This is a genomic window from Mesorhizobium kowhaii (genome assembly GCF_003253745.1).
Lineage (GTDB): Bacteria > Pseudomonadota > Alphaproteobacteria > Rhizobiales > Rhizobiaceae > Mesorhizobium > Mesorhizobium kowhaii.
Genome location: NZ_MZXV01000012.1, coordinates 1 through 52,453, shown reverse-complemented (window position 1 = coordinate 52,453; position 52,453 = coordinate 1). Strand labels below are relative to the sequence as shown.

At 59.6% G+C, this 52,453-nt stretch carries 51 protein-coding genes; 19 read left to right on the top strand and 32 right to left on the bottom strand.

Annotation, left to right across the window (positions count from 1 at the left end; genetic code table 11):
- The coding region (locus tag B5V02_RS02475) for a ParA family protein (protein ID WP_111542674.1) at positions 1 to 552 on the bottom strand (552 nt) is incomplete at its 3' end.
- A gap of 482 nt (positions 553 to 1,034) precedes the next feature.
- Between B5V02_RS02475 and B5V02_RS02470 the strand changes: the two genes are divergently transcribed.
- Positions 1,035 to 1,442, top strand: coding sequence for a hypothetical protein (locus B5V02_RS02470; protein WP_111542673.1), 408 nt, complete (start codon positions 1,035 to 1,037; stop codon positions 1,440 to 1,442).
- Positions 1,439 to 3,670: a relaxase/mobilization nuclease domain-containing protein gene (locus B5V02_RS02465; protein WP_111542672.1), complete on the top strand. Its 2,232-nt coding sequence runs from the start codon at positions 1,439 to 1,441 to the stop codon at positions 3,668 to 3,670. Before B5V02_RS02470 ends, B5V02_RS02465 begins: the two co-directional genes overlap by 4 nt.
- 116 nt (positions 3,671 to 3,786) lie before the next feature.
- Here B5V02_RS02465 and B5V02_RS02460 read toward each other — a convergent pair whose 3' ends face one another.
- Positions 3,787 to 4,425 carry an FMN-binding negative transcriptional regulator gene (locus B5V02_RS02460; RefSeq protein WP_111542671.1) on the bottom strand — a complete coding sequence of 213 codons (639 nt, stop codon included), beginning with the start codon at positions 4,423 to 4,425 and terminating at the stop codon, positions 3,787 to 3,789.
- 31 nt (positions 4,426 to 4,456) lie between these two features.
- Positions 4,457 to 5,122: a helix-turn-helix domain-containing protein gene (locus tag B5V02_RS02455; protein ID WP_111542670.1), complete on the bottom strand. Its 666-nt coding sequence runs from the start codon at positions 5,120 to 5,122 to the stop codon at positions 4,457 to 4,459.
- A gap of 87 nt (positions 5,123 to 5,209) precedes the next feature.
- On the opposite strand from B5V02_RS02455, the gene B5V02_RS02450 reads away from it, so the two are divergent.
- From B5V02_RS02450 to B5V02_RS02440, 3 genes are all read left to right on the top strand, one after another.
- The gene (locus tag B5V02_RS02450) at positions 5,210 to 6,346 is read left to right on the top strand and encodes a trans-sulfuration enzyme family protein (protein WP_111542669.1); all 1,137 of its coding nucleotides are present in this window, start codon (positions 5,210 to 5,212) and stop codon (positions 6,344 to 6,346) included.
- Between the two features lie 39 nt (positions 6,347 to 6,385).
- A complete protein-coding gene (locus B5V02_RS02445) occupies positions 6,386 to 7,021 on the top strand; it encodes a LysE family translocator (RefSeq protein WP_111542668.1) in 636 nt (211 codons plus the stop codon).
- Between the two features lie 482 nt (positions 7,022 to 7,503).
- Positions 7,504 to 9,987, top strand: a complete 2,484-nt coding sequence (locus tag B5V02_RS02440) for a P-loop ATPase, Sll1717 family (RefSeq protein ID WP_245445630.1) — start codon at positions 7,504 to 7,506, stop codon at positions 9,985 to 9,987.
- A 628-nt stretch (positions 9,988 to 10,615) separates the two neighbouring features.
- On the opposite strand, the gene B5V02_RS02435 is transcribed toward B5V02_RS02440, so the two are convergent.
- The 12 genes from B5V02_RS02435 to B5V02_RS02380 all read right to left on the bottom strand — a co-directional run bounded on the left by B5V02_RS02435 (position 10,616) and on the right by B5V02_RS02380 (position 23,627).
- Positions 10,616 to 12,763: a type IV secretory system conjugative DNA transfer family protein gene (locus tag B5V02_RS02435; RefSeq protein WP_111542667.1), complete on the bottom strand. Its 2,148-nt coding sequence runs from the start codon at positions 12,761 to 12,763 to the stop codon at positions 10,616 to 10,618.
- Between the two features lie 12 nt (positions 12,764 to 12,775).
- Positions 12,776 to 13,801 carry a P-type DNA transfer ATPase VirB11 gene (gene virB11 / locus B5V02_RS02430; RefSeq protein ID WP_111542666.1) on the bottom strand — a complete coding sequence of 342 codons (1,026 nt, stop codon included), beginning with the start codon at positions 13,799 to 13,801 and terminating at the stop codon, positions 12,776 to 12,778.
- Positions 13,798 to 15,261, bottom strand: coding sequence for a type IV secretion system protein VirB10 (gene virB10 / locus B5V02_RS02425; protein WP_111542665.1), 1,464 nt, complete (start codon positions 15,259 to 15,261; stop codon positions 13,798 to 13,800). Before virB10 ends, virB11 begins: the two co-directional genes overlap by 4 nt.
- Positions 15,261 to 16,058 carry a TrbG/VirB9 family P-type conjugative transfer protein gene (locus B5V02_RS02420; protein WP_281004889.1) on the bottom strand — a complete coding sequence of 266 codons (798 nt, stop codon included), beginning with the start codon at positions 16,056 to 16,058 and terminating at the stop codon, positions 15,261 to 15,263. Before B5V02_RS02420 ends, virB10 begins: the two co-directional genes overlap by 1 nt.
- Positions 16,055 to 16,801, bottom strand: a complete 747-nt coding sequence (locus B5V02_RS02415) for a VirB8 family type IV secretion system protein (protein ID WP_245445621.1) — start codon at positions 16,799 to 16,801, stop codon at positions 16,055 to 16,057. Before B5V02_RS02415 ends, B5V02_RS02420 begins: the two co-directional genes overlap by 4 nt.
- 38 nt (positions 16,802 to 16,839) lie before the next feature.
- Entirely contained in the window at positions 16,840 to 17,883 is a 1,044-nt protein-coding gene (locus tag B5V02_RS02410; protein WP_111542662.1) for a TrbL/VirB6 family protein, read from the bottom strand.
- Between the two features lie 182 nt (positions 17,884 to 18,065).
- Complete coding sequence (locus B5V02_RS02405) at positions 18,066 to 18,800, bottom strand: type IV secretion system protein (RefSeq protein WP_111542661.1); 735 nt, start codon at positions 18,798 to 18,800, stop codon at positions 18,066 to 18,068.
- A 9-nt stretch (positions 18,801 to 18,809) separates the two neighbouring features.
- Positions 18,810 to 19,967: a transglycosylase SLT domain-containing protein gene (locus tag B5V02_RS02400; RefSeq protein WP_111542660.1), complete on the bottom strand. Its 1,158-nt coding sequence runs from the start codon at positions 19,965 to 19,967 to the stop codon at positions 18,810 to 18,812.
- The gene (locus B5V02_RS02395; RefSeq protein WP_111542659.1) at positions 19,951 to 22,353 is read right to left on the bottom strand and encodes a VirB4 family type IV secretion/conjugal transfer ATPase; all 2,403 of its coding nucleotides are present in this window, start codon (positions 22,351 to 22,353) and stop codon (positions 19,951 to 19,953) included. Before B5V02_RS02395 ends, B5V02_RS02400 begins: the two co-directional genes overlap by 17 nt.
- Positions 22,350 to 22,643 carry a VirB3 family type IV secretion system protein gene (locus tag B5V02_RS02390; RefSeq protein ID WP_006339854.1) on the bottom strand — a complete coding sequence of 98 codons (294 nt, stop codon included), beginning with the start codon at positions 22,641 to 22,643 and terminating at the stop codon, positions 22,350 to 22,352. The genes B5V02_RS02395 and B5V02_RS02390 overlap by 4 nt, the downstream gene beginning before the upstream one ends.
- A gap of 3 nt (positions 22,644 to 22,646) precedes the next feature.
- On the bottom strand, positions 22,647 to 22,961 hold the full coding sequence (locus B5V02_RS02385; RefSeq protein ID WP_111542658.1) for a TrbC/VirB2 family type IV secretion system protein: 315 nt from the start codon (positions 22,959 to 22,961) through the stop codon (positions 22,647 to 22,649).
- Between the two features lie 12 nt (positions 22,962 to 22,973).
- Positions 22,974 to 23,627 carry a lytic transglycosylase domain-containing protein gene (locus B5V02_RS02380; protein ID WP_111542657.1) on the bottom strand — a complete coding sequence of 218 codons (654 nt, stop codon included), beginning with the start codon at positions 23,625 to 23,627 and terminating at the stop codon, positions 22,974 to 22,976.
- 87 nt (positions 23,628 to 23,714) lie between these two features.
- Here B5V02_RS02380 and B5V02_RS02375 point away from each other — a divergent pair, with 87 nt between their 5' ends.
- From B5V02_RS02375 to B5V02_RS40395, 3 genes are read left to right on the top strand one after another with little or no spacing between them, the layout of a single operon-like run.
- Positions 23,715 to 24,317, top strand: coding sequence for a hypothetical protein (locus tag B5V02_RS02375; RefSeq protein ID WP_111542656.1), 603 nt, complete (start codon positions 23,715 to 23,717; stop codon positions 24,315 to 24,317).
- A complete protein-coding gene (locus B5V02_RS02370; RefSeq protein ID WP_111542655.1) occupies positions 24,314 to 24,862 on the top strand; it encodes a thermonuclease family protein in 549 nt (182 codons plus the stop codon). Before B5V02_RS02375 ends, B5V02_RS02370 begins: the two co-directional genes overlap by 4 nt.
- The gene (locus B5V02_RS40395) at positions 24,859 to 25,023 is read left to right on the top strand and encodes a hypothetical protein (protein WP_164753924.1); all 165 of its coding nucleotides are present in this window, start codon (positions 24,859 to 24,861) and stop codon (positions 25,021 to 25,023) included. The genes B5V02_RS02370 and B5V02_RS40395 overlap by 4 nt, the downstream gene beginning before the upstream one ends.
- On the opposite strand, the gene B5V02_RS02365 is transcribed toward B5V02_RS40395, so the two are convergent.
- A complete protein-coding gene (locus B5V02_RS02365; RefSeq protein WP_111542654.1) occupies positions 25,020 to 25,364 on the bottom strand; it encodes a hypothetical protein in 345 nt (114 codons plus the stop codon). The genes B5V02_RS40395 and B5V02_RS02365 overlap by 4 nt on opposite strands.
- Before the next feature lie 338 nt (positions 25,365 to 25,702).
- On the opposite strand from B5V02_RS02365, the gene B5V02_RS02360 reads away from it, so the two are divergent.
- Positions 25,703 to 27,316 (top strand): RcgA family putative transporter, encoded by a 1,614-nt coding sequence (locus tag B5V02_RS02360; protein WP_111542676.1) that lies wholly within the window; start codon positions 25,703 to 25,705, stop codon positions 27,314 to 27,316.
- On the top strand, positions 27,306 to 28,331 hold the full coding sequence (locus B5V02_RS02355) for an RcgR family putative quorum lactone hydrolase (RefSeq protein ID WP_111542653.1): 1,026 nt from the start codon (positions 27,306 to 27,308) through the stop codon (positions 28,329 to 28,331). The genes B5V02_RS02360 and B5V02_RS02355 overlap by 11 nt, the downstream gene beginning before the upstream one ends.
- A 461-nt stretch (positions 28,332 to 28,792) precedes the next feature.
- Here the strand turns inward: B5V02_RS02355 and B5V02_RS02350 are convergent, their stop codons facing one another.
- Positions 28,793 to 29,299: a helix-turn-helix domain-containing protein gene (locus tag B5V02_RS02350; RefSeq protein WP_245445619.1), complete on the bottom strand. Its 507-nt coding sequence runs from the start codon at positions 29,297 to 29,299 to the stop codon at positions 28,793 to 28,795.
- A 117-nt stretch (positions 29,300 to 29,416) separates the two neighbouring features.
- On the opposite strand from B5V02_RS02350, the gene B5V02_RS02345 reads away from it, so the two are divergent.
- Both B5V02_RS02345 and B5V02_RS02340 read left to right on the top strand, forming a co-directional pair.
- Positions 29,417 to 30,019 (top strand): hypothetical protein, encoded by a 603-nt coding sequence (locus tag B5V02_RS02345; RefSeq protein ID WP_111542651.1) that lies wholly within the window; start codon positions 29,417 to 29,419, stop codon positions 30,017 to 30,019.
- A gap of 56 nt (positions 30,020 to 30,075) precedes the next feature.
- Complete coding sequence (locus tag B5V02_RS02340; RefSeq protein WP_111542650.1) at positions 30,076 to 30,534, top strand: hypothetical protein; 459 nt, start codon at positions 30,076 to 30,078, stop codon at positions 30,532 to 30,534.
- Positions 30,535 to 31,130: 596 nt separating this feature from the next.
- Here B5V02_RS02340 and B5V02_RS02335 read toward each other — a convergent pair.
- On the bottom strand, positions 31,131 to 31,736 hold the full coding sequence (locus B5V02_RS02335) for a TetR/AcrR family transcriptional regulator (protein ID WP_111542649.1): 606 nt from the start codon (positions 31,734 to 31,736) through the stop codon (positions 31,131 to 31,133).
- Positions 31,737 to 31,854: 118 nt separating this feature from the next.
- Between B5V02_RS02335 and B5V02_RS02330 the strand changes: the two genes are divergently transcribed.
- The 3 genes from B5V02_RS02330 (at position 31,855) to B5V02_RS02320 (ending at position 34,215) form a co-directional block, all read left to right on the top strand.
- The gene (locus B5V02_RS02330) at positions 31,855 to 32,253 is read left to right on the top strand and encodes a nuclear transport factor 2 family protein (protein WP_111542648.1); all 399 of its coding nucleotides are present in this window, start codon (positions 31,855 to 31,857) and stop codon (positions 32,251 to 32,253) included.
- 128 nt (positions 32,254 to 32,381) lie between these two features.
- Positions 32,382 to 32,948 (top strand): hypothetical protein, encoded by a 567-nt coding sequence (locus B5V02_RS02325; protein ID WP_111542647.1) that lies wholly within the window; start codon positions 32,382 to 32,384, stop codon positions 32,946 to 32,948.
- A gap of 268 nt (positions 32,949 to 33,216) precedes the next feature.
- Entirely contained in the window at positions 33,217 to 34,215 is a 999-nt protein-coding gene (locus B5V02_RS02320) for a GlxA family transcriptional regulator (RefSeq protein ID WP_111542646.1), read from the top strand.
- Positions 34,216 to 34,251: 36 nt separating this feature from the next.
- On the opposite strand, the gene B5V02_RS02315 is transcribed toward B5V02_RS02320, so the two are convergent.
- Positions 34,252 to 34,788, bottom strand: coding sequence for a TetR/AcrR family transcriptional regulator (locus tag B5V02_RS02315; protein ID WP_167458338.1), 537 nt, complete (start codon positions 34,786 to 34,788; stop codon positions 34,252 to 34,254).
- A 225-nt stretch (positions 34,789 to 35,013) separates the two neighbouring features.
- Here B5V02_RS02315 and B5V02_RS02310 point away from each other — a divergent pair, with 225 nt between their 5' ends.
- The 3 genes from B5V02_RS02310 (at position 35,014) to B5V02_RS02300 (ending at position 37,099) form a co-directional block, all read left to right on the top strand.
- The gene (locus tag B5V02_RS02310) at positions 35,014 to 35,406 is read left to right on the top strand and encodes a nuclear transport factor 2 family protein (protein WP_167458337.1); all 393 of its coding nucleotides are present in this window, start codon (positions 35,014 to 35,016) and stop codon (positions 35,404 to 35,406) included.
- Between the two features lie 55 nt (positions 35,407 to 35,461).
- Positions 35,462 to 36,217: an HD domain-containing protein gene (locus B5V02_RS02305; RefSeq protein WP_146606004.1), complete on the top strand. Its 756-nt coding sequence runs from the start codon at positions 35,462 to 35,464 to the stop codon at positions 36,215 to 36,217.
- Positions 36,218 to 36,304: 87 nt separating this feature from the next.
- Positions 36,305 to 37,099, top strand: a complete 795-nt coding sequence (locus tag B5V02_RS02300) for an alpha/beta fold hydrolase (protein ID WP_146606003.1) — start codon at positions 36,305 to 36,307, stop codon at positions 37,097 to 37,099.
- A 33-nt stretch (positions 37,100 to 37,132) separates the two neighbouring features.
- Here B5V02_RS02300 and B5V02_RS02295 read toward each other — a convergent pair whose 3' ends face one another.
- The 7 genes from B5V02_RS02295 to B5V02_RS02265 all read right to left on the bottom strand — a co-directional run bounded on the left by B5V02_RS02295 (position 37,133) and on the right by B5V02_RS02265 (position 44,486).
- A complete protein-coding gene (locus B5V02_RS02295) occupies positions 37,133 to 37,990 on the bottom strand; it encodes an alpha/beta fold hydrolase (protein ID WP_111542641.1) in 858 nt (285 codons plus the stop codon).
- Between the two features lie 25 nt (positions 37,991 to 38,015).
- Positions 38,016 to 38,675: an HD domain-containing protein gene (locus B5V02_RS02290; protein WP_111542640.1), complete on the bottom strand. Its 660-nt coding sequence runs from the start codon at positions 38,673 to 38,675 to the stop codon at positions 38,016 to 38,018.
- A gap of 31 nt (positions 38,676 to 38,706) precedes the next feature.
- Entirely contained in the window at positions 38,707 to 40,128 is a 1,422-nt protein-coding gene (gene lpdA / locus B5V02_RS02285; protein ID WP_111542639.1) for a dihydrolipoyl dehydrogenase, read from the bottom strand.
- 7 nt (positions 40,129 to 40,135) lie between these two features.
- The gene (locus tag B5V02_RS02280) at positions 40,136 to 41,515 is read right to left on the bottom strand and encodes an aldehyde dehydrogenase family protein (protein WP_111542638.1); all 1,380 of its coding nucleotides are present in this window, start codon (positions 41,513 to 41,515) and stop codon (positions 40,136 to 40,138) included.
- 20 nt (positions 41,516 to 41,535) lie between these two features.
- Positions 41,536 to 41,964 carry a nuclear transport factor 2 family protein gene (locus B5V02_RS02275; protein ID WP_111542637.1) on the bottom strand — a complete coding sequence of 143 codons (429 nt, stop codon included), beginning with the start codon at positions 41,962 to 41,964 and terminating at the stop codon, positions 41,536 to 41,538.
- Positions 41,961 to 42,989, bottom strand: coding sequence for an alcohol dehydrogenase catalytic domain-containing protein (locus B5V02_RS02270; RefSeq protein ID WP_111542636.1), 1,029 nt, complete (start codon positions 42,987 to 42,989; stop codon positions 41,961 to 41,963). The genes B5V02_RS02275 and B5V02_RS02270 overlap by 4 nt, the downstream gene beginning before the upstream one ends.
- A 483-nt stretch (positions 42,990 to 43,472) precedes the next feature.
- Positions 43,473 to 44,486 carry an NADP-dependent oxidoreductase gene (locus B5V02_RS02265; protein WP_245445617.1) on the bottom strand — a complete coding sequence of 338 codons (1,014 nt, stop codon included), beginning with the start codon at positions 44,484 to 44,486 and terminating at the stop codon, positions 43,473 to 43,475.
- Positions 44,487 to 44,764: 278 nt separating this feature from the next.
- Here B5V02_RS02265 and B5V02_RS02260 point away from each other — a divergent pair, with 278 nt between their 5' ends.
- A complete protein-coding gene (locus B5V02_RS02260; protein WP_111542635.1) occupies positions 44,765 to 45,709 on the top strand; it encodes a GlxA family transcriptional regulator in 945 nt (314 codons plus the stop codon).
- 35 nt (positions 45,710 to 45,744) lie between these two features.
- Here the strand turns inward: B5V02_RS02260 and B5V02_RS02255 are convergent, their stop codons facing one another.
- The 6 genes from B5V02_RS02255 to B5V02_RS02230 all read right to left on the bottom strand — a co-directional run.
- The gene (locus B5V02_RS02255; protein WP_111542634.1) at positions 45,745 to 47,358 is read right to left on the bottom strand and encodes an MFS transporter; all 1,614 of its coding nucleotides are present in this window, start codon (positions 47,356 to 47,358) and stop codon (positions 45,745 to 45,747) included.
- Entirely contained in the window at positions 47,355 to 48,479 is a 1,125-nt protein-coding gene (locus tag B5V02_RS02250) for an HlyD family secretion protein (protein WP_208647033.1), read from the bottom strand. The genes B5V02_RS02255 and B5V02_RS02250 overlap by 4 nt, the downstream gene beginning before the upstream one ends.
- Before the next feature lie 182 nt (positions 48,480 to 48,661).
- Positions 48,662 to 49,621: a D-2-hydroxyacid dehydrogenase family protein gene (locus B5V02_RS02245; RefSeq protein WP_208647032.1), complete on the bottom strand. Its 960-nt coding sequence runs from the start codon at positions 49,619 to 49,621 to the stop codon at positions 48,662 to 48,664.
- Between the two features lie 972 nt (positions 49,622 to 50,593).
- On the bottom strand, positions 50,594 to 50,995 hold the full coding sequence (locus B5V02_RS02240) for a nuclear transport factor 2 family protein (RefSeq protein WP_111542631.1): 402 nt from the start codon (positions 50,993 to 50,995) through the stop codon (positions 50,594 to 50,596).
- A gap of 10 nt (positions 50,996 to 51,005) precedes the next feature.
- Positions 51,006 to 52,214, bottom strand: a complete 1,209-nt coding sequence (locus B5V02_RS02235) for an MFS transporter (protein ID WP_167458336.1) — start codon at positions 52,212 to 52,214, stop codon at positions 51,006 to 51,008.
- 114 nt (positions 52,215 to 52,328) lie between these two features.
- Positions 52,329 to 52,453: SDR family oxidoreductase (locus B5V02_RS02230; protein ID WP_146606002.1), on the bottom strand; the 125-nt coding region annotated here is incomplete at its 5' end.

Genomic DNA, 52,453 nt, shown 5'->3' with positions numbered 1-52,453 from the left:
GTGGGTAACACGTTTGGTCTGGACGTGTTGGTGCATCTGTGGGCCGTGTGGCGGGTTGATGGCGCCCAGTTCGTCAAGTGCTCGCGCCCTGCCATCGATGATGGTCTGCTTGGTCAGCACGAATATCGCCGGCAGCGGTCTACCCCGGCTCTCAACCGCCAGCGGAATGTAGTGGTCGGTGATCTGGATGGCGGCGGTCACATCGTCGAGGGCAAAATAGACCGGCACGACCACAATATCGGCCGCGAAGAGCCCGGCCATGAGGTTGTCGTTCGTGGTGCCTTCCGTGTCGATCAACACGACGGAACGCTCACCGTTGTGAGTGGCTGCGGCGTCGAGGATTTCCTGCGGGCTCATCGCGCTTACCAGCTGGAGCCTGTCAGGACGATTGCCAGCGTCACCGAGCATCTGGAACCAGCGGTTCATATTCTGCCGCCGATCGCCGTCGATAAGAGTGACCGAATAGCCGCGATGCAGCGCGACGGATGCGAGGGTGCGTAGCAGCGTCGATTTGCCAGTGCCGCCCTTGGGGATCGCAGCGGAGATGATCATGGGGGCCCCCTTCCGGCGTTGTCTCCTTGTCTCGATGTTAACATGGAGACAAGTCATCATGGACACATGGAAACAATGTCACACGGTCGAAACTTGGTGACATAGTCAACGGGGCAGGCCGGTTTGGCAACCCAGGCGCGCACCAAAAGGCTAGCCCAGGGGTGCAATCATTACGAGGCTGCTATCTTTATGAGGATCGAATCCGGCGGCTGTTCGTGACTACGAACCGCTCTGGTGTTTCCATGTCAGCATGGAAACAAGTCCTCACCGTATCATAGACACATTACATCAAGTCACGATGGAGACATCGCGACCGGGCCGCTGCCGATGACAACTGGGCTGGTGAGAAAGGAACGTTGGCCTGGCCCTCCCTCTATGCTTCTTCCTATTGGATTGGATGGCAGGATAGCTTATTTTGTGATACACACAAAATAAGCGGCGCGGCCCTGGCGGGCCTTATCGCCCGCAAGCGGGCTTGAGAGATGAATGCAGACGCCCAGAAAACAGCGGTGAAGAGCGCGTCACGACGCTACGGCGAGGTGACGCACATCCGGTTTTCGGCTAACGAGTTGGCCAGCCTCAAAGCCATTGCGGAGCGGGATGGCGTCACTGTCAGCGAGGTCGTCCGGCGTCTTGTGCAGGCAGAGGCGGGGTATCTGCCTATCGCATCAGAGGCGTTGCGGCCGGCGATCGTGGACCTGACCGATCAGCTGCGGCGTGTCGGCATCAATTTCAATCAGGCCGTGCGCGCCATCAACGACGGCCGTGTTGCTCATGATGAGGATCTTGAGCAGGCGTTGATCGCCGTGGGCAACCTGGTGCGGCAGTTCCGCGAGGAACTGAAGGCGATGACTGGCGGGTCCCGCAAGGCGAGGGAGGCCAGGCCATGAGCGGTCGTCTTGCTGGCTACGCGGCCGAAATCGAACGCTATCTGCGGGGTGAGTCCGGCGTGAAGCGTGAGGAGCTGGACGACGACAAGTCCGCGACGGGCGCCCGTCGCGAGGCCAGCGAATTCCAGGCGATGAAGAGTTATGAGCGGACCGGTGGCGGCGGACGCCTCGGGCAAGGACAAGCCGGCTCGACGGGCGGCGGGAACGCCCCTCGTTCGTCGCCGGGAGGGAGAGGAATGGCGGGGAGCTCCGTCTCCAGCGGTGCTCCGAAGTCCACTGCTGCTGCGAGTTCGCCCGAGGCCGCTAGCGCGCCGATCATGGTCTATGGCGCCACGCTTGCCGGTTTTCGGCCGGAAGAAGAGGAGGAGAACTGGAAGCGGCGCGGCGGCGGCGGCCGTGGCGCTGGTCGCCCGAGCGGTACAGGACGGGCGGCGCGGGTCGCCTATCAGGCGCGGGCCGTAGCGGCACGGGCAGGCTATGCGGCGGGTGCGCAGCCTGCTGTGTTCAAGGTCATGCCCAATCCGCCCTCGACCAAGGAAGCCGCCGCACGGCTGCTCAATTACATCGGGAAGCGCGAGGACGAAAAAGGCGAGAAACACGACATCGAGATTTTCGACGAGGACGGGCAGGTCCTTGCGGCAGGCCGCGCACGAAAGGCGTTCCTGGAAACCTTTTGCGAGACGTTCGAACCGCCCCTGGAAAACACCAATTTTATCGAGGTTCGTTTCGAGCTCGACGGCGAGGTTACCGATGCCGCCTTGGGCGAAGCCTTGAACAAAGCCTTCGGTGCAAAACCGTTCATCTATGCACAGGATGGTCAGGCGGTGGAGGTATACGCGCACACCGATGAGCGGGCCGGACCGCTTGCGAGAGTCCTGGCCGGGGGTCGGGAGAATTCGCGCAGCAAGGCGCTAGACAAGATCGAGGCGCGTTTGTCTGAGGCTATGGGTGCCGCGGGGGTGGTAGCCAAGGCAGAGGTAACGGCGGCCGTGAGCCGCGAACCCAAAGCGAAATATTTCCTGCAGAAGTTCATCCGCACCCACAGTCAGGTTCGCCACGCAAATGGCGAGCCTGTACCCGGGGTGAAGAATTCGACCAAGGCGGCGGCTTCGGTCTACGAACAATGGCGCCCGCAATTTTCGGGGCGTGAACGCCGCAATGCCTATCACCTGCTTTTCTCGGCAAGGGCTGGCACCGATGCCAACGCCGTCATGGCCGCGGCGCGCGCCGTGCTTGAGGAGCATGCGCCAGGGTACAAGTTCGTCCTGGCGCATCACAAGGACACCAAGCACGTCCATGTCCATGCGATGGTGCAGGCACGGTCAGCCGACGGCGAACGCCTGAAGTTCTACAAGCCAGATCTGATCGCCTGGCGCGAGACTTTTGCGGAAAAGGCACGCGAGAACGGCATTGCGATGGTGGCGACGCGGCGCATGGATCATGCGATGACGCGGTCATTCACGAAGGAGCATGCCGGAGCCTACAGCCGCGCCCAGAGCGATCCGCGCTACCAGGTCAGCGCCAGGACGATCGAGCGGGTGGAGGCCAAGCGGCAACGCCGTTTGGATGGGCAGTCCCTTGTCGCTAACGGCGATGTAATCGCTGCCGCATGGCAAAAGACTGTGACTACGATGCGGACCGCGGGCATAGTCGGTCAGGCTCTCATGGCAGCGGAGTCGATCGGCAACAATTTTCTGCAGTTCCGTCGCGATCGAGCAGGGGAGGGGCAGCCAGGTCCTGCCGCGGGTCGCGGAGCTGATCAAACGAGTCAGAAGTCTTTCCTGTCCCATCCCGGTATGAGAGAATTGAATGCACTGATAGGAGATTTGAACATGGCGCAAACCCCCTTGGAAATGCGGCGTCAGATGGCCCGCGTCAATCAGGCTCTCGACAACATGCGTGAGACGCTGCCGCCGGCGCATCAAGGACAGTTCGAACAGTATCGTGAAGAGGTCAACGACAAGATGCACGACCGTCTCGCGCGGCTGCAATTCGAGCGGCAGCAACAGCTTCGTGGTGGTGGCAGTGGCGAGCCGATCCCCGAGCGCGAGGCGCGAGGGAGAGACCTTCCAACTCGGGACGATCCCCGCCAGCCGGAGCAGCCGCGCACCGGCACCGAGCAGGAGATGAGAGCCAAGCAGAAGGACGCGAACAAGCAGAAGGCTCAGCAGGCTGAAGAGCAGGACCGCCAGACCCAGCGCTCCAATGATAATGATTACGAGCGCTAAGCAAAGATCGCTTTCCGGCCCTTAAGGCGCGGGAGAGTGCGACGATGTCGCCAAGGCTCGTTCTTGCCTCCGAGGTTCGGGAACAGCATCGGCAGCTTTGTCGGGACAGTTAGATGCTATTGGGATTTGGCCGCTGCAGCCGCGAGCATCGCCTGTCCCACCTCAACAGCGCCTTGAGCACTTAGCGTCTCCCCGGCGTTCTGGATGTCGCGCAGCTCTTTGTTCTGGCTGAGCTTGAATTTTCCAACCAGGCTGGTGATCTCGATCTCCAAGGCCACGATCGCTTTGGTCATTGCGTCGATGAAATCCTTCGGCGCGTCGCCCATCTTCCACGGGGCCGGCTGGTTGGCATCGTGCATGTGGGTGAGCTTCGCGACGTTGCGGCGCACATAGCGCTCATCGTCCCGGACAGTGATTCGACCATGGGCGTGGGCAACGAGATAGTTCCAGGTCGGCACCTGCTTATGGAATTCGTGTTTGCTTGGATACCAGTTCGGCGAGATGTAGGCGTCGGCCGCTCGGAAGACGACGAGGACTTCATCGCCATTGGCAACTTCCTCCCAGACAGGGTTTTTGCGGGCAACATGGCAATTGAGGACGCCCTTATCGCCCTTTGAGCGGTCGAGCTCGAAAGGGATATGGTTCGCGTCGAGGGAGCCATTGCTGTGGGTGATCAGGATGCCAAACGGGTGTTTTTCGATAAGATCAAAGAGGGCGTTCTGATCGGGCACGGCGAAATGTGGAGGAACGTACAAAGGGGAGTCTCCTGTCGTGAAGGGGCAGTTGTCAGTGGTCTGCGAGGTCTTGCGAAACAGCCAGGGGCGACGCAGCTGCCTGCGAAGACGGGGCCGGAACCCGCTGTCCGCCGCGCTCAAGAACCGCCATCGAGAAGTGGGCGGGCACGTCAGATGCCGCGGCATACGAGTGGGGCTGATCTGTAACGAGGCGCGCACTCTCGCCTGCATTTAGAATGATCTCGTCGCTTCCCACCGTGACCTTGAGCGAGCCTTGGGTAACCGAGAGCAGTTCGCGCGTATCGGGACTGTGCGCATCGGCGGCAAACACATCGCTCGGCATGAGGACCCAGCTCCAAAGTTCGAACATCGTGCGTCCCGAGGTCGATGTGTGAAGCTGTGCCTTGCTGCCTTTGGCGCTCGTCCAAAGCGTCCTGGAGATACTCCGTTCGATCGGACGGTCGGGAACTGTGGAAGGTTCGTCGTTCAGCAGATCGGCAACCGATAGCGAGAACGCCGCCGCCAGACGGCAAAGGATGGCGATACTCGGGTTCGCTTTGCCTTGCTCAAGGGCTACGACCGTGCCCTTGGACAGGCCGGTCAGTTTGGCCAGGCTATCCAGTGTCAGTTTTTGGTCGCGTCTCAGATCCTGGATCCGGATCGCAATCGCCTGTCCAAGCTCCTGCTCGGTCTCTAAAGGTGTCGGGATGTCGGTCATTATATTGACTTAGGCTCTTGCATCGCCTACGGTCAATATAATGACCAGCGCGAAATTGCAACCGGGTCTAAACCGAGGAATTGGCCAGTGCGCTTTGAAACGAAGGCAATCCATAGCGGTCGAGCTGTTGATCCATCCACGGGCGCGGTTTCATTACCGCTTCATACCAGCGCGACCTTCGAGCGCGGCGCCGACGGCTCGTTTCCGTTTGGGTTCGAGTACATTCGTGATGCAAATCCGACGCGTAGTGCATTCGAGTCGGCGATGGCCGCGCTTGAGGGAGGACACGAAGGAATAGCCTTTGCGTCGGGCATGGCTGCAATCACTGCGGTCTTTGAGAGCCATCCGTCGACGGGACGGATCGTCCTTCCCGACGATATGTATTTTGGCATCCGCTCGCTGATGGACGAAACCGATATCGGCTCTCGCTTCGACTTCGCCGCGGTCGATATGCGCGATCTGGATGCGGTGCGTGCCGCGGTCACCTCAAAGCGGACCGGCCTCGTCTGGGTAGAGACGCCGTCGAACCCGATGATCCGCGTTGTCGACATTTCGGCCATCTGCAAAATCGCGCATGAGGCCGGCGCGATGGCGGTGGTGGACAACACGTGGGCCACGCCCGTGCTTCAGCGGCCGCTTGAACTTGGGGCGGATGCGGTCATGCACTCGGCGACAAAGTACATCGGCGGCCACTCGGATCTGATGGCGGGCGTCGTTGTTGTCCCGCCCACGTCACCACTCGAACACCCGCTACGGATGGTCCAGAAACACAAGGGCAGCGTCGCAGCACCCTTCGACTGTTGGTTGGCATTACGGGGGCTGCAGACCTTGCCGATCCGCATGCGCGCTCATTGCGAAGGCGCCCAGAAGGTTGCGGAGGCCCTGGCGTCTCATCCACGCGTCGAGAAGGTGCTCTTTCCAGGCCTGCAAGATGATCCGGGACACGATCTGGCTACGCGGCAAATGAGCGATTACGGAGCAATGCTTTCCTTTATCGTCGAAGGCGGAGTTGATGCCGCGATGGTGGTGGCCGGCCGCCTCAAGCTTGTCGTCCGGGCGACAAGCCTGGGCGGGACGCACTCTCTGATCGAGCATCGCGCATCCGTCGAGGGTGCGAAGTCCAAAGCGCCGGGCGGATTGCTGCGTATGTCCGTGGGGCTCGAGCACCCTCAGGACATCATTGACGATCTGATGCAGGCTCTGGGCGCAACTTTCAACGCATAAAGCGCGGCCAGTTGGCCCTCGTCTGCCGAAGGATCTGTGATGGACCATAACCTGAGCCATCTCTTACTCGTCTATACCGCCTACATTATCGCAGCCGGCAGCCCAGGCCCGAGCACCATGCGGATCATGGGAACCGCGATGCATCAAGGCCGCCAGGCTGCCCTCGCTCTGTCCGCCGGCGTTGTCACCGGGTCGGTTTTCAGGGGCGTCATGGCGGCCACGGGCGTTTCCGCCCTTCTGGCCAGCTACGCACAGGCTCTCGTCGTTCTGAAAATCCTAGGGGGCTGTTATCTGCTCTTCCTTGCGTTCAAGGCGGCGAGGGGAGCTTTGACACCCGAGAAGCCCGAGAGTGCTACGGCTATGGCCAACCGGGCGGTGTCTGGCTTGGCACTCTATAGGCGTGGTCTGCTGATGCATCTAAGCAATCCCAAGTCGATTCTTGCCTGGATAGCGTTGGTCACACTTGGACTTGGCCCGGATGCGTCGGCGACGGACGTAATCCTCATTCTCGCAGGATGCGCGGTGCTGAGCGTGACGATTTTTTGCGGATATGCCGTCGTGTTTTCCACGCAACCCATGGTCAGGATGTATCGGCGGGCGCGGCGGGGAATTAAGGGAGTCTTGGCAGTCAGTCTCGGCTATGCGGGTCTAAGGCTCGTGCTCTCTCGAATCTGAAAGAGCGTCTCCCATTAGAGCGATTACTGCCCTACCTCCTGAAAAACCAAGGCGGGACAGCGTTTGTCACCGAGGCGGTGGCCAAGATGCTAGGCCTAGGGGGCGTGGCGGAACCAGTCCCTGACGCCCCCAGAATCTCGCATCCGATTTATTCGGCTATGCATGTACGGAATAAACACTCCCATACCCACGCACGGCTACTAAAGGGGCTTAACCTTATGACCGACTGATTCCAGTGGGTGCGCCCCACGACAAGGCATGCAAAGAGGCCATGAACACGCTGTTAAAGGCGATGGGAGACAACCGCGAAAATATGGTGGTGATCTGCGCCGGTTATCAATCGTGCTCGTCGCCGTGATCAACGGCGAAACCAGCCTGAACCTTTTCGGCGCGGCAATCCGCCAAGCCTGACCTGTGCCAACAAAGACGTGCCTGCGTTCCCGATGGATGAGGTTGCCTAGGTTGAAATCTGGGGGGGTGACGTGGACGCTGCACAAGCCCCGCGTGTAAGAAAGGTGTACGCCCTGATCGACGGCACAGCTGTTACTGCAGCTGTGAGCGCGCCTTGGGTGAACTGCCCACCGTCAATTCTTGTGCTCAACTGGATCAACAGCTGGAACTTTGAAAAGGAGATAATTATTTATAAAGAAGTCTTGGGGGGGAATATGAAGGCATTTTTTGCATATCCGTCGTCTGAGCGCGACGTGATTGAGGCGATCCGGTCCGCCAAGCAGGTATTAAGTCAGTCGCGCCGGGACCTTGAGATAACGCTTTGGCAGGAAAATGACATTTCCGGCAGGCCATTGACGGACCCAATATTCGAGGCGATTTCCGATGCGGACATGCTGTTCGCCGACGTGACAATAATGAACTTCAACGTCACGTTTGAGATTGCTTACGCTATTGGCCTCGGAAAACGCGTGCACTTGGTCCGCAACCAGAACATCGCCCGCGAGGCCTCGCTGATAACGAAAATCGGGATCTTCGACACTTTGGGCTTCACCACCTATTCCGAAGGCCAAGGCTTAGCCAGGATTCTCCATGGCGCAACGTCGAACAATCCCTTACCCCTCCGGGTCGAACCGAATAAAAAGGCGCCGGTTTATATCTTGAACACCCCGACGTCGAACGCACCGATGCTGGCGATCGGCGCGAGGGTCAAGAAATCTCGCTTAGGGTTTCGGAGTTTCATACCCCAAGAGGAAATCAGGATGTCGGCAAGCAAAGCTGTGGTCGACATCTCGGCCTGTATCGGGGCCATCGTGCCGCTGTTGCCGGCTAGCTTCGTCGACGCCGACGTACACAACATACGCGCAGCTTTTATTGCCGGTCTGGCATTCGGGCTGGGCAAAGTCACCCTGATCCTCCAGCCTCCGGATGGACCTGCGCCGCTTGATGTGCGGGACATGGTAAAAACGTTCTCTCAAGCCGAAGATATCGCCGAGCTCATCAATGAATTTGCGCTCGACGTGACCGAGCGAATGCAAGCAGATGACCCGCTTGCCGCCCCAAAAGGTTCTTTTCTGTCGGAGCTGTCCATAGGCGATGCCATTGCAGAGAACGAATTCCAGACGCTAGCCAGTTCTTACCTAAGGACGGATCAATATGGCCGAGCTTCTCGTGGCGAGGTCAACCTCGTGGTTGGGCGAAAAGGGGCCGGAAAGACCGCGCTATTTTCACAGCTCCGAAACGAGAAGCGCGCCAAGGTCCAGAACATTGTGGTCGACCTGAAGCCCGAGGGCTACCAGCTCATCCGTCTTAAAGAGGACGTTCTGGATTACCTGGCCGAGGGTGCCCGAACCCACCTCATCACTGCTCTGTTCGAGTACGTTCTCTACCTGGAGATTTGCTATAAGGTCCTCGAAAAGGACAAGACCAAGTATATGCGCGACGGCAGGCTCTATGAGCCGTATCTGGCCCTGCAGAAAGCCTACGAGTCGGGCGACGCCGGGGAAGGTGATTTCTCGGAACGGCTGCAATCTCTGTCCAGGTCGCTTGTCGATAGTTTCAAGCGCACCTACGGCCAGACGGACCGGGAACAACGGTTGACCTCGGCTCAGGTTACAGAGCTCGTTTACAAACATAACATCAAGGATGTGCGCGATGCGCTCTCGGCATATCTCGAGTTCAAGGACAGCGTGTGGGTGCTATTCGACAATCTCGATAAGGGATGGTCGGCACACGGGCTCAACGACGAAGACGTCACAATCCTCCGAGCCTTGATCGACGCAGCGCGTAAGATCCAGCGCCAAATGCAATCGGACGAGCACGACTTCCACTGCGTTGTTTTCGTGCGGAATGACGTCTATCAGCTCCTTGTTGAGGCGTCTGCCGACTATGGCAAAGAAAGCCGCGCGGTGCTGGATTGGACCGAGCCAGATGTCCTGCGCGAAATGTTGCGCCGTCGGCTTATATCAGGCCTCTTCCCGCCCAAAACCCCTTTCGAGAAGGTGTGGTCGAGTGTCGCTATCAGCCACTTTAAGGGCGAGGAGACATCAAGCTTTCTGATTGAGAGGTCGTTGATGCGGCCACGCAATCTTATCAAGCTGATCGGGCATTGCCGCGGTTTCGCAGTCGGGCTTGGGCACGACAAAATCGAGCAGGACGACATCGAGAAGGGCCTTAGGAGCTATTCCCTCGATCTTATTACCGACGCTGATCAAGAACTCACCGATATTCTCGGAGCGGATACCACCCTGATTTACCATTTCATTGGAGAAGGCGAGAGCTTCAGTCGCGATCACCTTGAGAAGATCGTCCTTGGGGCCGATATCGCTCCCGACCGCGTTGAGAACGTAATCGAATTTCTTCTGTATTATGGTTTCATTGGGATCCACCACGCCGAGAGAACGACATATATATTTGATGTCAATTACGACATGAAGCATCTGAGGGTGTTAGAGAAAAAAGGGGGTGCGAATGTGACTTATACGCTGAGCCCGGCATTCCACGCAGGCCTGAATTAGGATTTACTCGGTTCCTACCCATTTACGGTGATGCGGATGGAGCACCTCTCCGGGGGCGGTCAGTCCCGCGTTCCGCCTTCAGGGGCGCTACGCTGACGCTCCTTAGGCCGCCCTGTTAAGCAGCTCTCGGCGTCACGAAACGGCTCCGGCAACTTGCCCGACTCACGTGCATTTCATCGCCTCCACTTTGTACGCCCTCCTTGGTGGTGGCCGCATTCGCGGCGCGGCGTTTCCTTCCTCTCGCGACTGTCGAAAGCCGACGTCGGCGGGGTGATGCGAGAGGCAGGCTGCCCGGAAGATGCAGAGAAGGCGGTGGAGCGCGCGCCGAAGACCGGCGGAGTGTTGCAGGGGGAAAAGGAGCTCAATGGCAAGGGCTGGCTCCCTACTGCCCTGGTCAAGGCGATTGAGCTAGCCTGAGGACGTCTGCGAGGATCTCAATCTTAAGTTATAGAAGTTAGCATAATCGCGTTGAAGTTGCATAATTTCTGGTATGGAACTAAAAGGAAAAAATGCCGACTGAAACGCGGAAGCTACTTTGACCTCGCAGTTTAAACCGTGGCGGCTAGCGCATTAAATGCGGCCTGTGCGGTTGGGCGGGAGGCTCGGGCGATCGCCATAGATTGCTCGGCTAATCGACTACATCAGGCAAAGCATCTTCGACGATGCTGAGATTTCGATCGAAAGTCTCGGTGTCGGATGCGTTGGCGCGCAGAGACCGGACCTTGTTCAGGATGGCCGCAACCGCCGCTTCTTTGTCGGGCGCTATGCGTGTTGTCACCGCTTGGGCCGCCAAAGCGGTAAAATCTATGGCGGCATAAACTGGTACGGCTGCAGCGTCTGTTGCTTTCAGCCGTTCTTTTACGATTGCGCGCCGGCTCGGCGGCGGAGCTATAGGGCCTGCTTTTGCGGCAAATGTCGCGCCGCGCCGCAGCCGGGTCTGCATAAGGCCTGAGCGGTACGTGGGTGCTTTCGGCACAATCGTCGGGAGCGCAGGAGATGGAACCGCCGCGGAAGCGTCCAATGCAGGGCTTTTCGTGCGCGAAGCGTCGGTCGAGGCGGGCAAGGGCATGAACGCGCGTTTGGCGAGCTGGCCGTCGGCGAAATAGAAATTGCGGGTGCCGAGGATAGGCAGTTCCCCACGCGGCAATATGATGACCTTGTTCTTGTCGAGCGTACGGATTTCATCTGGCCGCATCAGCGGCCGCCGCACTTCCTTGCGGTGCTCCGAGCGCGTGTAATAAGTGTCAAACAACGTTGCCTTGGTGCGCGTCACGTCCTTTTGCACGTCCGACGTTTCGCCAAGCTGCTCGGAAACGTAGCGCAGATCGTCCGCGTCCTGCGCACCGAAAAAGATCTGCACGCGAGCAGCGTTGATGAGCGTCTTGCGCCCTTCCTGGCGATAGATCTCGTCTACGGCCTTCAGCGACTGCACGAAAAACCACATGGAAACGCCGTTGCCGCCGAGCACGCTCGCCATTTCGGTCACGTTCTCGAGCTTGCCGAGGTTCTGGAACTCGTCGAGCAGCACAAGCACCGGATGCTCGTCCGGACGCGGCATAGTTTCCGACATGAAGTTCATCATCTGCGTGATCAGGACGTTGAACAACGGTCCAAGCGAGGTGATCTGCTCGCGCCGCACGTCGAGATAAAGAGAGATCCGGTCGCGCTTGAGTTTACGAATATCGAACGTGCTGCGCGAGGTAGCTCGCATCAGGCGCTCGTTGAGAAAGGGGGCCATGCCGGTGCGGACGCCGGCGTAGATTCCGGAAAACTGCCGCTCAGACATTTCGAAATAGGGCAACAGGGTTTGCAGCGTAAAATGCGAACATTCGCGGCGGCGTTCCTCGCGCAGCGAGCCGATAAATTCCAGGAGCGGCTGCTCGGCACCATTCATGATCTCGAGGATTGTGGAGAAGGTCTTCCTCTCGTTCGGGATCGCAGGCGATTCCATGACGAAGGACGCGATGCCGGTAAAGAGGAGGCGGGCATCGTTGACCCAATAGGGATCCGCGTTCGAAGGGGGGCGCGGAAACAGTGCCGCAGCGATGTTGCGAAGGTCGATGTCGCGCTGTGCTGAGTCCAGCGAGATGAAGTCCATCGGATTGTAGCATGCTGTATTGCCGTCCGGATCAGCCGGCGCGAAACGCACCACGCGGCTTATGGTCGAACGGTAACCGGCCGTCGCCGCATAGGTCTCCCCCCGCAGGTCGAGAACCACGAGCGAATGCCGCCAGGTCAACGCGTTCGGGATGATGAGAGACGTGCCTTTACCGGAGCGCGGCGGCCCTATCACGAAGCCGCCGACATCATCGCCATCAATCCACAATTTCTTGCCACCGATCAACTTGCGCTGCGTCAAGCGGATCTTGCCGGAACGCTGATCGCGGCTGGGCGACAATATTTCGGCAAGCCTGCCGCCAGCTCGACCGACGAAGACGCCGCCCACTTTCGTCAGGCCGGTTTTTGATACGTCGCTCATGGTCATGAAGCGAGAGTCATTGCGCTTTCTCGGACGCATGAGAAACAAGCTGACCAGTGGCAAGAGAAACCCAACAAATCCCGCCGCAATGGCGTATTGCACCCGGTCAAAATTTCTCGCAGTTACGTCAGCCCAGGCCAGACGAACAACCGGCAAGGGATTGGCGTTCAGTTGGTCAAACAGGACGTGGGAGCCGGTCCGGTACCAATCTGTCGCGACATAGGCGACCGTGAAGAGCAGGGCGCCCACAGCCATCGCCATGAGCACCATGAAAATTGCTGTTGCGATTTTCTGCATGGATGGGCCTCGCTAGATCGTCTCCGCCTTGGTGAACTTGATCTCGCTGATGCCGCGCCGGCCGCCTTCGGTGCGGACCATCTGGACGACCACCGGAATGACCTCGCGCAGATAGTCGAGGATTTCACTCCGTGAGAGCCCCGTACTGCCCTGCATGACCATGAGCGCCAGCCGCTCGTAGGCGGACCGGGCGGAATTGGCATGAACGGTGGTGAGCGAACCCGGGTGGCCGGTGTTGATCGCCTGGAGAAAAGCGAAGGTTTCAGCGCCGCGTAACTCGCCCAACAACAGACGGTCGGGTCGCATGCGAAGCGAGGCTTCGAGAAGCTGTTGCGCGGAGACTTTGGCAAGGCCCTGGTCGCCCTTCGAGGCTATCAGGGTGACGTTGTTGGGAGCCGGCAGCCTCAGTTCGCGGGTGTCTTCGATCGTGATGATCCGTTCATGAGCCGGGATCTCCTTCAGGAGTGCATTCAAGAACGTCGTCTTGCCGGTCGACGTGCCGCCTGAAACGACGATCGAGACGCGGTTGCGCACCGCATACTGCAGGAACTCCATCGGCGACGTGTCCTGCAACATCTCGACAAGTCGCTTTTCTTCGGTTGAAAGCGCCAAGCCGCTGCCCATCGCCGTGTTTTCGAATGCGCCGAGATCCTTGTAGGCATCAAGGCTCATATCCATGATGACCTGCTTGCGGATCGAGATCGCCCCGCCTTCGGGGGCGGCCGGCGGCAAGATGCATTGGATGCGCTCACCCGAGGGTAGGGCGGCCGACAGGACCGGCTTTTCTTCGTTGATGACCTGATTTGTCGCCGAGGCGACGCCAGTCGAGATGTTGCGGATCCAACCGGGCGTGACCTCTCGCTTGACGACGTGCTCCATTTCCTTGGCGCCGAGGCGTTCGATGAACAATTCACCTGGCCTGTTGATCGCAATCTCGGAAACGGAGTCTTCGTTCAAATAGGACCATATTGGCTCCAGATGCGCGCGCAGAACGGGGGCTCTTGTCCAAGGGTCGGGGAGGGGATGCACGGCGTTCATTTCACCGGGCTCCCATAGCCGGGATAAAAATGATCCTTTGGCGTCGCGTAAAGAGGCGTCGGATCGATCGCGGTCTTCGGCCGCCCACCTGCCTTCATTCGTGCAACTTCTTCCTGAACGGGATCGGCGTACAAATCCGAGAAATCGAGATCTCGCCGCACCAGCACGACGACCGATGTGCCCTGGTCCACATAGACTGTCGGGCCAATGTTCTGCGTGTCGCGAAACGCCTCTTGCGCGAGTTGCTGCAGGGCGGTCGATGACTTATCGAACGCGATGCCGCGGGCGTCGCGCTGCGAGCCATTGCCACCATAAGTTACGGTCGTTGTCTCACCGGTTACGGGATCGACCGTCGACACCTGGCGCTGCTGTCCATCCTGGCTGCTGTCGCCAAGCGAGGACAGATATTCAGAGACGCCGCCAACGACCGAAAGCATGATGGCGTTGCCGTACCGTTCAGCCCAATGGGTATCGACACGGCCGCCCATGCCGCCGCGGCCGAGCGCGTCTGCACCGGGCGACTTGATATCGACGGAAATGCCGTCCGAGCGAATGACCCTGTTCCAGACGATGAAAACGCGCTTTTGACCGCGCGCGAGCCCAGAGCGGTATTCCCCGGTCAGGCGCGACCCCTTCGGAATGAGGATCCGCCTACCGTCCAGCGAAAAGACATCCTCACGCACGACAGCGCGCACAGCACCGGGAAGGTCGGTGTTAACAGCGGTTTCCAAATAGCCGCGAAGGATCGTGCCTTCGGGGATCAACGCGTCGGTACGCCGGAAGACCCTGGCCTTGACGACGCCGGAAGAACTTGCCTCTGACTGTGCCAGGAATGCCTTGTTCGGATCACTGTCGGCTCCGGGGACCGGGACGATCTGACCGTCGGGCGCGATTTCGACCTGTGCCGCCTGGGCGCCGGCATCCGTCGAGCCGGTTTCACCATTTGTCACCATCTGGTTCGACCGCAAGCGTTCCCACACGGCTTTTTCATGCTCGGCGGCCTCAGCCTTCCGGCGAGCCTCGTCGTCAGCCGCGGCCTTGCGGCGGGCCTCTTCCGCCTCGGCCTTGCGGCGAGCTTCCTCGGCCGCCATTTGTGCCTCCAGCGCGCGCCGCTGCGCATCGAGATCCGCACCCTCCTGCACGGTCTGATCGACATTATCGGCTTGCTGCGTGCCGCTCTGGTCGGCGGCCGGTGGCGGCACCACGATCTGGTCGATCGTGCCGTCGGCCGGTTGAGGCGGCTCGTTCAACGCCGGCGGGCGAAACTCTGGCGGGTTGAAGTTTTCCTCGCCATCGCTGCGAAGATCGCGCGATACCGGCTCCCGAGGCCAGTTCAGCCATATCAGCGCGCCCACGAGCACTACACCGAGGCCGACCAGGGCGATCCTGGTACCGACTCCCGCACCGCGGCGCGCGACAGACGGGCTGCCGTCCAGTTGGTTATAGTCGATCTGCGTCATCACCGCCCCCCGCTGGATCCGAACAGGGTGGAACCGCGTGTCAGTTTCGTTGGACCGTAAACCTGCTCGACTGGGTCGATGGCGTTGGGTCGCGCCCGGTTGTAGAGGCAGAGCGTCTTACCATCGGCCCGCAGAGTGAATTGGCGCGCGACTTTGTCGATGACCGTGTATTTGCCCTGAGTGCGAACGTTGACCAGCGACTCATGGCGCTTGTCGTCAACCACGAAAATCGCAGGAATGTCACCCTTGAACTCCAGAAACACCTTGGTGCCGTCGTCGAATACGGTGCGCGGCTTCAAGCTGTCATCGCCTTTGTACGCATAGTCGTAATTGAGATCGGCATAGTTCAGGTCCTTCAAATCCGGATCGGCGGCGCTCTCCTTGGCCTGCGAGAGCAGGCGCGCGTTGATATCCTCGTCCGGGTATTTGAACCGGACCTGGAAGGATGCCCGGTCGCGGCTATTGTCAGTTGCCTGCAGCAGCAGGGAATAGACGCGCCGGTTGGTGACCACGTTGACGTTGGTCCAAGCATCGCGCTCCAGCGGCTTGACGAAGAGAAATCGCGATCCGCGTTTGGGGATGATCGACCAGCCCTTCGTGTCGCCGGCGGAGACGGTTTCGATGACTTCGGTAGGACTGAGTTCGACCATCGTCGAAATACCGAGAGCGGCGCGCACCGACGTCACGTCGTCATTGTTGAAGGTGACATATCGGATGCGGCCATCGCGCGCCGCCGCGCTATGGGTCGCGCAGAAGAGAAGGGCGGCACACAGCGCTAGCTTCACGCGCCGTCTCATTGCAGGCTCCCCGCGGCCGGCGCCGATTCCTGGTCGCGGCGGTAATCCGTAACCTGAAATCCCAACGGGTTGTCGAAACGCCATTCGTTCTTGAGCGGTGTTGAGGTGTAGCGGAATTTTATCACCGCCACCCAATTGTCGGCGGTGGATGAATTGTCCCGCCGCGTCGTCGTGGCAAAGCGCACCGAGGCCGTGTTGCGATTGAGCAGGGAAACCGACTTGATCTCGACCGCGACAGTGACATTGCGGCCATAGATCTTGTCGAGCGATTGCGGATTTGCTGGCGTGTACAGCCATGTCAAATCCTTGGACGCCGCGTCGGTGGAGTAGAGCTGCGCCAGGTCGTAATTCTGTTTCAACTCACGGGAATCGTATGTTTCGCGAGCACGAATATAGCGGACGAGATTTGCCGCCGTGACGGCTTCGTTCTGCGACAGATCTCCAGGCTTGAGCGCGCGCATGATCTCGAGGTATCCCGTCGATTTGTCGACCTCGACAACATACGGTTCGAACTGCCGGAGCGGCAGGATCAGCACGAGCGCCAGCAGCGAAAGCACCGCCACCAGTCCGGAAACTCCGCTGACGATCCAGGCCAATGTACGCGATCGCCGCATTGACCTGTGCGTGTCGTCTTCCCAGGTCGCGCCCGCCCTGTAATAGCGTCTGTCGACGAGCTCGCTACCGCTGTTAGCAGCTGTTTCCGATGGATTTGACACTTTACTACTGCCTCGTTTGCGCCGCATCCCGATCCAAGGTCGCGATCAATGATCATTCTTGTGTTCTAGGCCAGAGGCTTGGCGTTATCGCGCGCGCCTTGCTGGATGGCGGACCGAGCTGCGTCGTCCGCCCTTGCTGCTCGCGGGGATCGGAAGCTGTTTACCACGAGTTGCCGGGCGCCTCGAGCGGCGCGGCCGGCGGCCCATCGTGCACCGGAGTAGCGCGCGGCGTTTGTGCCGAAGTTCCTATAAGGGTTGTATGCGCCCACGGTGCTGAGATACCCGCCGCCATTCAGGATCGAAGCAATCGAGGGTATCTGCATGAGAACGTAGATCCCGATGATCGTCACCAGCACCAGGGGCAGCACCAGCGACATCTTGCTGTCCATGGTCGCTCCGCCTGATGTGGCGGTGTTCAGCGCCGCATTGACGAGCGAGAAGTAGAAACCGAGAAAGCCGTAGATCAGGATTTGCTGGATCATGAGAAAGGTGGTGAGCGAAAGGAAGCCTTCGCTCATGCGCGAGGACCATCGGTAAAGCCAAAGAATGATCCATATCGGCGCCAGGGCGAGCGTGATGAACAACATCACCTTGGCAGCGATGATCGCGGCAATGGCAAGCGCTGCGAAGATGATTGCCGACAGCAGGACGAGCAGCGACAAGAGCGCGCCAAAAATGTCGTAGAAGGATCCGCTATAGACCTGATTGGCGACGTCCTGCGCCCCTTGGTAGAGGTTGTCGATAAGTGCTGGAATTGCCGCCTGGTCGTTGAGCTGATTCCCAGTGGCTCGCGACACGGCGCCGACGATGACCTTGCCGACCTCATCTGGAATGCTTTGAACAAGCTGGTAGATCGTCGCGGAGAATGTGCCCCATCCGGTCAGCAGCAGATAGATGATGACGGCGCGGCCGAGGCGATAGGCCGCCTCGAGCGGCGAGATCGACTCCCGCCCGCTCAGGATCGAATAGCCCCACCACACGATATAGAGGGTCAGCATGAGGGTGAAGACGTTGCCCATCGCATTGCCCAACTGCATATAGACGGTGCGGACGAAGTCCTCACCGATGTTGTCAATGCCACCCAGAATGCTTGCGGCGAGACCGTTCATGGATCCTCGTCAATGATGCTGGCGAACGGCGTCGAATTGACCGGTTTTAGCGCGCCGCATTCGTCGGTGCGGGCATACGCCAAAGGCCCGCACGGCGCTTTCCGTTCGCGATTTGCGCATCCAAACAGCACTGCGCCGAGCCCAATTACAGCGCATATGCGCAGCACTCGCCTCGACAAGCGCTAGCCTCCGCTCTTGCCAAATTCCGCGAACGGATTGACGTTGCGCGGCGTCATCATCTTCTGCACCTGGCTCTGACGAAGAAGGTCCCCCTTCAGCTTCTCATTCAGGGCCGCGACCGCGCCGTTCTGGACACCGATCAATTCGTTGACCGCGCGCGCATTTTCCAGCTGCATTCGGGTGTTCTGGTCCACCGATCCCTTGACGTCCTGCGACTGCCCGATCTGCCCACTCGCGGACTGGAGGGACTGTTGGCGCTGGGTGACGCCCTGCGAGGCCTGCGACGTCAGCGCGCTTAGCAGCGAGGCCACGTTGACGCTGCCGCCATAGGCTGTGTTGACGGCGCTTGTCTCCTTGCCGGCAATCTGCTGGAGTTGTTTCACCAGCTGGAGCCCATTGATGACGGCGCCGGCGATTTTCTGGATTTCCGGCGACAGGCCACCAAACGAAAGCGCGCCGCCATTCAGGATCGATCCGAACGACGGAACCTGCGCAATCGACATGTTGCCGCCAAGGCCCATCTGTCCGATGCCGAGCGAACCGTCACGACTGCCGCTGAGAGCCTGCAGGATCTCCTCGCTCTTTTTCAGGATATCCTTGTTCGAGCCCATGATGGAGTTGGTGTTCTCCGCATTCTTGCGGGCGACATCGAGATTGGCGCCATCGATGACGGCAATCTGTGCAAAGCTCGAGCTCGTCCAAAGCGCCATGCCGGCAGCAATCGCGAATTTCTTCATGTCAGCCTCCTATTGCTGTAGAGAATCGATCACGCTGGCAGCGCCGGCAGGATCACTGGTGATGATCATCGAGCGGCTGTCGGCCGAGCTTGCCTCCGCGTTCTCAACCGCGCATGGTAGCCACCGGCCGCTATCGATCTTCAATCGTTCCAGTTCCGCGGGATCACAAGAGAACGGGTTTGGAGAGCCACTCTTCGGCCGTTGCACCAGCTTGGACGACTGCGATGCCTGAACGTTCTGCAACGATAGAATTTGGGCCAACAACGCCGTAAAATCCCCCGCCTGGGCGAGGTACTGGTTGGTGACATCGGCGTTGATCCCACGAGCCGACGAGTTCAGCTCCCAAGCGTCCTTGTATTCAGTCACCTGGCCAACATTGCCCGCCAGCGCGTCGATTGCCGCGTCGTTGGCGCCCATCTGCGATGAGCTTGCATCGAGGCCGCCAGCCGCCTTCCTCACCGTGCCCATAGCCGCGTCCTGGGCCGTGCCGCCTGCGCCGTCGGCCGTTACGATCGAGAATGGTGGCGGCGCGGCGGCCGGAGCCTTGCCGCTCGATACATATTCGTTGAAGTAGCTGTTCCAGCGGCCAACACCGCCGGCCCACCCTCTTTGCTCGGCAGCGTTCGATCCGTTGTAGAAGGAGGCGAGACAGCTGTAATTCGTCGCCCCGCATTGCTTGACCCCCATCCCGAGATACTTGACACCGCCTTCGACGTTCTGCTCGTTCACGTCGCGGTCAAGTCCCATTGACTTGCCAGTGCCCTTGGTCAGCTGCATGACGCCTTTGACGCCGGTGTGGCTCCCGGCGCATGTGTCGAAGCGCGATTCCTGATAGGCAACGGACAGCGCCAGGCCTTCCGGCACGCCGTACTTCTGCGCGTAATAGCGGATCATCTTCACGTTGCCCGCGTCGCGCTGCAGCGCTTCGGCCGGGGATCGGCGAAACATCTGCGAGCGGTATTTGTTCGAATAGGTGCAGACGACGCTTTTCTTCTTGTCGGTTTCGTCCCTCTTGGCTTCGTCCGACTTTGTGCTGTGCTGCTCGTCCTCTTGCCGCTTGTCGAGGTTCGGCCCGTCGATGACCGCGATCTGAGCGACAGCCGCGGTCATGCTTCCCGCTGTCGCGAGAGCCACGGCCAGACAGGCGCTGCTAAGCCGCTTCGTCATGCTCGTCCTCCCATCCGCAGAAGTACGGCAGCCACATCTCCGGCTCGTCGCCGAAGGTTTCCCGGAGCCGTGCGCATTCCTTGCTGTTGGCTTCGTTCGAGGACAACACCTTGATGAGATCGGGCATCGCCGACAAATCGAGCTTGGCGACGATCGAGTCGCTGTCGTGCTTGACGAGGAAGGTGCGTGTCTCCTTCGCGGTTCGGCGCACGAACTCGAATTCCTTCGCTGTCAGCGAGAAGCGCTCCATGTAGGACTCCTTGCTCGCCTTCGGGTTGGGGAAGAAAATGTTAGTCTTCGTTTGCTCGATCAGTGACGACGAGATGGAGGAACTGACGACGTCTTCCGCTGTCTGCGTGCCGAAGCCGACCACGCCGTTGCGGCGACGAATGGTCTTCAGCGTCTCATTGATGAAGGCAGCGAAAACCTCGTCGTCCAGCAGCTTCCAACCTTCATCGAGGAAGAGCATAATCGGCGAGCCGTCGATGACGTCTTCGAGACGATGGAATATGTAGAGCAACGCCGCCGAGCGCAGCTTTCGGTCGCCCAGGATCTTCGTCATGTCGAACCCGACAACGGGTTTCGAGAAATCAACCAGATCGACGGGATTGTTGAAAAGCCAGCCCTTGTCCTTCTGGTCGAGCCAGGGTTGTATCCGCGCCGCCAGATCATTCATGCCAGGCATGAGCGAGCCCCGCAGCACTTCCGGCAGCAGGTCGAAGGTCCGCTGTTCGCGCGGGATCTTGTAGATCATGTCGACGGCGGCGTTGATGACGCGCATCTCCGCCACGTCCAGCGCGCCGCCTTCCGGCGTCAGAATGTAGAGGAGCAGATCTTCCAGGAAAGAACGGTTTTCTGCCGTGTCATCAAGCTGCAATGGCGCGAACCCGGTCGGCTGAGAGGGTTCCATCACCTCGTAGCGACCGCCGAGCGCCCGAACGAAAATTTCGGCGCCGCGCATGTAGTCGAAATAGACACATCGCGGCCGCGGCATGATGCGCATGGCCTGCGCCATCAGGAACGACAGCACCACGGTCTTGCCCGAGCCGGTCGGGCCAAACACCGTGAAGTGCCCGACATCGTGAACGTGAAAATTGAAGTAGTATGCCGTTTGGCTGGTCGTTTCGAGCAAGGCGATGGGCCGTTTCCAATGCAGCCGCTCACGTTGGCCGGACGGGAAATTGTGCCCTGAAAAAAGGCCGGCGAAATTTAGGGACGAGATCAACGCACGTCGCGCGATGTAGCTGAAATTTCCCGGTAACTGCGCCCAGAAGGCCAGTTCCGTGTTCAGTGTCTCGCGTACCGGCACGATCGACATGCGCGAAAGCTCGGCCGTTATGTCGGATAGCGCACGGTTGAGGCCATTCATGTCCGGCGCCAATGCCATGACGCTCATGTGATGTTGTCCGAAGACGACTTCGCCGCCGGCCAGCTTGTCGGCGCCATCATGGACGGACTCCTCGACCGTCGTGCCCGCCTCGTCGGAACCCTCGACCTGGTTGGCGATGGTGTTGATCCTGCGCATCGCCGTTACACGGTCTTCGATCGCGAAACTCTGCGTCAGGACAAACTCATGCGGCAGGCGCAACAGACCGTCCAATGAGCCCGGCGCGGTGAAGGGCGGGTATTCCTTGATTGACACCATGGCGCCGAGCTTGGCTTGGTCCGGACCGCGAAGTTCCAGCGCGGACTTGCCGAAAAACAGCTGCCGCGTCGCCAACACATCGCCAAGGCTCATGCGCGGCAGAGGCATTTCAACGTCGCCACCGCCAGCAAGGATCTTCGCCAAAAATTCCCCGGGCTCGGAAAAGAAGCTGTTGCGGCGCTTCACGACGCCGAGAAGACGTCCCCCATAAGCGGTGAAATCCTTGACCATCCCATCAAGGATGTCATGCAGTTCGACTATTGCCTCTTCGCGGGTTTCTTCGCCTGCGGTGCTGATGCGGAATGCATTGAGCGCCTTGTCCACCCATCCGACCCGGCCGACCATCGGGCGGCGTATGACCGTCAGATACGCCTCGTTGACGAAAAGGTTTTTCGCCCCAAGCTCATCCATGTAGCGGGCGTCGAGCTCGGCCACGAAAGGATTGTCAAAGCCACCTTCGATCTCGGGCGTCACGTGACGGCGGATGATCGTTGTGTAGACCGCAAAGCGAGAGGTCGAGAGATTGCGAAACGTCGTGTTGCGGTTGAACATTCGGCTGTTCAACTCGGCCTGGTCCATCGTCTGGAACGGCAGGCCGCTGAGCTGAATGGCGCCGACCAGAAAGCCGCTCTTCGTCACGATCAGATTGTCATCGACATGGCGAAGGTAGGGGATGTGCATCGCCGCGGGTTTTTCGCGGCGGCGCTCACGGCCAAATTTCAGGTCTGCATCGAGGTTCATGGCGAATAGCTCCTCGCCCCCCAGAAAGTGAGGTTCGCCACCGCTCCGCGTTTGGAGACGCGCCGCTCGAAAATATGAAAGATGTAGGGATCGCGCTGGCACAGATATGCGCTGACCAGATGCACCACGCCGAACACGCCAAGACCGAGCATGAAGCTGCTTGTGGCGATAAAACCGATCACCGCCAGGATGCCGTTCAGGGCGAAAACCTCGTAGCGCACCCCCCATTTCATCGGGGGGCGTGTCAGGGGCAGGCTGACCGGCTCGACATAGACTTCCTCGTCGTCCATGCCTCAGCTGCCTCCCGCCGTCGCGCGAACCGCATCCACCAGCTGGGCAGCGCCGAAGATCAGAGCGATGCCGATGATGATGGAAAAAGCCATCATCCACGCCAGCCGGCCCGTCATGGCGAGAAAGCCGAGAAAACAGACCGCGATGATGGCGAATGAGCGCGCTATGTTGCCCTGCAGAACGCCGACGAACCACTCCAGCACGTTTTCGACTGGTGCCGCCGATTGGGCGTATGCGGTCGCCGGCGCGAGCGCTATTCCGACCGCCGAGGCCAAGGCCAGTTTCAGGGCAATTTTGCCTGCTTTCCTGTATTCCACCCTTGGCTCCTTTCAGTTGCCGAAATCCATGACATGACCCTCCTGCCAAGCGTCTCCACTTGCTGGCGGAGCGGCCGCGAGCATTTCGGATTTGGTCAGGGCGGACTTCTTCACGACACCGCCGAACTTCCAGCGGTTCAGTATTTTTACGATGTATTCCGCGGTCTCCGGATTCACCGGAATGCCCTGCGCCTTGTAGACGCTGTTGGGCCCGGCGTTATAAGCCGCAAGCATCAGCAGCGGATCCTGGAACTCGTCATAGAGTGACTTCAGATAGCGCAAGCCAGCCCGGACATTCGCCTGCGTATCGCAACGGTCGCTGACGCCGAGATCGGCTGCCGTGGCCGGCATCAACTGCATAATCCCCAGGGCTCCGGCCTTGGACGGACCCTGAATGGCGCCGAGATCACTTTCAGCCCATGCAATCGCCTCAGCCAGATCGGCGTCGAAGCCTTCGTCCCGCGCGATTGAACGCACAAGTTCGGCGACTTCAGTACGGTTTCCGGCTTTGCACGCCCCCGGCTTTTGCGTCCCGACTGATGCAAGGGCTTGCGCCGGCGTTGCAAAGGCGACTGCGACGCGGTCTGATGCCAGGTCCCGGGCGTGCGCTTCCAAGGGCATTGTAGCGGCACACAGAGTGAGCAGAAGAGCTGTTCGAGTGTTCATACTGTCGCCAAAATTTAACACTTTACTATGGCTACACGCAGCCCTAGTAAAGTGTCAACACCATATGCACCACAAGGATGAATTTGGATGAAACAGATTGCCCTTTGCACGGCTTTGCTGCTCCAGGGCGCCGTGGCTCATGCTGGTGGCGCCGACGCCCCAAGCGCCTTCGCGCAGCCGTCGGAACACTACCTGCTGCAGTTTGCGAAGCCGGGCGAGAAGGTGTTCGTCTATGAGCGCTACGATGCGAAAGGCGCACTCTTTCAGCGCGACGCGGCCGCCCTGAGCTCGCCGGTGAAGGTGCCGTCGGCGACCGAGCGCGTCATCAACGGCGTGGCCTATCGACTGCGCGGTCTCGCGGCCTGCCCAAAACCGAAGATTACCTACAAGGCGCAGGAGTGGGACTGCACGAAGGCCGCGCAGGACTATGAAGAAGGAATCTACAACGATCGTGCTTCTGTCGTGCTTTGCAAAACGCTTGTGCTACGGAGCGGGAAGGGGGAACCAGACGCCGTGTCGTGTTTTTCTCTCGTGGGTGCGGGCAATACGAACGACCCGTACAATGTCGCCTACGACGATGACGAAATGGTTTTTTTCGACATGGCCGCAATCGGACGCAACAAGGACGGCAAGTCGCTGCGCCCCGATCTGGAGCACTCTGCCGACCTCGGTGGACAGTTCCAGGAATGAAACAGGCGCGCTTTGCAGTGCTGGCCGTTTTTGGTTTGTGCGCATCGGCACAGGCCCAGGATGCATCCGAATCTGCCGCGCCAACGCCCTTCGCGGTATCGAAATCGGCTCAACTGCTGACTGGAGATACCTGGCGTGACGGCGACCACCTTTTCCGCCTCTATGGCGTCCAGTCGTGTCTTCGCGGTACGTCGGCTGAACAGCCAAATGGGAACAAACTCGATTGCGGGAACATCTCGCTGGCGCACCTGGCAGCCCTGTTCGATAGCGCTGCGGTGACATGCCAGCCAATCGGCTACGCCCTCGACAAGGCGGCCTTTGTCGTCTGCGGTGCGCAGCTGAATGGCGACACAATCGACGTCGGCACCGCGCTCATAGCGACCGGATACGCGTTTGCCGCAACGACAGCAAAGGGCAAAGCCGTCAATGAGAACTACCTCGTCGCGGAAATCAACGCTAAGATGAAACGTGCAGGTTTGTGGGGCACGACGTTTCAGCATCCTGTTCAGCTGCTGCTAAATAAGCGGTCGGAGAGACAAGAATGAAGCACGACGATGAGGCGCACAAATATTACTATCCCGTGGAAGGACGCGGTGACGGCGCTATTGGCGGAGCCGCGGCGTTCTTGGCAATCATCTTGGTGCCTGCAGGGCTCTATGCGGCCTGGAATACCGTGGCCTCATGGATTTCAGCGCTCTTCTCCTAGGCCTGCAGTTTCGCGAAAGAACCGAGCAACGCGCGCAAATCGTCGACGTCAATCTCGCACCAGTCGTTCCCCAACAACCGACAGAAATAAGCTGCCTTCATTTTCATCTCAACGACATCGGCCACCGGCGCAGCGGCCGCGCGCCGACGCGCGATAACCTCTTCCGCCATGACCGAATCCAATCGCCGGCCGGTCAGGGTCGCGTCCGGCCCTTCGGCCCCCATCCATCGCTTGCCGAGACGTTCAACCATGGCGACTGCTTGACGATGCGCCGCGATCAGATTCGGGACCCCGTCGGCCTCTTCCACCACTCCGTTGTTACAGACCACTTGAATGGGCATCGATTGGCTCCACGCTCATGACAATTCGTAAATGATACCTGGGGAGGCGAGAAAAATAGGGATGGGTTCATCCCTCTGCTTCTCAGGCTCCCGAAGCCCTGGCTTCCCCTACTTTTCGCTCATGCGGTCGCGACCGATCCGGGCAGCTCAGTGCCTTGGCCGGCGGTTTGCGAAACATCTCCCCCGCAACAACCGTGTGCAGCCTCTCCAGCGGGTCACCAGTCATCGATCGTCTCCCGTGCCGGCCAAATCCAGTTGATAAAAGCGTTGATTGAGCACGAAGGCACGATAAGATACGAAGCCTAGCGAAGCGGAACGAAATTAGAGCCTATAAGTTGTTGTTTAAGAACGGAAAGTTATTTCTCCCTCCGCCCAGAGACGGGAGTGATTTCAAAGAATTATTCAAACGATTGGCGGCGGCGGGCGCGGGTCGACTGTTGGGCAAAGACGGGTTTCCTGCCGGCCCATGGACGCCCGAGCTCCTTGCAGAGGCGATTTCACAGATTGATTCCAACCGGATTGGGGTCGATCTACGAACGGTGCAGCTTTGGTTTCAAGAGAACGAGAAGGGAATTAGCACTGCCAACATTCGTTGGCTGGCGAGGATTCTTGGATGCGATGATCCGGTCGCAACTAGCGAATGGCAGATGGAGCTTAGTGCGGCGCAATCGCGGCTATCGATCAAGAGACGAGGATGGAAGAGAGCCGGAAGCAGCGTTGCACAGGAGATTCCAGATACGGCACTGACTGCGACCTTCGACGACGAGACAGACTCCCCAGCAGTGCTGACACGGGATACTGACCCCAAGGGGCCGAGCCGGCGTTTTAGTTTGGCGAGGAAATCGGAGGCGTTTTTTAGTCGCGGATCTCCCCTGAATTTACCGGCGTCGGTGTTTGCGGGTGTCACCGCTCTTGGGTTTTTGTCGTATCTTACGGGGATTCACAGTGTGACATATGGCCGGGCGGATGGCGTCGTCAAGCAGGTTGGGTTTCTTTGGACAGCGAATTGGACATTCGTCTTCATGGTATTTTTGCCACTGTTTTTTGCCTTCGTGACAGAGCTGGTGACCTTTTGGAAAGATGAAGGCCGCCCAAAGCTTGTAGCGCAGGGCGACAAGATGGAAAGCGACGATGCCTGGGCGCGCAGCGTACAAGCTTCTTCGTATTCATATTGGGCGGTTCTTTTGATTTGTGTGGTATTCGCCGGTCTTTTTCAGTGGATCGGCGTGTCTTTAATCCCGTTGCTCAAAGGTGGTGGCAGCTATGCGACGGACTGGGGCTCGTTAGCGATTGTGCGCCCTGAAGTTATATCGGTGCCGGAAGCGATCGTATTCACGGGGCTCGCTTACCTATACATGTGCCTATGTTTTTATCTGTTCTTCGTAGGCCTAATTTTGCTTTATACAGTGATCCATGATCTTTGGAGAATTGGAAAAGCAGCGAGTAATCCGCCCGAGGCGGATTATCAATACGGGCTCCATGAAGCCAGCCTCAGGGTTATGCGTGCGATTTTTCGGTGTACTGTTTTGGGGCTTCTGATCGCCATAGTCATGAAGCTCCAGAGTGCTTACCTGACATCGCGTGGGGAGAATATTGTGGCGTGGTTGGTCGGCGATATGTCTTCCGCCTTCTATGGGCGAAATGATGTGAGCGCAGTGATCAGCTACCGTAGGCCGACCCATTATAGTAGCCTTCTTATCGCTATTTCGACCTGTGCTGTATTTCTGTACGGCTCCATCCGTTTAGGTGTCGAACTTCGGTTTCGTATGTCTTTGTGGAAGATGTCAGCGATCGTAGCGTTACTCGTGGCTAGCTACTTGCTGATCGATGCATTTGCTGGCTTTTCGATCCTTCTGGGCGTTGGAGTGCTGTTCGCAATATATGGCCTGTTTGATCCAGGGTTGGGGCGACGGCAAGCGATTAAGTTGGGAAACAATCAGAGTGTATCATAGTTGGCTTGATCATTTGGATGAGCGGCGGGCGCGACGCGGTGAGGAAGGGAAGAAATCAACCGATTTCGCCCTTGACGCGGAACGCGCCTTTCCAGGTGCGGATAGGATAACAAGTATCGAGGAATTCTGTGCCCTTGCGGACCAAGCCGTGGCTGATCCAGCCTTTTTCGATGACCCGAATGTGAGTGATCAGGGGTTTGAAAGGCTAGATGGGTGGCTCAAATTTCCATCGGACATATCTACTGATATCGAACAGAACAATGTCGTCTCGGCGAAAATCACAGAAAGCGGGTCGTTCGATCAGGCGATGGTGATTTTTCACCATTGGAATGCAACCTTCCGGAATCGTCAGATCGCCAACTTTTTCTCGCAACGTGGCATCACGGTTGTCGAGATCGCTATGCCTTATCACTTCGAGCGCAGCCGTCCCGGCTCCGCGCACGCTGACTATATGCTTAGCCCTAATCTCGGTCGAACGATTCAATCTGTAAGGCAGGCAGTGTTAGATGGGCGAAAGCTCATACGTTGGTTGAAGATCGAAGGCTATCGAGAGATTTCAGTTCTGGGTATGAGCTTAGGCTCCTGGGTTGCGGGCCTTCTCGCGGCGCACGACTCGGCTGTGTCGAAAGCCTCGTTGTTTCTCACGGCGGGGAGTCTAGCGGATATGGTTTGGACGGGTCGCGCGACACGATTGATACGTGCTAGTCTCGAGCCTGAGATTAAGCTGACCGAGCTCAGAAGGGCTTGGGGTCCACTTAACTTGGAGAATTACGCACATAGTTTGGCACGGCCTGATCTCGGTCTTCACGTTGTGTTGGCTAAGAGAGACAAAGTGGTGTTGCCAGAGCTATCGGAGAGGTTCATGCAGAGGCTGAAGGACGCCGGAGCTAGGCCAAATATTTTGGAATTAAACTGTGGTCATTATTCGCTCGCCATGCCGCCATACATTTTGTTGGCCGGTTTGAGCTTGAAGCGGTTTCTGTCGTGTGCTGACAAGTCTGCCCGGCAAGCATGAGTTTGGCGTTGGCCGGTCAGTTCACCAGCAAATTCTCTGGTGGGCATCACGACACGAAAGTGATGAATCTGGGTCGCCCCCTACCGGAACCGACCCCTGGAATTGGCCGACAACGGCGCAGGCGTGACACCGGCAAAAGTCACGACACCCTTCTACTCTACACGCGCCGGCAATCACACCGGGCTAGGTTTGACGGCTTGTTCTCATATGGTTTCGACCCCCAAGAGGAAGCTAAGCTCTTCATCAGCAGAATTCCCGACGCCGGCACAGTCGTCCATGTTAAAGTCCCTTATCATCCCCGCCGCTGCAACAGGCTAGCAGCCGACGATGACAGCAGCGGCCCGACAGCCGCGGCGGGGGTGCTAGTCTAAAGTCGGCCGCCGGGCCTGACGGGCAGGGGCATGGGAGCGGTCGCCGGCTGGGGGCGTATTACAGGCCCTTTAGGAACACTCGTCAGGCGGCTAGATGTCGGCTCCGCCAGGCGGGATCTTTTCGGAAAAGAGGAAGGTCGCTGGATCAAGTTTCAACGCCTTGGCGATCGCCGCAATCGTGTCCACGCTGATATTGCCGCTCGCGCGTTCCAGTTTCGTGAATGTCGCCTCTGCCACGCCGATGAGTTCGGCCATCTCATAGCGGTGCAAGGTACGTCGCTGTCGCTCAAAATCGATGACGTGCGCCAGCCGCTTGCGGATCGCATTGTCATCCAACCGATGCGCCCACTCCGGAACTTTCTTGCCGCCGGCGAGCAGTGCTGCAAAAGACAGTTGCAAGCCGTTTGCCATGATCTGCAGCGTCGTCAATGTGACATTGTTTTTCTGACGCACAGTCTGAATGTAGGTTCGATAGGCCAGTTTTTCGCCCTCGGCGGTCCGAAACAGTTCGGCCATGTGCATATGGGATAGGCCGCGTCTGGCTCTCTCCCGCTCAAGCGTCAGTGCAATGTTGGCGCGCAACGGGTTGTTGACCACGCCTCCGTCGTCTCGTTTCATAAATCGATGTAGTCGCACAAACCTGCCTTTTCGACCTGTCCTTTTTCGCGCGGATCATCCATAGTAAACTGTCAAATCTGCAGCGAGGAAAAGGCTATGACCATACTCAAATTCCTACTAGGGGGTGCCGTCGCCATCGCGGGCGCCGCAGCTCTTCCATCCCAATCAAAAGCGTCGGAATGGGGCTGTCAGGTCCTCCTATGTCTTTCCGGCGACTGGCAAGGCACCCCCTCGTGCCACCCGCCAATTTACAAGTTGATTGCGGCGATGGAAGCCCCGGGTTTTAACTGGCCGACCTGTCCCCAAGCAAACTCCAGCGCCGCGAAATACGAGAAGTATGAGGATTGTCCGTTTGGCTGGCAAGCAGTTGGCAGCTCCGAATCCGATCGGCCGGGCTTAGGTCAAGAACGGAACATCTGCCGCATCGCGGCCGATAGGCTCTCCTTGCCCGTTGTTTTCAAAAACAACGCCCTCGGCGGGCATCATGGAGTGGGATCACGTCCGGTCCAAATCGAAATCGACGGTAAGGTGGTCGCGGCAACAATCCAGACCGCGGGAAACGATCGAGGGCATTCCCTTGGTAATGGCCCCACCTACTACACCATCCCTCGACCGATGCGCGGAAAGCCCTGGTTCATCGAGTATGATGGCGCGAACGGCGTGCGCCAGAAAAGCTGGTTCAATCTCAACATGCCATGAGCCAGGCGATCACGCAGGACGAAGTACTATGAGGGTGACAATTCTGGAGGGTTGTAGTGTTCAAGGCGCTTCTTCTGTCAACTGTGATTATGAACACAGGCGCAGTATTGACGGCGGCAGGTCAGAGCGACAGGCCGCGCTCAAGCGTGGACAATCCTATGTGGCCCGCTTCACTGAAATGGGACTGCAAGACCGCTGCCAAAATCGTGTGTGAGCGTGATGGCAGTTGCTCGGTGGCTGAGGACCACACCGGATTTGTGCTGAACTACGGCAGCAACGAAGCTGAGTTCCCGGCCAGCAATGTCAGGATCAAACGCCACTATCAACAGACCGTGCAGGGGAGCCCTTTGCAGCAGGAAGTTAAAGTTGAACTGGCCGACAATCGCGTTCTTTGGCTGACGGCGGTGGATGCCAGCCGCACTTATTCGCAAGCGTGGGTCGGCGCACTGAGCGAGTTGAAGGGTGGCGCGGTACTGATGGAATCCGAGGGCGTCTATTGCATGCCGCACAAGTGAGTGCACCGAGAGGGGAGGCGAGCGAGCGAAGGCCGATATGGTCTGACTCGGGACGCCGGCGGTTAAGAAGAGTCCATAGTCGCCCGCCAAGTTTTAATCAGACGGTGAGATGGGGCCATTTAACATCGATCTGTCGATCTTAGGCTTAGAGTAGGCTTTACTGCTGGAAACTGATTGTAGTTCTGTCGATTGCAATCAGAAAGACTTGGAAAAAGTTCTATAAATACTTTGCTATGTTAAGAAATATTAATTTACACTGGTGAAAGTCGCATAATCTATCTTATGGAACTTGACGCTTATACAATGATGGCAGCTAGGTCCACAATATTCATTAGTTGTCCGGCGAGGACGTTGTTGGAGGAAGGACACGCGCCCTTCCCCGCCCCACAATGCAGCGCGATTTCGCGCGTCAACCTCCCGAACGTCGGATATCGGCAACCACCACTCGCTGAAGGCGCCAGAAACGGCCCAACTGGCCTGCGATCGGGATGACTGAAATGCGCCGATCGCGGACCGTCGGCTACCAGGTTCATCTGGCAGATAGCTGCATTTCAGCTATGGACCTGTCAGGAAGGGCGTTGCAGGCGCCGGAGCATTCAATCGTGATCAGACTCTCCGTCAATCAATTTCGCCACCGCGCTGAGAAGATCCTCGCGCAAATTAGAGGTGCCGATCGTGACGGCTTGGCCATAGGCGCCATCCATGAGCAGCGCGAGTTGATCGCCCAGGCGCGCAGGGTTGCGGGCTCCCATCGCTGTGCTCAGTTCCCGAAGCCGTTGGCGTACCGTCTGTTTGTTAGCGCAAGCCACTGCGGTGCCGGGATGAGTACGATCAGGAAATTCGATGGCCACGTTGATGAACGGACATCCACGGAAGGTCGGGCGCGAAATAAGTTCGACGATGCCAATGAATAGCGCTTCGACGACCATGCGGGGCGACCTCGCGTTCGCCTGCTCAATGTGATCCCACCATTGCCAAAACCGCCGGTCCTGCTCGGCCGCGACCGCCGCGATCAATTCATCCTTCGACCCGAAGTTCCGATAGAGGGTCGATTTTGCCACTCCCGATTTGGCGAGCACGGTATCGATGCCAATCGCACGTATGCCATCCTGGTAGAAAAGTTCGGTTGCAGTCGCGATCAACCGGTCGCGTGCCGAGGGCTCATCGCGTCGCGGTGCACCGCGCCTTGCAGTCACATTCATTCTTCCATCGCCGAGTGTTGACATAGGTACATAACTGTACCTATAAAGGTACCGGTCTGTCTGATTATAGCATAACGGGCTGGTTGCGCAAATCGACGTCATTTAAGGGGTAATGTCCATGACAACATCCGCCAGTGTTGAAGCAAACAAGGCTCTGGTGATGCGAGCCATTACCGGCGTTTTCGTTGATCGCAATCCGGATGTGGTCGACGAGCTGTTCGGCCCGGACTATCGACAACACAATCCGCAGATTCCGAACGGTACCGACGCGGTCAAGGGCCTGCTGAAGCAGTTGCCCGAGAATTTTGAATACAAGCCTGGTCTCGTGTTCGCTGAAGGGGACTTTGTCGCGGTGCATGGCCGATATGTTGGGTGGGGGCCGAAACCCATGGTGGCGTTCGATGTATTCCGCGTCGCGAACGGCAAAGTGGTCGAGCATTGGGACGTATTACAGGAAGAGGTGCCGGCGAGCGAAGCGGTCAACGGCAACCCGATGTTTCCGATAGGCCGCTCCTGACAGTCGCGTCGAAGCCTTTGCGGGACTTCGGACTAAGGCATTGTCTATTTCGGGCGGCGGCAGCGCTGTTCGCGCTGCTGACGGTGAGTTGGACATCCACAGCCCATGCAAACGAAGGGACCGGTACGTTGACGACAGCAAAATTGAAACAGGCGCTGTTGGGCGAGTGGGTTAGCTTTGCCCCTGAAGTGCGTCCGAGCGCGGCCAAGAACCCGGATGGAACGCTGAAGCCGTTCTATCTTTCTCGCGAATTCAAGGCCTCACCAGGCGATGCGTTCGAGTTGACGATCGTCAGCTACGCGGATCCGTACGGCAAAGCTCCGCTCGCGCGCATATACATCAAAGGCCACATGGCTTGGCAGGGCGACCACCCCATCGCCGCCGGGGCGCAGAAGGTCGACTTTACCGCCGATATGGCCTACGAGGTGACCCCGCTTCTTCAGGGCTTCGTCGACGTGCTCAACAAAGTAGCCGTCGACGGATACGTGCCTTGGGAAGTGGGCAAGACTCAGAGCATCTTCGGCAAGACCTTCGTACCGTTCGGTCTCGCCGCCGGAACGAACTTCAAGGAATACGACCTGGTTTACATCACCCATGACCTGCTGTTCTGGGGTGCGAGAAACATCGACGGCCGCGGCTTCGATACAGAAGAAAACCGCCCGACGAACCTGCAAATCCCCCTGGTGCGGAAGTAGGTTCCGGCCAGCGCGATTGATGATCTGGCCTGATAGGCTTGTAACCTCCCTGCGAACCACCTGAGGAGATCCCAACCGCTGTAGACGCTTGGATCTGCTGCCCCAGATGAGAGACGCTGTCCGGCCGTAGGATTGCTCCCGCGAGCCCTATCGAGCCGCTGGGGCGCATCCCTCCTGGCGGCCTCGTCGCGAACGGAGGCTGGAATCGATTGCTCAAATAGCCTATAAACCTCGAATCCTGCCATAGGCGCACCGCGAGGAACCGCAGTTGCGCCGGCTCGATCAACAAGGTGATGCTTGCGTGGGCCTCGACCTACAACGATCTGTCTGGCTAGTCGTTTTCCCCGGCTTTGAGCTGCTCGACCTGAGCGGTCCGCTTTGCGCCTTCAACCTCGCAACTTTCGCGCACGGCGCGAAGTACGAATGCAGCGTCGTTTCCGCGGGCGGAGATCTGGTGAATTGTAGTTCTGGCTTTGCGGTGATGACGAAGAGGGCGGTACGGTCGCGGCCTCCTGATACCTTGGTGGTCGTCGGCACCCCTCATGGGGAGCTCGTGTGCGGCAATCCAGAAACAGTCCAGCTGATACGGTCGTGTGCCTCGAAGGTCCGGCGGGTTGCCTCCATCTGCACGGGGAGCTTCGTTTTAGCCGCGGCCGGACTCCTTGACGGACGCCAAGCGACGACGCATTGGCGCTTCGCGGGAAGACTACGGACGAGCTTTCCGAAAGTGCGAGTAGCCGAGGACAACATCTTTGTCAGGGATGGCCAGGTATGGACGTCCGCCGGCATCACTTCGGGTATAGATCTGGCACTCGCGCTGATCGAGGATGATTTCGGTGCAGAGGTGTCCAAGGGGACGGCGCGGGACATGGTCGTCTACCACCGGCGGCGCGGTGGGCAATCGCAGTTCTCAACCATCCTGGAATTGGAACCGACATCTGAGCGGATCGGGCACGTGTTGAGTTTTGCCCGAGAGCACCTGTTTGAGGCTCTCTCCGTTGATCGCCTCGCTGAGATCGCCGGCATGAGCCCCCGGCAGTTCGCCCGCATCTTCCGGAAGGAAACCGGCGATACGCCAGCTCATGCGATTGAGCGTCTCCGCGTGGAGGCAGCCTTTCCGCAAATTCAGAATGGGTTCGAATCAATCGAAGTCGTCGCGCGCAATGTCGGATTTCGTGACATGGAGCGAATGCGCCGGGCGTTCATCCGCATCTTCGGGCTGCCGCCGCAGTCTCTACGGCGCACCGCGCGTGTGAACAAGTCGTGAGGTCCAAGCCGTCGATGCGAAGGCCGCGCTTGCCGATCAAGTCTCGCCAATAACTTGACGGATAGCGCCTGCGGCCAGGCTGCGTAACCGCTCCCGGGACCAGCCCGCGCGGGCGCGCAGAGCCACGCTGTGCAGGGTCGCGCCGAGCAGGGCGGCGACCAGCGGAAGCTCGTCCGGATTCGCCGATACCCGTCGTTCGTCCAGTTGTAGGCGGCTCAAGAACGCGGCGTCGATGCTCTCGAGGGACTGATCCAGAATGGATCGGCAGATCGGGTTGGTCAAAGCCTCTGCCGGCGCCGTGCAAATCACGAAGCAACCGTCTGGGCCGCCGCCCGTGTAGATGTCGATTGCCGCATCAAACGCCGCCCTGAGCGCTGAGCCGAGATCGTCCAGGCTGAGCGCCTCGCTCACACGCGCGTCCATCATCGCGGCGTACTGGGCCGCAGCCTTGGCATAGATCGCATCCTTGTCCCCAAATGCTGCGGCTAGGCTCGGCCGATTGAGTCCGGCCGAGCGCGCGATGCCGTCGAGCGAGACGCCGGATAGTCCCGTCGTCCAGATCTGCCTCTGCATGGCCCCCAAAGCGGTGGCCTCGTCGAATTTCCGCGGCCTCCCGCCGTGCTTCGTTTGTTTTGTGCCAACTCGCATAAAAAGCTTGCCTCGCTAGGTTTTATGCGAGATTGTACAAAACCATGAACGCCTTGGCGAGCCCTAATGTCTGACAGAGGCCTCGAGCTCGCAGATGGCGTTTTAGTGCCAGCTCCGACGTCCAACAAACAGTGTTGCAAGGAGGCAGCCATGACAGCGCGAAACGTACTCGATGAGAACAAAAGGCTCGTGGTCGAATTCTACGAACTCGCGATCAATCAACGGAAACCGGCGGAAGCAACTCGCAAATACATTGAGCTTCCCTACCGCCAGCACAATCCCGAGGTGCCCGACGGGCCAGACGGCTTTATTCAATTCATCGGCGGGATGCAAAAGCAGCATCCAAAACTAAAGGTCGCGATTTCGAAGGTCCTGGCCGATGGCGACCTTGTCGTGTTGCACGTGCACCTCACCCGCGAGCCTGATGACACCGGACTCGCGATTGCAGAGTTTTTCCGGCTCAAGGACGCGAAAATCATTGAGCACTGGGATGTGGTCCAACCCGTGCCAGCAACGACGGCTAGTGGCAATTCGATGTTCTGACCAAGCGTGACTTCATCGCACAGTTTCATGAAACAGCCCTTCGACAGGACATCTCATGCGACCTAGATTTGGCACCCTGGAATGGGGCGAGAGAATCAACGGCGTACTCACGCGGTCGGAACGATTTCATTTTCTGCGCAACATGGCGTTCCTCGCCGCACGGGAAGTGACTGACGTTATCCGATCCAAAGTAGGCCTCTTGAAACCGGTTGATCTTGAGCTTTCGGACTTAGCCCCGCCAGACACGCGCATGGTCAAAGATGCAGAAGAGTATGCCGGCGCCACCCATACGCAGGACCTGCTGACGCACGCCTACCGGACGTACTACTTCGGCGCGATGCTCGGTGCGTATTACAAGCTCAAATACGACAGGGAATCGCATTTTGCGGCCGCGGTTTTGCACGACATTGGCCTCACCGAGTCCCGGATTGCGCCCCTGAAACAATGCTGCTTCGCGGTGAGTGGTGGCCGTCAGGCACACGACTTTCTGCTCGACAGGCATCATCCGCCCGCGCAGGCGCAAGTCGTCGGGGACGCGATTTCGGCGCATCTCAATTTGCATGTGCCCGCTCGAGAGTACGGTGAAATCGCGTCCCTGGTGGCGAAGGGGGCTATCTGCGACCTGTTTGGTTTTGAGAGACGCAAACTGCCCGAAAGCTTCAAAAGCGACTTACTGCACGCTTATCCAGCGGGTGACATACGAGCAGCTTTGCAATCCGACCAAGAACTCGCAACCGGCTCCCGGCTTGATATCGGCAGGAAACTATTCGGGGGGCTGCCCGAGCGAATCTGGATTCACGACATCGAATAGGCTGTCAGCCATGCCCGACGTCACCGCTGAAGCTCACTATCGGGCGCCACCACAACAGAAGTGACTCTTTACGACGGAGATCAGCTCATGAGCGTTCAAGGCCATAACATCCGGGTCGGGAAAGCAGAGATTTACGCCGAAGAGCAGGGCACAGGCAGCCCCACTTTGGTCTTTCTCCATTGTTGGGGCGGCTCGCGCCGCACCTGGTCAGAAGTCATCGGGCGGCTCTCCGACCGCTTCCGCTGCCTCGCCGTTGATCTGCGTGGCTGGGGCAAGTCCGAGCACCATGCTGAGGATTACAGCCTCTCTGCTCAGGCGGATGATGTTGAAGGTGTGATCAATGCGCTGAACTTGAAGGACTTTGTTATCGTGGGACATTCCATGGGTGGCAAGATCGCCCAGATGGTGGCGGGCCGGCGGCCGCAAGGCCTGCAGGCGGTCGTCCTTGTCGCCCCTGCCCCGCCGACACCGCTCCTCGTTCCGGACATCCAAAAGCAAATTATGCTCACCAGCTATACGACGCCCGAGGGCATCGGCGATGCTCTCAAAGTCATCAGCCTTCGCCCATTGACGCTCGCGCAGCGTCTACAGATTACCGAGGACTCTCTCGGGGGCGCGGAAGCCGCCAAGACCTCATGGATCGCGCAAGGCATGCCGCTCGACATCTCCAAGCAAGCCGCCGACATCAGCGTGCCGGTATGCGTGATCGTCGGATCGGCGGATCAGGTGGAGAAAGAGGCCGCTCTGCTCGAGGCGATACTTCCATTGCTGCCCCAGGCCAAGTTCAAGGTCATTGAGGACGTCGGACACCTTTCGCCCGTTGAAGGGCCCGGCGAGGTGGCCCAGGCGATCTCTGAGTTCCTTGCGGACTTTCCGCCCTGATCGGCAGCGGCTCGCGCAACGGCTGGGCTCTCGCTAGCGCGAGCCGTTCAAAAAGACTTCGCTATGCGCCACAAATAGCTCCGGATATTGAAAAAGCGACGCGTGGCCGGAATCCGGATAGATGATCAACTGCGCCTTTTGAATGCCCTGTGAGAGCGTATAGGCGTTAATGGTCGGGATCATGATGTCGTGATTTCCGTTCACAACGAGGGTCGGCTGGGTGATGTCCTTGAGTTCCGAATACCGTTCTCCGCGTACCTCCAGCCAGGCGTTGATGGCCGCCCTCTGAGCTTTCATCGTCTGTGGCGAACTCGGTGGATCCACGTCATCTTTCCGCTGATGACGCCGCTCCCAAAAGGCCTTGCCCGCGGCCTGGCTCGCTTCCGATGGACGGAAAAAGAGATACAGGAACGCCTCGAGGCTGCTTTCGCCGGTCCTTGGATCCGTCGATGCCCCGTATTCGCCGACTTTCGGGTCTTGCGACGGCTCCCCACCGCGCGGGCCGGTCCCGACGAGCACCAGACGCCTGACAACCGCAGAGTGGCGCAGCGCTAGTGCCTGCGCGATGTAACCGCCGATGGAGAAGCCAAGAACGTCGACCCGCGAAAGCCCGAGTTCGGCGATAAAGGCGGCGGCATGGTCGGCCATTGCCTCGATCGTATCCGGGGTTTCGCCGCTCGAAGACGCAACGCCGGCGTTATCGAACAAAATAACCGGCCGGTTCGCGGCAAATCCGTCGGTGACCGCTGGATCCCAGTGATCCATGCCGGCACGAAAGTGCGGCATAAAGACTAGGGGCAGCCCGGTCTCCTGCCCGAACCGGCGATAAGCAAAACGAATTCCGCCCGCCTCTACGAATTGGGTCGGTGCCGTGACGTGTGTGTGTTTCATGCGCTGAATGCCTTCTGATTTCCGGTCACTGATCAAACGGCGCGGCCGACATGATCTGCGATGCCGTCGGGATTGGCTGACCGTGCAATGTGCAGCCCGCGGTGCGCGCGATGTCGTCGGTCCAGGTTAAGATCTGAACGGCGGGATTATTCCGGCAGTGCTCGACCAACAAATTTCGGAATTCGGATTTGAAGTTCATCCGCGGATATTTTTCGAGCATTTCCTCGACCAATTGCGGTGGCACCTGATCGAGGCCTAAGCCCAGGAAATCGAGGCCGGCCCCGAGGTGGACCAACGCGATTTCCCCGGCCAGCCGGGTTGGGATCCCCGGGGACGTGTGCAGCGCGATTGCTTTCCAGACGATATCGGCGCGCTCCGGCGATACCTTGTGCCTTTCGCAGAACTTCCGCGCAGCATCCGCACCATCCACCTCAAACCGGTTGTCGCGGCGATAGGGAGGAACTAGCCCCAGATCGTGTAAAACTGCGCCGCAGAACGCGGCTTCTTCGTCAACCACGACGCCGCCGATGCCTCTGACAGCGAGACTGCCGAATATGTAGGTCCGAAGACAGTGAGTGCAAAGAAACTCAGGCGAGCTCGATTCGAGCAAGTCGATCGCGGCATTGCACAGCATCGTATCCGGTATTGGAATGCCGGCCACCGATTTCAAACGTGCCAAGGTCATGGCGGGATTCCTTTTTTTTAAAATACTTAAGCTAGGCCTGCGTCATCCACCCATCGACGCTCATCGCAGCCTGCCGGAGCGCCTCCGATCCTGTGGGGTGGGGATGGCAGGTTCGGGCGACATCCTCGCTGTCGGCATGAAATTCCATCGCAAGGCATGCCTCGCCAATAAACTCGCTCACCTGCGGACCGATCATGTGCACGCCGAGAATGCGATAATCGTCGGTGCTGGATATGACCTTCACGAAGCCCTCGCCTTCGTGCTGCAGCTTGGCACGGCTATTGGCAGAGAAAGGGAAGCGTCCCAGTTTGTAAGGCCGGCCGCCCGATTTCACCTGGTCCTCGGTCAGCCCGACCCAGGCGACTTCAGGACTCGTGTAGATCACGCTGGGGATGATGCTGTAGTCCACGCTGCCGGCCAGGCCGGACAGCACTTCGACGCACGCAACTCCTTCGTCTTCGGCCTTGTGGGCCAGCATGGGACCAGCGGTGACGTCGCCAATCGCCCAGACCCCTAGCGCCGATGTCGCGAAGTTCTGGGTCGGAATGAAACCACGGTCGTCGAGCGCCAGGTTTACTGTCTCCAGGCCAAGGTCACCGACAAAGGGCCGTCGGCCGACTGCAACAAGCACGACGTCCGCATTGACCGTTTCCTTGATGCCGTCCTTGAGGCCCTCCAAATCGACCGATACGGTAGCGTCGTGCGCAGTCGCCCTGAGCACTTTGGTGGACAGCCGGAACGCGAAGCCCTGTTTCTCGAGCATTTTCTGACACGCTGAAGCGATTGCCGCGTCGGCGCCGGGAATGATGTGGTCGAGGAATTCAACGACCTGGACCTCAGCGCCCAGACGGCGCCAGACGGACCCAAGCTCGAGGCCAATGCTGCCCGCGCCGATCACCAGCAGCTTCTTGGGGACCTCGCGCAACGTGAGCGCAGCGGTCGAATCGACAATCCGCACTTGATCGACGGTCACACCCGCCAGCGGGGTTGGAATGGACCCGGTGGCGATCACCACGTGCCGCGTCGTCAGCTGGATATCCGAGCCGTCAGGTTTGCGCACCTGGACCTTGCCCGGCCCCGCAAGCCGGGCCCAGCCATCGATCCGATCGACCTTGTTCTTGTGGAAGAGGAACTCGATGCCGTGGCCGAGCGCGTCCACGCTGGCCTGTTTCTGGACCATCATGGTCGGGAGATCGAGTTCAGGACTCACCTTTATGCCGAAGCCCGCGAACTTCGTTCTGGCCAGGTCGAACAGCTCCGAGGCGTGCAACAGGGCTTTCGAGGGAATGCAACCGACGTTCAAGCAGGTGCCGCCCAGCACGGCTGCGCCCTCGACGCATGCCGTCTTCAGACCAAGTTGTCCGGCACGGTTGGCGGCGGTGTAGCCACCCACACCGCTGCCGATCACCACCAAATCGTAGTTGGTCGCTGCGTTGGGCGGGGCTGCTCCCATGGCCGCCTCAATACTCGAACCACCCCGCCAGCTCTCGATTCTTCGCCTCGGTGAAGGGCGAGTAGAGGTGCTCGATCGCGACGTCGGGTGGAGAGATCAGGATCGACTTCAAGTGCGACAGCGCGTCAAAGCCGTACTTTCCATAATAGTGGCCCATGCCCGCGGTCCCGGTCCCGCCGAACGGCATGGTCTCGACGAACAGGTGGACGTTGACCATGTTCACCGCGCCGCCGCCGAACGAGAGCTGGCCGATGAAGCGGTCGATGGTCTTCTGATCCTTGCTGAAGATGAACCCCGCCAGCGGGCGGCCGGGCTTTGCCATACGCGCCATCGCCTCGTCGAAGGACTTATAGGTCAGGATCGGCAGGATCGGACCGAAGATCTCGTCCTCCATGATTTTGTCGTCCCAGGTGATGGGATAGAGCAGTGTCGGATCGAGGTAGTGCGCGTCACGGTCCGACTTGCCGCCGGCGATCACCTTGCTGGGGTCAATGAGGCCGGCCAGACGATCGACCGCCCGCTCATTGATGACGCGCGAATAGTCGGGGTTGGATTTCGGATCGTCGCCGAAGAGTTCGATGAGTGCCTTCTTGGCCTCCGCCACGAACTGCTCGGCCACCGACTCATGGACGTAGGCGAAACCGGGCGAGGTGCACCATTGGCCGCCCCAAGCCATTGCGCCCCAGACGATCTTCTTGGCCGCATCGGGCACGTTGGCGGTTTCGTCGACCACGGCCGGATTCATTCCGCCGAGCTCCAGCAGTACCGGCGTCAGGGTTTCGGCGGCCGCCCGGGCGACGATCTTGCCGACGAAGGTACTGCCGGTGAAGAAGATGAAGTCGTTCGGCAGCTTCAGAAGTTCGGTGTTCGTCTCCTTGCCGCCGGGCACTGCGGTAACGGCCGCGGGGTCGAAATATTTCGGCACCAGGTCGAGCAGCACGGCGGTCGTCGCCGGCAGCGCCTCACTCAGGGTGAGGATGCAAGTGTTCCCCGCCGCCAGTGCCGCCAGCGCAGGACGGATCAGCAGCAGCAGGGGTCCATTGAACGGACCAATGATCAGCGCGACGCCGTAGGGCTCGCGATAGACCATCCCCTTGTGGCCGGTCTTGGCCAGGAACTTCGGCACCGGCGCTTCCTCCGGCGTCATCCATTCCTTGAGCTGCATCTTTTGCACCTCGGACTCGCCCGCCGAGGCCTGGGTCTCGAAGATGTATTCCTGGGAGGCGGTCTTGAAGTCTTTGGCCATCGCCTCCTGGAAGCGGGCCTCGTTCTCACGGATCATGCGGGCCATACGATCGAGCTGGTCCACCCGCCACTCGTAGGTGCGGGTTGCGCCCGAGGCGAACAACGCCTTCTGCGCCTCGAAGATGTCCTGGAACTTGTTCATTGGTGCTCTCCAGAATCCATTTACAAAGCACTCGCTTTGATCGCGTTGATCGCTGTGTTGTCCCAGTAACAGTCCAGGTGCGTTATTTTGCCGTCCGCGTTGTACCGGATGATGTAGGCATGGGCGATGCGATCGACCTCGCCCTTCTTGACGACGCCAGGGACGTCGGCTGGCATCGTCCCGCCCAGCAGGGCCTGCGCCGTGACGGCGTTATCTTTGCCCTCGATCAGTTCGACGATCTCGACTCCGAAGTCCGGCACCGCCTGCGGGAAGCCGCGCCAGATTTGTTCAAGGCCGCCCCGGATCGGCATGGCGCTGTTCTTGCCGTAAGGAAGGTACCGTCCCTGTGCGCCGTCAGCGCAAAGCGCCAGCATGCCCTCGACATCATGAGCGTCGTAGGCGGCGAAAAACCTTTTGGTGATCGCGTTCAGATCTGGGTGGTTGCTCATGATACCTCCATGGTGAGAACCATCCGGAAACGCGCCTTACCGGACATCATCTTGGCGTAGGCCTCCGCGGCCCGCTCGAGCGGCATTGTCTCGATCATGGCGGCGACATCGCTCAAGGCGCTGAACCTGAGAGTCGCATCACCAGCCTTCGGCGTCCCCGTCAGGGCGCCATCCACACCAAGTTGCTTGAACAGCATCTCGAACGCCGACAACTCGATGGGCTCATCGGTTGCGCCGAGCGAGATCACCACGCCACCGCGCCGCAGGCCTCCGAGAGCGGCGGCGACCGCCTTGCCGCCCGAGGCGGTGGCCAGCACCACCTGCGCCCCGCCTCGCTCCTGAAGCGCCTTGGCGACGTCGGTGGTTGAGCTGTCGATATAGTGATGCGCGCCGAGCTTCGCCGACAGCTTGGCGCGGTCATCGCCCCGGTCGATCGCAACGACCTCAAAGCCCATGCGGCGCGCGTACTGCACGCCGAGGTGACCCAGTCCGCCGACGCCGAACACCGCGACGAGGTCGCCAGCGCGCGCCGGAGAGTTGCGCAGCGCGCTGAACGTGGTGAGTCCGGCGCACAATAGGGGCGCAGCAGCAGCGGCCGAAAGATCCTCTGGCACAGCGATCAGCCCGCTGGCCTTGGCGATCATCATCTCGGCGTAGCCGCCGTCGTGCTGCACGCCGGTATAGCCTTGGTTGATGCAGTTCACGAGGTCACCATCGCGGCAATATTCACAGTAGCCGCAGGCACCGCCGAGGAAGCCGACGCCGACCCGTTTGCCGACGCTCCAGCCTTCGACCCCTTGGCCGACGGCATCGATGCGTCCGACCGCTTCGTGGCCAGGCACCCTGGGCCACTGGATCGGCAAGATACCTTCAACCGTCGCTGAATCAGAATGGCAGACGCCACAGGCCTCAACACGAACTCGGACATGGCCCGCAGGCGGATCGACGATCGGCAGGTTGGCGAGCTCCAGCTTGCCCGGGCTTACCGCCTGCACTGCCCTATAGGTGGATTTCGACGCAGCCATAGTCCCCTCCCATGGATTTGGTTCGGCCCCAAGCAATGCAGCGGAAACCTGCCGGCGTGCGGTCGAAAAGCTCATGCGATGTCACGCGCCTTAATGGACGTGCCACGCGAGCAGCTGTGCGATAATTTTGGAACGCCACGATAGCGCTCCGCCGTTTCAGTCCAAAGGTCGTATATGAGTCACTTTGGGACACACGCTGTTGCGTGTCGCTTCGACCCCCTTTGGTCGGCGCAGGCTTGCCGTTCAAGCCAAGGAAAATTGAAGAAAGCTCCACATCTAAATGCCTGAATTGTAATGTTATACGATAACAATAAAGCATCATTAGATGAAAAGGCAAGTATAAGTATGAAACTACATTATAGCGCATGCCCCAATTAGTTATTGCAGGAGCCTCGAGAGTCTGGGAGACTACGCGCGCCACTCCCAGCTGGGAGTGCTCAACATAGACGGCTGCCTCGGCTTGGACTTTCATGGAGCGTAGTTTCAATGAACCCTGACAAGCAGCTTGCCGAAATTCCGGCCCGCCAGCATGCCTACGAAAGCGTTCGGAGCTGCCTCCAGACCGTCGACGATTTCCTCCCGATAACGAATGTCGCCGGACTTCACCAAGGGTCCTACCTCCTCAAGAAAGGCGTCATAATGCTCGGTGGCAAACTCCGCGTTGATGAACCCCCTGATTAAAACACTGCGCCGGAGGACAGTCTGCATCACTTCTGCGGACGTTGGACCAGGGGGCGATTGTGCGGCGTTGTAGTGGGCGATCAGGCCGCAAACAGGGACGCGGGCGTATCGATTGAGCAGCGGCAGGACGGCATCCCAAACCGGGCCTCCGACATTCTCGAAATAGACATCGATGCCGTCTGGACAGGCCCACGCCAAGGCATCTGAGAGCCGACCAGAATTGCGATCGATAGCAACGTCAAATCGGAGTTGATCACGGATGTAGGCGCACTTAGCCGCGCCGCTCGCGATACCAATCGCTCGTGCGCCGACCCTCTTGGCGAGCTGGCCAACAAGAGAGCCGACAGGCCCAGTGGCTGCGGCGACGACCACGGTCTCGCCGGTGCTGGGTCGACCGATTACACGCATACCCGAAAAGGCTGTGAAGCCCGGCATGCCAAGAACGCCTAAGGCGGTTGTAGGAGCGTTACCCCTCGTTTCGACTCGACGCACGGTTTCGGGAGCCACGGCGGCGTGGGTCCGCCATCCGATCTTCGCCTGTACAAGTTCTCCCTGGCGATAGTGGGGATGGCGCGAAGCAAGAATTTCGGCAATTACCTCCCCCTCCATTACCTCCCCAACCTCGACGGGTGCTGCATAGGATTCGGCAGCGTTCATCCGACCGCGCATGTAGGGGTCGAGTGACAGATATTGTGTGCGGAGCAGGAGCTGCCCTTCGGCGGGGCTGGGAACCGCTCCAGTTTCCAAGCGGAAATTGTTCGGTACAGGCACGCCCTTAGGTCGCGAAGCGAGGACGATCTGGCGATACTGTTCCAATCTGGTTTGCCCCCGTGTGGTGCTTTCCAAGTTGGGAAGCAAAGTTTTTGAGGAACGGCGAGGACTCCTGGAGCCTACGGCCGATGGTTCCGCCCGCCAAGGTCGGAGATGCCTCGATTTAAGCCACGCTGGGGATGGCGGGAATCGAGGTTTTTCTGACATTGAGCCCATCAAGCGGTGCGGTTAGATTCTCCGCCAAGTTTGGCGCCTTCACAGTCGCCGCCCGGGCCGCGAACTGAAGAGGCGAGAGCGACTAGCCCGTCGACCAGGGGACCGCCATGCTTCGCGTAGGGTTAGTTCTGCCCGCTGGCTTCAACGTGCTGACCTACAGCACAGTTGCGACCTTCGAAACCGTGAACCTCATTTCGGGGGAAGAGCTTTACAATATCAGCCTTCTTTCCGAACTTGGCGGCCCGGTCGCGAACTCCTTCGGTTGCATAACAAATACCGAACCCCTGGACGCCGGACCTTTCGACACGCTGTTGGTGGGATCCGGTGTGTGTTGCACACAGCCGAGCCCGGCGCTTGCTGCGTTCCTCCAGGAAGCCTCGAGAAAAACGCGACGCATAGCGTCAATGTGCCTATCCGCATTTGTGCTGGCTGAAGCCGGGATCCTTGACGGAAGGCGGGCCACGACGCATTGGGCTTGGGCGCAGGAACTCCAGGTGCGTTTCCCCAAGGTTAAGGTCGAAATGGATCGCATCTTCATAGCGGATGGCCCAGTGTGGAGCTCCGCGGGGATGACCGCCGTCGTCGACATGGCTCTCGGCCTTGTCGAACGGGATCTGGGAGCCGATCTCGCTCGCGCCACCGCGAAGATGATGGTCGTTCACCACCGGCGGGCAGGCGGACAGTCGCAGCATTCGGCGATGCTTGAACTCGACGCAAAGTCCGACCGCGTTCAGGATGCGCTTGCGTTTGCAAGGAAGAACCTTCGTGGGCCGCTGACGGTCGAACGACTCGCGGAAGCCGCAAGGCTGAGTCCGCGCCAATTCACGCGTGTGTTTCGCCTCGAAACCGGCCAGTCGCCGGCGCGCGCCATCGAGAACCTGCGCCTCGAAGCCGCGCGGTACATGCTGGAGCAAGGGCGGCTGCCCATCGAGGAAATTGCAAGGGAAACAGGCTTCGGCGACCGCGAACGAATGCGCCGCAGTTTCCTGCGAAGCTACGGGCAGACGCCCCAAGCGATCCGGAACGTTTCGCATCCCCTCGCCCAGCTATAGGAAATCGCCTGACATCGTCCGCCAGAAGCTGCTGGCTATGGGGGGCTGCTGGGGAATCTGAACCGCGGCAGGAGCGCCGTCGCCACGAGGCAGATTGCTGCGCCGACAGCAGCGGCCACAAAGCCATCTATGTAGGCGAGTACGGCTGCCTGTCTGGCCACGGCAGAGGCCAGCAACCTAGTCGCCTGGGCTGAGGCGATCGCAACATCCGAAGTATGCGCGCTGACCGCGGCGCGAAGCAGCGTCAGCCGATCTGCCGTCAGGACCGATAGACCGTCAATGTGCTGACCGATCAGGTTGGAGTGGATCTGAGTGCGTTGACGCACAAAAGTCTGCATGAAAGCAGTGCCGATCTCGCCCCCGAACAGCCGGCTTATCTGAAGAAGGGCACCGATCGTCAACACGTCCGCCGGGTTGATCGACTGCACAATAAGGACCACCAGCGCAGTAAGTGCGAATGACTGCCCCAACGCCTGCAACAGCTGGGATGGCAGGAAGTCGTCCGTCGCCCAAACACTGGTCAACTGGGCCGCCATCAGACAGGCGATACCGACCAGGGTGGCTCCGGCCGCCAAAACCCAGCGGGCATCCGCACGCGCGAGCAGGAAGCCGAGCGGGAGCACAATCGCGAACTGCGGCAACGCGATCCACAGGAGTACGGCGCCCACCTGCAGCTCACGAAAATCCTGCACCGCCTGAAGATAGCTTGGAATAATGTAGCTGGTTGAGAGGATGATGAACCGATAGCCCGCAAGCAGGAGCAGCAGCAGTACGAGATGATGCTGCAGCAGAAGGCGTAGATTGATGAAAGGAGCCTGCGCGACGAAAAGCTCACGCACGACAAAAACCGAGGTCAGCACCGCGCCGGAAACCAGCAATCCGTTGACCAGACCGTTGTTCGTCCAGTCTAGCCGGTTTCCTTGATCGAGGCCCGCGTAAAGCAGGCTGAAACCAATGCCCGCATAGGCCAATCCAGGCCAGTCGAGTCTGGCGACCAGGTCGGTCTTGACCTCCTCGCGGGGTATTCCGATGAGGACGCAGATAAACATCAACGGCAGCGCCAAGCAGTACTGCCAGTTGATCCATTGCCAGGTCAGATTGTCCGAGTACCAGCCTTCAAGCGACGCGGCTACATTCTGCGACAGCTCGGAGTTCATCGCGTAAACCGCAAGTCCGTAGACGATCAGCCGGGATGGCAGATTGCGCGCGATGAAGCCGACTGTGAGGGGAATGAATGTTCCAGACCCAATGCCGGCCAAGAACTGCATTGCCATGAAGGCTGAAAGGTTGGGGGATAGGGGCGCCAATGCGCTCGCCGCGAAAAAGACGACGATTCCCCCCAGCAATACCCTCCGAATTCCGAGGATGCCGCCGAGATAGGGGCAACACACACCGATCATCATCTGGCCGATGCCGAAACTCGTCGTCATCCAGGCGCCTTCGTCAAAACCGAAATGCAGCGCCCCACGCAGGTCGGCAATACCGAGCCCCGTTACCCGTGTGCCGAGGACCGACATAATGGATCCGAGCAAAACGCCCAGGATGCCGATGTAGGGTCTCACCGATGCGGCACTCATGCGCATCGGCGCCGGGCCTGGGGGCTGTAATGCCTTGCCGACGGCGGTGATCGGTGCGGATGTCAGGTTCATGGCCGAAGCGCCGGCGGCGATGCAGGGTCTCCAGTGTCGATACGCGCCTCCACCGACATTCCTGGACGCACCAGGGTCCCAAGCGCCGGATTGCCGTCGAGCACGATTTTGACCGGTACCCTTTGCACGACCTTCGTGAAGTTGCCGGTCGCGTTGTCCGGCGGCAACAGTGCAAAAGTGCTGCCGGTCCCCGGTGACCAGCTTTCTACATGCCCGGTGAGGGCCAGGTCGGGGAATGCATCGACAGTGATGCGCGCCGGCTGGCCAACGCGCACGTTCGTCATCTGCGTTTCCTTGAAATTCGCCACCACCCAGATTTTGGGAAGCGGCATGACGGCAATGACCTGCGTCCCGACGTTGACGAACTGACCGGATCGAACAAGCCGCTGGCCTACCAGCCCATCGGCGGGAGCCAGAATGCGCGTGTATCCGAGATTATTGGACGCCAGCTGAACCTGAGCCGCGGCCGCTTCGCTTTGAGCCTTGATCTGGCGTTCTTGGATATCGAGGCCGGCCAGAATAGCCTTCTGCTGGTCAAGCTGAGCCGTATTGATTGCTTTCTGAGCCACCGCGCGCTTGGCGTTGGCATCGGCCTGTTCGACTGACTGCTGCGTCCCTGCCGTGCCGCTATTCAGGAGCGTGTGCTGGCGCTTGGCCTCCAGCTCGTAGCGCACCACATCGGCCTCGGATGCCTCGATGTTCGCGGCAGCCTGCCGAACCAGCGCCCCCTGCACGTCCTTCTGGTTGGCGATGTTGGCGAGTGTGGCTTGCGCCGCCTCCAGGTTCGCCCGCGCTAACGCGAGTTGCGCTTGGTAATCGGACGCATCGATCTCGGCGATCAGCTGGTCCTTGCGTACTGCCTGATAGTCGTCGACGGCCACCTGCGAGATGTAGCCTGCGACACGGGCCGCCAAGGGCGTCAGGTCGCCGGCGACAAAGGAGTTGTTCGTCGACACAAACCGAGCCGATCCGGTCCACCGGTCCCAGTTGCTGGCGACGAACCAAACTAGCCATACGGCAGCGACCAGTACCGCCACGCGCAGCATGGTGAAAAGCCAGCGCCAGCTCCGCCGGTCTGCTTCCGCGGCGTCTCCAGCCTGCCCACTTGTTCCCTCACTCATTGACTGCCCCTACAGGTCTTCGATGAAGCAAATCCCTTTGTGCCGAAACTTGGTCGAGGATGTCGCTCACGGCGCATTCGCGCCAAGGACATTAATGCAACCATTCGGGACACGAACCGCCGATCGGCCGGCGGCGCGGCCACTTAGGTTGGCCTCGTAACCTGAGTGACAATTCCGGCTGTCTAGGCGGTATTCCGACGGTCGATCCAGGTGAGGATATTGGCAACCGTATCCTGGTAGAACCGGGCGTAGAGGTCTCGCGCGACGTACCCGATATGCGGTGTGGCCAGGACGTTCGGCAAGCTACGGAACGGATGCCCGATCGGCAGCGGTTCCTGTTCAAAAACGTCGAGTGCCGCGCCCGCTATTTTGCCGGCCTGAAGTGCATGGATGAGATCGGCCTCGACCACGATCGGCCCGCGCGACGTGTTCACCAGCCGCGCCGTGGGCTTCATCAGTCCCAGTTCGCGCGCGCCCACCAACCCCAGCGAACGCCCGCTAAGGACAAGATGGATGGTGACGATGTCCGACCGCTGGAACAGCTCGTCCTTGCTCACCAGGCTTGCATCTGCCTCCGCGGCGCGTGCCGCGGTCAAGTTCTCGCTCCAAGCGATGACCTGCATTCCGAATGCGTTGCCTATCCGCGCGACCGCGCTGCCTATCTTGCCAAGGCCTAATATGCCTAGGGTGCGCCCGGCCAACTCATCTCCGACCGAGAGCTGCCATCCGCCGGCGCGCAAAAACGCGTGTTCTGCGGCAAGGTTGCGCGCCGAGGCCAAAATTAGCGCCCAGGTAAGCTCAACGGTCGCCGTCGCGCGATACCCGGTATGGATGACTTCGATGTTGCGCTCGGCCGCGGCATTGAGATCGATCGATGCATTCCCCAGCCCCGTCGACGCGATCAGGCGCAGATGGGGCAAGCGCTCGATGATTTCGCGCGTCAGCGGCGTGCGCTCTCGCATTACGCATACCACGTCGTAAGGTTGCAGTCGGGCAACGACGTCGTCGGCGAGCGCAGCGTGATCATGGAATATCGTCACGATTGCCTTTCCCTCGAGCACCGACCAGTCGGCGCTCGAGAAGGCGGCGTTCTGGTAGTCATCAAGGACAGCAATTTTCAGCAATGGATTACCTGGCACCATTTCACGCTCCGTAGATGTACCCCTGCCTCCTTCACGCCTTGTTCCGATCTGCCGAGGCTCGCTGGAAAGGCATCACCAGCGTCTTGCTGTGTCCTAGCACCCTATCTCCCCTCTTCGTATGTCGAAGAAGAGTCGATTTCTACCATGTTTTCCGGACGGCAGAGTTCGAGGATTTTTAACCTCACGCCAAAATGGCGGTCTGGCACATGTCCGTCGCCACACTGCGAACGCGCACCTCGTCGGCGCGCAGCGAATCGAGGACCAGATCCTCGAACCGCCGCCGCCCCCCTTTTTATCCATCACGGCCGCCATCGTTCTCATCTCAGCTCTCCACTTCGTGGTCCACGGCTCACCTGCCCGTTGCAAGAAGAGCGAGCGGATCGATGCCTGCCTTGATCTCCTTGAAATTTTCACCGCTGCATATGCAGGCGCGACCTAGGCCGCTCCGACTGCAACCGCCTCCTCAAAGGCACCATCGATGACATCTTGAGGGGGGGGTCGATGGCGTAGTCGCCGCTGGTAGTCACTTCGGCGAGGCTGAATTTCATTCCTGTCATGGACAGCGCAATCCAAGCAGGGGGCGCAAGCTTGCGTCTTTCCCAGACCTGCTACTATTTTGACCGCCTCTGCGGCAATTCGAGCACCTCGACCAGCGAGTCGGTAATCGCGTAATAGTTGAATAGTCCGCCCCCTTCGCCGCGAGCCTTAGTCGCGCAAGCGGCGTCTCTTGTTCCGGCTGCTCTAAGAAACTACGGCCTTGCAACTAGTTATGCGCGATGTCTGCTTCTGGGCGGCGGCAAAGTTTGCCTGTGTGGCTGATATGCTGAAGGGTTTCGGGTGCCGTCAGGCGTACGAAAGTCTCTCATGCAGGAACTGCGGGCCGCAGACGATTGCCTATGGGGATTTGTGCCTTGGGATGTGCCAGCGCCTATCGCGGACTTCCGCAGGCGCGAACATCTTCGATCGAAATTTTCAGCCAGGAAACCGGTCGCCGAACATCGGTCGCCCGCTTTTCGATTCGACCTCGGTCGCCTCGTCCTGAAGCACGTCCCAGTGCTCGGCCAAGCGACCGCCCTCCATCCTGACCACGTCAGCCGCTACCCAGGCAGCGGGCTGGCCGTTGCCCCTGAATCGGCCATAGACGATAACGTAGTCACCCTCCGCCAAGATCAGCTGGTGTTCGTAACGCAGAGTGTCAGGCGAACTGCGGATCAGGTCGAACAACCCGTCGCGGCCGGGCTCGATGTGAGCGCTGTGCTGGATGTAGCTCGCTGACCAAAAGTGCGCAGCGGCTTCGTAGTCGCGCTTGTTGAACAGCGTGTCGAAGGCCTCCAACACGAGCGCCTTGTTCTGTTCCGGAGTGGTCTTGGTCACATCATTCTCCTCATTCTTCAGGTCGGTCGGTTAAGCGCCGAGCTGTGTCGGCGGTTGAAGGAATGGCCGGCGTATTCACGCTCATCCCCAGCATCGCGATCAAGCCAATCGTGACGAGGCTGAGCAGGGTGATAATGCCGGCTCCGAGGTCGACTGCGAGACCAAGCCCTCGTTGCGTGGCGATAGCGCCGAGTACGACCGCTACGATGCCGAGCGACAAATAGGCGAACAGATAGACGGCCGAGAGCACACCACCGCGGCGCTCAGTGGCGACCGCGCCGTTGATCAACGTAAGGCCGCCAAGGAAAAGCAGGCTGTAGCCGACACCGCTCATTGCCGTCGCGGCGAGGAAAATCCACAACCCGTGCCATGCGACGGAAAGAGCGAGCAGCCCCATGCCGACGGCGGAGGCTATCGCCCCCAGCATCATCGCTGGCCGCGGACGAAGGTCCCGGGCGACGATCCCGAGAACGCCGGACGTGATCGCGAAGAGTGAGAGCGCAGCACCATTGACGAAAGCGTTGGGTGAACCGACCAGGTCACGGGCCACTTGCCCGCCGAGCGACAGGATCAGCACGCCATGGGTATAGGCCGTCGTCACCGCAATCGATGCAAGCGTGAAGGCCGGCCGCAATCCGGGCGGCAAGGATGGAACCTTCGGACGCCAGCGGCTGGACGCTTGGCCGCCGACATGGCGAGGCAGGAACCAGGTGGCGGCGAACAGCAGCGCGATCAGGGCGAACAGGACCCAGAAGCTGAGATGGGTGGGCCACGGCGCGTATTGCGTCAGCGCGCCGCCGAGGAGCAAAGCCGCGACGAAACCAAATGCCTGGGCGGCGGCTGTGATGGATGCGGCCCGCTTCGCCTGTCCCTCGGCGCTGAACTCCACCATTGCCGCCGTCGAAGGCCCGGCGGTTAGGCCGACGCCAACGCCCATGACGGCACGACCAGCGAAGAGCCACAATACGTTAGGCGCGACAGCGAACAGGAACGCGCCGATGAGCGATGCGCCAAGTCCCAGCAGCATCGTCGTCCGGCGGCCGATATGGTCGGAGATGTCCCCGAAGAGGATAAGGATGGTGACGACGACGATGGGATAGATCGCGAATATGCCGGTCGTTACCGTATGGGTCAGGTGCCATTCCTCGGCATAGAGTTGGTAGGTCATGGCCGGTGCGGCGCTGCTCCAGAAGGTATGAACGACAACGCCTGCCGACACCCAGAAGCTCGCCTGTCGGCCGAGTGCCAAAGGTCCGGACCTTACAGTACGGTTTGATGACCTTTCTCTTCGGACGACTGACATCGGCACGCTCCTGGCGCTGGCGGAGAGGCTTCAGAGCTTCGAGCCGCCGTCGACCCGGATGGTGTCGCCGCTGATCCAGCGCGCGTCGTCGGAGGCGAGGAAGGCGACGACACCGCCGATATCGTCCGGCTCGGCGGAACGTTTCAGAGCCTGGA

Excerpts from the sequence above, each read along its gene's own strand:
- B5V02_RS02470 (WP_111542673.1), top strand. The coding sequence starts at position 1,035 with ATGAATGCAGACGCCCAGAAAACAGCGGTGAAGAGCGCGTCACGACGC.
- B5V02_RS02465 (WP_111542672.1), top strand. The coding sequence starts at position 1,439 with ATGAGCGGTCGTCTTGCTGGCTACGCGGCCGAAATCGAACGCTATCTG.
- B5V02_RS02455 (WP_111542670.1), bottom strand. The coding sequence starts at position 5,122 with ATGACCGACATCCCGACACCTTTAGAGACCGAGCAGGAGCTTGGACAG.
- B5V02_RS02445 (WP_111542668.1), top strand. The coding sequence starts at position 6,386 with ATGGACCATAACCTGAGCCATCTCTTACTCGTCTATACCGCCTACATT.
- B5V02_RS02435 (WP_111542667.1), bottom strand. The coding sequence starts at position 12,763 with ATGCAGAAAATCGCAACAGCAATTTTCATGGTGCTCATGGCGATGGCT.
- virB11 (WP_111542666.1), bottom strand. The coding sequence starts at position 13,801 with ATGAACGCCGTGCATCCCCTCCCCGACCCTTGGACAAGAGCCCCCGTT.
- virB10 (WP_111542665.1), bottom strand. The coding sequence starts at position 15,261 with ATGACGCAGATCGACTATAACCAACTGGACGGCAGCCCGTCTGTCGCG.
- B5V02_RS02420 (WP_281004889.1), bottom strand. The coding sequence starts at position 16,058 with ATGAGACGGCGCGTGAAGCTAGCGCTGTGTGCCGCCCTTCTCTTCTGC.
- B5V02_RS02415 (WP_245445621.1), bottom strand. The coding sequence starts at position 16,801 with ATGCGGCGCAAACGAGGCAGTAGTAAAGTGTCAAATCCATCGGAAACA.
- B5V02_RS02410 (WP_111542662.1), bottom strand. The coding sequence starts at position 17,883 with ATGAACGGTCTCGCCGCAAGCATTCTGGGTGGCATTGACAACATCGGT.
- B5V02_RS02405 (WP_111542661.1), bottom strand. The coding sequence starts at position 18,800 with ATGAAGAAATTCGCGATTGCTGCCGGCATGGCGCTTTGGACGAGCTCG.
- B5V02_RS02400 (WP_111542660.1), bottom strand. The coding sequence starts at position 19,967 with ATGACGAAGCGGCTTAGCAGCGCCTGTCTGGCCGTGGCTCTCGCGACA.
- B5V02_RS02395 (WP_111542659.1), bottom strand. The coding sequence starts at position 22,353 with ATGAACCTCGATGCAGACCTGAAATTTGGCCGTGAGCGCCGCCGCGAA.
- B5V02_RS02390 (WP_006339854.1), bottom strand. The coding sequence starts at position 22,643 with ATGGACGACGAGGAAGTCTATGTCGAGCCGGTCAGCCTGCCCCTGACA.
- B5V02_RS02380 (WP_111542657.1), bottom strand. The coding sequence starts at position 23,627 with ATGAACACTCGAACAGCTCTTCTGCTCACTCTGTGTGCCGCTACAATG.
- B5V02_RS02375 (WP_111542656.1), top strand. The coding sequence starts at position 23,715 with ATGAAACAGATTGCCCTTTGCACGGCTTTGCTGCTCCAGGGCGCCGTG.
- B5V02_RS02370 (WP_111542655.1), top strand. The coding sequence starts at position 24,314 with ATGAAACAGGCGCGCTTTGCAGTGCTGGCCGTTTTTGGTTTGTGCGCA.
- B5V02_RS40395 (WP_164753924.1), top strand. The coding sequence starts at position 24,859 with ATGAAGCACGACGATGAGGCGCACAAATATTACTATCCCGTGGAAGGA.
- B5V02_RS02365 (WP_111542654.1), bottom strand. The coding sequence starts at position 25,364 with ATGCCCATTCAAGTGGTCTGTAACAACGGAGTGGTGGAAGAGGCCGAC.
- B5V02_RS02345 (WP_111542651.1), top strand. The coding sequence starts at position 29,417 with ATGACCATACTCAAATTCCTACTAGGGGGTGCCGTCGCCATCGCGGGC.
- B5V02_RS02335 (WP_111542649.1), bottom strand. The coding sequence starts at position 31,736 with ATGAATGTGACTGCAAGGCGCGGTGCACCGCGACGCGATGAGCCCTCG.
- B5V02_RS02330 (WP_111542648.1), top strand. The coding sequence starts at position 31,855 with ATGACAACATCCGCCAGTGTTGAAGCAAACAAGGCTCTGGTGATGCGA.
- B5V02_RS02315 (WP_167458338.1), bottom strand. The coding sequence starts at position 34,788 with ATGCAGAGGCAGATCTGGACGACGGGACTATCCGGCGTCTCGCTCGAC.
- B5V02_RS02310 (WP_167458337.1), top strand. The coding sequence starts at position 35,014 with ATGACAGCGCGAAACGTACTCGATGAGAACAAAAGGCTCGTGGTCGAA.
- B5V02_RS02305 (WP_146606004.1), top strand. The coding sequence starts at position 35,462 with ATGCGACCTAGATTTGGCACCCTGGAATGGGGCGAGAGAATCAACGGC.
- B5V02_RS02300 (WP_146606003.1), top strand. The coding sequence starts at position 36,305 with ATGAGCGTTCAAGGCCATAACATCCGGGTCGGGAAAGCAGAGATTTAC.
- B5V02_RS02295 (WP_111542641.1), bottom strand. The coding sequence starts at position 37,990 with ATGAAACACACACACGTCACGGCACCGACCCAATTCGTAGAGGCGGGC.
- B5V02_RS02290 (WP_111542640.1), bottom strand. The coding sequence starts at position 38,675 with ATGACCTTGGCACGTTTGAAATCGGTGGCCGGCATTCCAATACCGGAT.
- lpdA (WP_111542639.1), bottom strand. The coding sequence starts at position 40,128 with ATGGGAGCAGCCCCGCCCAACGCAGCGACCAACTACGATTTGGTGGTG.
- B5V02_RS02280 (WP_111542638.1), bottom strand. The coding sequence starts at position 41,515 with ATGAACAAGTTCCAGGACATCTTCGAGGCGCAGAAGGCGTTGTTCGCC.
- B5V02_RS02275 (WP_111542637.1), bottom strand. The coding sequence starts at position 41,964 with ATGAGCAACCACCCAGATCTGAACGCGATCACCAAAAGGTTTTTCGCC.
- B5V02_RS02270 (WP_111542636.1), bottom strand. The coding sequence starts at position 42,989 with ATGGCTGCGTCGAAATCCACCTATAGGGCAGTGCAGGCGGTAAGCCCG.
- B5V02_RS02260 (WP_111542635.1), top strand. The coding sequence starts at position 44,765 with ATGCTTCGCGTAGGGTTAGTTCTGCCCGCTGGCTTCAACGTGCTGACC.
- B5V02_RS02255 (WP_111542634.1), bottom strand. The coding sequence starts at position 47,358 with ATGAACCTGACATCCGCACCGATCACCGCCGTCGGCAAGGCATTACAG.
- B5V02_RS02250 (WP_208647033.1), bottom strand. The coding sequence starts at position 48,479 with ATGAGTGAGGGAACAAGTGGGCAGGCTGGAGACGCCGCGGAAGCAGAC.
- B5V02_RS02245 (WP_208647032.1), bottom strand. The coding sequence starts at position 49,621 with ATGGTGCCAGGTAATCCATTGCTGAAAATTGCTGTCCTTGATGACTAC.